We start from the raw sequence: 57,671 nt of genomic DNA, 5'->3' as shown, positions 1-57,671 counted from the left end.
CTGCGCACTGTCGATCTTACGGATAAGTCATCATGACCAAAGTAGGTTTACGTATTGATGTCGATACTTTTTCGTGGCACCCGCGAAGGGGTGCCACGTCTGCTGGAAACCTTAAGTAAGTATAATATTCAGGCCAGCATTTTTTTCAGCGTCGGCCCGGACAATATGGGCCGCCATCTCTGGCGACTGGTGAAGCCACAGTTTTTGTGGAAGATGCTGCGCTCAAACGCGGCATCGCTTTATGGCTGGGATATTTTACTGGCAGGTACGGCATGGCCAGGAAAAGAGATTGGTCATGCCAATGCCGATATCATTCGTGAAGCGGCTAAATACCACGAAGTCGGCCTGCACGCCTGGGATCACCACGCCTGGCAAGCCCATAGCGGCAACTGGGATCGGCAAACGATGGTCGACGATATTGCACGCGGCCTTCGCACCCTGGAAGAGATTATCGGCCAACCGATAACCTGCTCCGCTGCCGCTGGCTGGCGTGCCGACCAACAGGTGATCGAAGCAAAAGAAGCGTTCCATTTGCGCTACAACAGCGATTGTCGTGGGGCCATGCCGTTTCGTCCCTTGCTCGAATCAGGAAAACCTGGCACTGCACAAATTCCAGTGACATTACCTACCTGGGATGAAGTGATTGGCCGGGATGTGAAAGCGCAAGATTTTAACGGCTGGCTACTCAACCGCATCCTGCGAGATAAAGGGACGCCGGTTTATACCATCCATGCTGAAGTTGAAGGTTGTGCTTATCATCCTGATTTTGTTGATCTCCTGAAGCGTGCCGCCCGTGAAGGCATTACGTTTTGTCCATTAGGCGAGCTGCTGCCGGAGACGTTGCCGCTCGGACATGTGGTGCGTGGAAGAATCGCTGGACGTGAAGGCTGGCTGGGTTGCCAACAAGTTGCGGGAACTCGTCCATGAAATCCATTCGCTATTACGCAGTATTCTTTGCGTTTATTACCGTCTATTATCTCTTGCCGATTAATTATCGCCTGCTCTGGCAACCTGATGAAACGCGTTATGCGGAAATCAGTCGGGAAATGCTGGCTTCCGGCGACTGGATTGTGCCCCATCTGTTAGGGCTACGTTATTTCGAAAAACCCATTGCCGGATACTGGATTAACAGCATTGGGCAATGGTTATTTGGCGCGAATAACTTTGGTGTTCGGGCAGGCGTTATCTTTGCGACCCTGTTAACCGCCGCGCTGGTGACCTGGTTTACTCTGCGCTTATGGCGCGATAAACGTCTGGCATTACTCGCCGCTGTGATTTATCTCTCGCTGCTTATTGTCTACGCCATCGGCACTTACGCCGTGCTCGATCCGTTTATTGCATTCTGGCTGGTGGCGGGAATGTGTAGCTTCTGGTTGGCAATGGATGCGCAAACGTGGAAAGGCAAAAGCGCGGGATTTTTACTGCTGGGAATCACCTGCGGTATGGGGGTAATGATCAAAGGTTTTCTCGCCCTCGCCGTGCCGGTATTAAGCGTGCTGCCATGGGTGGCGACGCAAAAACGCTGGAAAGATTTCTTTATTTACGGCTGGCTGGCAATCATCAGTTGTGTACTGACGGTTCTCCCCTGGGGGTTAGCAATAGCGCAACGGGAGCCTGACTTCTGGCATTATTTTTTCTGGGTTGAGCATATTCAACGCTTTGCGATGGATGATGCCCAACATAAAGCCCCGTTCTGGTACTACTTGCCTGTCATCATTGCCGGTAGCCTGCCATGGCTGGGATTACTCCCCGGCGCACTGTGTGCTGGCTGGAAAAACCGCAATCATTCCGCAACCGTCTATTTGTTGAGCTGGACGGTGATGCCACTGCTGTTTTTCTCCATCGCCAAAGGCAAATTACCCACCTATATTCTCTCCTGCTTTGCGCCTTTAGCGATGTTGATGGCGTATTACGCGTTGCAGGCAGCAAAAAATAATCCTCTGGCGCTGCGGATTAATGGCTGGATCAATATCGCATTTGGCGTCACTGGCATTATTGCCACGTTTGTAGTCTCTCCCTGGGGACCAATGAGTACGCCAGTCTGGCAAACTTTCGAAATCTATAAAGTCTTTTGCGCATGGTCGATTTTTTCGCTATGGGCATTTTTCGGCTGGTACACATTAACGAACATTGAAAAAAACTGGCCTTTTGCGGCACTTTGCCCGTTGGGGCTGGCGTTGCTCGTGGGTATTGCGATCCCCGACAGAGTCATGGAAGGCAAACATCCGCAATTTTTTTGTCGAGATGACGCAAGAATCACTTCAGCCGAGCCGCTATATTCTTACTGATAGCGTCGGCGTTGCCGCAGGTCTGGCATGGAGTCTGCAACGCAATGACATCATCATGTATCGTCAGACGGGTGAGTTGAAATATGGCCTTAACTACCCGGATGCGAAAGGCAGATTTGTCAGCGGTGATGATTTCGCCAACTGGCTTAATAAGCATCGTCAGGAGGGGATTATTACTCTCGTACTTTCGGTTGACCACGATGAAGACATTAACAGTCTCCCCATTCCACCTGCAGACGCCACCGATCATCAGGGACGTCTGGTGCTCTTTCAGTATCGGCCTAAATGATCTGGCTGATATTAGTGTTTGCCAGCTTGCTTAGTGTTGCCGGGCAACTCTGCCAGAAACAGGCGACGAGCTTTGTGGCGATAAACAAACGGCGTAAACATATCGCGCTGTGGCTGGGGCTGGCATTGGTTTGTCTGGGGCTGGCAATGCTGCTCTGGTTGCTGGTATTGCAGAACGTACCGGTAGGCATTGCTTACCCAATGTTGAGTCTGAATTTTGTCTGGGTGACGCTGGCTGCGATAAAACTGTGGCACGAACCAGTGTCTTTTCGTCACTGGTGTGGGGTGGCGTTCATTATTGGTGGCATTGTGATCCTCGGGAGTACGGTGTAATGGGCCTGATGTGGGGATTATTCAGCGTCATTATTGCCTCAGTTGCGCAATTAAGCCTGGGTTTTGCGGCAAGTCATCTACCACCGATGACGCAGTTGTGGGATTTTATCGCTGCGCTTTTGGCTTTTGGCCTGGATGTCCGGATGCTGTTGATCGGGCTACTGGGTTATCTGCTTTCCGTTTTTTGTTGGTACAAAACACTTCATCAACTCACACTCAGCAAAGCCTATACTTTGCTGAGTGTGAGTTATGTACTGGTATGGATTGCATCAATAGTACTTCCCGGCTGGGAAGGGACTTTTTCTGTGAAGGCACTGCTTGGAGTGGCCTGTATTATGGGTGGATTAACGCTGATTTTCCTGCCAGTTCGAAATAAAAATCACTGACGATTTCTGGCCATTTTGCGTACATTCTCCCACTCTTCGCCACTGTAGCTTCGGGCATCAATAACTTTAATTGTGCGTTGTGTATCCCGGTTAATACAGTACATAGCATCCTGTAGCGGTGAGAGTAAATCGCCAGGCTGAACAATGACATCATTGCACACTTCGGCAATCATTTTGAGAGCACCACTGGTATCACTAAGGACCAATACATGACGATTTTTCGCCACGCCGCAACACGTCTTTTTTACTAACCACTCCATTGTACCTCCCTGTCAGATAAGAATTTTCACATTAATTTACAGATTAACATATAAACTCATTATCAATGGCAATGGAATGGTAAAAATGAGAAGTGAAACGGATGGTTAATTATTGCAGGCGTTGCACCCACTCTTTTAGCGCCTGACGTGAAATCTTAATGCCTCCGTTTTTCAATTCAGGCGGCAGCGTTAGCCAACGCACCGGTTGTTGAAAACGGGCCAGCTTATCTTTCACCCATTCGCCAAGATCAACGCTTTGCTGGTCATACTCCACCACCGCTACCGGACGATGACCAAACTCCTTGTCGGCAACGGGAACGATAAACACCTGCAAAACCGCAGGATGTGCGGCAATCACACGTTCGACTTCTTCTGGCTGAATGCCTTCGCCACCACTGAAGAACAGATTGTCTAAACGTCCGACAATGGTCAGCTTGCCATTATGCATCTCACCGCGATCGCGCGTGGCGTACCAGCCTTCGTCATTCACCAGCGGCACCAGTTGCCCGTTACGCCAGTAGCCTTCTGCCATACTGGCAGCCCGCAGCCACACTTCATCGTTAACGATTTTCACTTCCCGACCGGGCAGCGGCGAGCCTACGTCAGCCAGGCCGTCCGCTTCTTTCGCGCAAACCGTGGAAGCGAACTCCGTCAGACCATAGCCACAAAAGCAGCGAATCCCCTGCTCGCGCGCCTGTTCCGTCAACTCGACCGAGATCGCTGCGCCGCCAAGCAACACCGCTTTCAGGGAAACTGAACTACGGTTAACCAGCAAACGCCAGAGCTGCGTCGGCACCAACGATGCGTGAGTACAGCCTGCCAGCATTTGCTCCAGCGGTTGTTTATCGCGTACCGTCATCCGCGCACCAGCGTATAACCAGCGCCACATAATTCCCTGACCGGAGACGTGAAACAGCGGCAAAGAGAGCAGCCAGTCATCGTGATCGCCAAATGGAATCAGCGATAACACCCCTTCGGCACTGGCAAGATGGGCCTGATAAGTATGAACTGCGGCTTTTGGCAAGCCAGTGGAGCCGGAGGTCAATGTCATTGAGCACAGGCGCGTCGGCTGCCACGCAGCGGCATGTGCGCCTTCAACCAGCTGAATGTGCAGCGACGTTAACGCCGGAAACGTGTTTTCCCCTTCCGGCACCAGCGCAAATTGCAGAGTGAGATTTGGCAGCAATTCCTCAAGCAACGGTTGCGGCAGTTGTGGATTCACGGGCAGCACCCGCGCCCCGCATTGCAGTAACGCCAGCCAGGCGAGCAACGTTTGTGGCGTATTCCACGCCCGCAACATTACGCCGCAGCCCGCAACCACACCCTGCGCCGCAAAGCCTGAGGCTAACTCATCGACGCGAGCACAAAGCTCGCACCAGTTGAGTTGCTCGTCATTAAGACGTAAGGCAATGGCTTCTCCCCGCACCTGCCGCCAGTGACGCCACGGCCAGTCAGAGAAGATCATAACAGCCGCTCCAGTGCATCAACTTCCACTAATGGCAGCGGGCTACCCGGCCAGCAACGAACCTGCTGCGCCTGCATCAGATCCAGCGTATCCAGCCCCGGAATGGTGTCTGGCGTTAACCAGGCAGCAATCCGCGCCAGTTGCGTTAAGCCTAAGCTCGACTCGATGGAAGAACTGATCACTGCCGTCAGCCCCAGCGCGTGCGCCGCCTGCACCTGCTCGCGGACTTTCTCCAGGCTGCCCGTGAGCGTGGGTTTGATCACCACCGCACGCACGCCCTCTTCCGCCACAAAGGCAAAATCCGGCTCGCGCAGGCTTTCATCCCAGGCAATGGCAATGCCGGTTTCACGGGCAAACGCACGCGAATCATCGCGGGTTTTGCACGGCTCTTCGAGAAACGCGATGCGGTGGCGATAATCCGGGTTAACGTATTTGGCAAACTGCTGGCCTTTCAGCGGCGTCCAGGCGCGGTTTGCGTCAAGACGCAAATGCAGATCCGGAACTGCCTCCAGCAAAAGATTGACCACCATGCCGTCGCGCACGGCTTCGTACAATCCCACTTTGACCTTCGCCACTTTCTCGCCAGGCATATCGGCAAGTTTGAGGATCAGATCGTCCGGATCGCCATTACACAACGGTGCAGCACGGTAATTTGCTGCCTGCGGGAGCGTATCTGCCAGTTCAGCCAGCGCGCAGCTCACGCCAAAGGCGACGGAAGGCGTCTGTGGTAGCTCGCAATCACCTGCCAGCCAGTCATTTACCCAGGCAAGCAGCACACTTTGCGCCTCTTCCCAGGTTTCCTGACTGAAGCCCGGCAGTGGGGAGATCTCCCCCCACCCTTCACGCTCGCCCTCACGCAGGCAAACATACAGCCCGTCGCGGGTTTTTAACCGCCTGTCGCGCAGAACCACCCCCGCGTCCATGGGGATCTGCCAGCGGTATACCTGCGCGCTACGCATTACGGATTCCGTTTAAATTTGCTGAAATCAGGCTGACGTTTCTGGTTGAAAGCGTTGCGACCTTCCTGACCTTCTTCCGTCATGTAGAACAGCATGGTGGCGTTACCCGCCAGTTCCTGCAGACCTGCCTGACCGTCACAGTCGGCGTTCAGTGCAGCTTTCAGGCAACGCAGCGCCATCGGGCTGTTTTGCAGCATTTCGCGACACCAGCGGACGGTCTCTTTTTCCAGATCGGCCAGCGGCACCACGGTGTTCACGAGGCCCATATCCAGCGCCTGTTTTGCATCGTACTGACGGCACAGGAACCAGATTTCACGCGCTTTTTTCTGCCCGACGATGCGAGCCATATAGGAAGCTCCCCAGCCGCCGTCGAAGGAACCGACTTTCGGGCCAGTCTGACCGAAGATGGCATTATCTGCCGCGATAGTCAGGTCGCACATCATGTGCAGAACATGACCGCCGCCGATGGAGTAGCCAGCCACCATCGCGACAACCGGTTTCGGACAGGTACGGATCTGACGCTGGAAGTCCAGCACGTTGAGGTGATGTACGCCGGAATCATCTTTATAGCCGCCGTAGTCGCCACGTACTTTCTGGTCACCGCCGGAGCAGAACGCTTTATCGCCCGCGCCAGTCAGAATGATCACGCCGATGTTGTCGTCATAACGGGCATCCGCCAGCGCCTGGATCATCTCTTTTACCGTCAGAGGACGGAAGGCATTGCGCACCTGCGGACGATTAATGGTGATTTTTGCGATACCGTCGGTGGATTTTTCATAACGAATGTCCTCGAAACCTTCGGAACAGTCGTGCCATTCAACCGGTGCGTAAAGCATTGCTTCATCAGGATAAATCATATTGTGTCCTTTAGTCAGAAACGCAAGATCTGCGCCAGACTTGCTATTACGCCAGCGGGATTTTCCCGATGCGCGTTATGTCCGGCGCGAGGAATGACATGGCAGTCGGCAGCCAGTTCCGCCGCCAGAGCGCGGAATTTGCTGTCACGTTCACCACATAAATAATAAAACGCAAATGTGCGGGCGCTAAGGTTAGCACGTAAATCAGGCTGGACGGCGAGAGAAGTCGCCGCCAGCATGGCGGCAAGCGTTGCGCCATTATTGTTGCTGCGCAGCGCAACCAGCTCCCGGCGTTGATCGTCATTGAGCGAGGCAAAAACAGGCTGTTGGTACCAGTCGGTAAACACCGCCGTTAATGGTTCTGTGCGAAAACGCTGCGCCCAGCGATGATCGGAAAGCTGACGTTCCGTGCGTTGTTCAGCATGTTGCAGCCCGGGATGCCCACCTTCGACAATCACGCCACAAAGCCCCGCCATCTCCTGACAAGCCGCCATCATCGCCACCCGTCCGCCGAGCGAGTACCCCACCAGCCAGAAGTTAAGGATGTTGTAACTAACAAGGGTTTTACGCAGTACGCCAGTGACATCATCAAATCCATCGACGCTAATTGCCGCCGAACCACCGTGACCTGGCAGATCAACATACAACCGCGAGTAGTCGGCAAACGCCTCGCCCACTTCTTGCCATTCATGGCAATCGCCGGAAAAACCGTGCAAAAACACCAGCCAGGGTAAACCTGGTTTGCCGTGTTTTGCCTGCGCGTGCAGGATCATAAATGGCTTACCTGCGCCAGCAGTTGCTGGAGGGTTTGCGCGCCGTCGGTGTCGTTAACCACCATTTCAATTACCGTGGTGGTCGGAGTGCGCCAGGCGTCGGCAAGTGCCGTTTCAAGTTCCTGCCAGTTTTGCGGACGATGATATTTCAGCTCAAACATCGCGGCAGCGTGCTCAAAATGGACGTTTTGCGGCATCAGGTAAAAAACGCTCGCGCTCGCTTTTCGGCGTTGGCAGCAGCGAGAAAATTTGCCCGCCGTTGTTGTTCACCACAATTAATACCAGCGGCGCGGAAACCTGGCGCAATAACGCCAGCGCGTTGAGATCGTAAAGTGCGGAGAGATCGCCCACAATCGCCAGCGTCGATTTTCCACTCGCCCGCTGAACGCCTGCGGCGGTAGAGAGCAGCCCATCAATTCCGCTGGCCCCACGGTTGCTATATACCGGATAACCTGCCGGAAGTTGCGAAAGCGCATCGATCAAACGCACGACCAGGCTGTTACCGACAAACAGTTGCCCCTGTTCAGGCAAATAGTCGCTGATGCGGTGCGCCAGTTGTGCTTCGCCAAACACATCGCGACGGGCAACAACTGCCTGCATCGCCTGTTCAGCCAGACCCGGGATCTCCACGCACCAGGCTGACGTTTTTTCAGCCGGATGCAACTCCAGCCAGTCGGCAATATTGGCGACCAGGCGACGTCCACGGTGGTGTGCCGGGTCAAGCTGCCCTTCGATGTTATCAACAATCCAGTACTCTTCTGGCTCACAGCTCGCCTGCCATTGCAGTAACCGTTTACCAGTCAGGCTGCTCCCCAGTTGCACGACAATCTGCGCCTGCTGTAACTCACTCACCGCTTTGGCATTGCCTAACCAGAGATCGGCACACGGCAGCGGCTGCCCGGTTTGCGACAGCACGTCGCCAATCAGCGGCCAGCCAAGAGTTTGTGCCCACAATGCAACTTTTTTTGCCCTCTTCCGCACTCATGCGCCCGGCAACCACCACGCCGCGCTTTTGCCGCCAGAAGAACCAGTCGCGCTGTTTTTCGCTCTCAAGACGAGGCGCTTCACGCAGCCACGGTTTGTCGCCCTGCCACCAGTCGCCAAGACGTTGTTGCCAGCTAAGTCCGGTATCGTCCATCTCGCCATAAAGCGGTTCGGCAAACGGGCAGTTGATATGGACTCCACCCGCATGCAGCGTGCCTAAAGCATGGTCGATAGTAGAAACCAACCAACGGGCGGGAATATCCTGCGTCGGGCGCGGTAGTGAAATGCTATGCGTAGGATGAGAGGCGAACATGCCCGGCTGACGAATTGCCTGATTTGCGCCGCAGTCAATCAATTCCGGAGGACGATCGGCGGTTAACAGGATCAGTTTTTCTCCGGTTAACCCAGCTTCAATCAGTGCCGGATAGAGATTCGCTACCGCCGTGCCGGAGGTCACTATCACCGCCACTGGCTGTTTGCTGACCTTTGCCAGTCCCAGCGCCAGATGCCCGAGCCCACGCTCATCAAAATGAGTGTGATGAATGAAAGCGGAATTTTCCGCCGCCGCCAGAGTTAATGGCGTAGAACGAGAGCCAGGGGCGATGCAGACGTGTCTGACGCCGTGACGTGTTAATGCTTCCAGAATGACCGCCGCCCAGCGTCGGTTAAATGCGCTTACTGACATGAGTTTGTCCGGTATCAATATTGCGGCTAAGTATAAGGAGCTACAAAAAGAGATTATTGATATGAATCGGTAATGATGCGACTCATTACTATTCCAATTGTAATAAAGTGCGCAGTCCTGCCGCTTTGTTGTCGATTTCCTGCCACTCCAGTTCGGGGTCTGAGCCTCGGACAATACCCGCTCCGGCATACAATCGCACGACATTGCCACTGATTTTCGCCGAGCGCAGGGAAACGCAGAATTCGCTTTGTTGTAATGAGAGATAGCCCGCAGAACCCGCATACCATTCACGGGTAAACGGTTCGTGCCGGGCGATGAACTGCCGTGCCAAATCGCGCGGTAAACCTGCCACCGCTGCCGTTGGCTGCAACTGATGCAGACAAACCACATCATCTGCCGTATTAAGCGAGGTCCAGATACAGCGACGCAGATGCTGCACTTTACGCAGACGAAGCACCTGCGGCGGTAAAACATCCAGCGCCTGGGTGTCGCTCTGTAATCGCTGGCAGATATCTTCCACCACCAGCATATTCTCGCGCTGGTTTTTATCATCCGCCATCAGCCACTCACCCAGTTGCTGCGCCTGTTTATCATCAGGATGATTCGCTACCGTTCCCGCCAGTGCTTCAGTACGCAACGCTTTGTCACGCCGCCGCCAAAGCCGCTCAGGAGATGAACCCAGGAACGCGCTTTCGCCATCAAAAGCCATGTAGAAATGGTAGCAGTTCAGGTTCAACCGACGACTGGCAGCCATCATTGCCGCCGCGTTAACTGAATCGGAGAAATGCAGATCGGTCGCCCGCGCCAACACCACTTTATCCAGTTCACCTTCAGCAATGGTGTCGGTCGCCAGTTTAATTAACCCCGCCCAGGCTGGTTTGTCCGGCCAGTGATTTTCTTGGGTGATGGTTAAATGCAGAGCTGACAACGGTTTAATGTTTGCCAGAGCCGCAATGAATTCCTTTGCCTGATGTGCGTCGTGCTGAAGGGAGTTTTCGCTGAAAAGGGTCAGTCGAAGGATCGCTTTGCCTGCACAGCGTCGCCATTCCAACCGCGGGAGGAGTAAATTGCCCTGGGAAGGGTCAAACGCATTCAGCCCCCAGATACGTAAGTCGGTGTGATCCGGGTGTTGTCGGAGAAAACACTGCGCCTGCGCCAGCGACGAAAAGCTGGCTATTGTACCCAGCACGGCAGCCTCTTCATCACCATTGCGTTGTTGCCAGTAAAATTGCGGATACATTTTCTGGCTGGCCAGCCAGCTTAAGGCATCAAAAGCGTCATTTAATGGGAAAGGAACATCAAAAACCCGAATGCCGGGCGTCGCTGGAAACTCTTGCGACAGATGGCGCAATAAATTTTCCAGCGCCGTAGTGAGTGATTGCACGCGGACCTCTCCCTGTTAAAAGCCTCACATTATACGGGGTACTGCAAAAAAAATGCAGTACCCCAGTGTAGGGAGGTTTTAACGGCGTGCCAGCAACAGTCCTAATACCAAACCAACCGCAGCGCCAACGCCAATCCCCTGCCACGGTTTTTCATGAACGTAGTCATCAGCACGATAAACCGCTTGCTTCGCCCGATAGTAATAGCTGTCTGAAGCCTGACTGACTCTTTTTTCCACATCATCCAGCGCCTTCTCTGCTCGCGCCTTCAGCTCAACATATTTCTGATCGGCGGGATCGCCAGAGGAGCGCAGCACTTCTTCCAGTGTTTCACTCAGCAACGTCAGGTCGTCATCGATGCGTGTATCACCAAATTGATTAGACATTCTCGTTCTCCATTTGCTTAAAACCTGCCACTAACTATAGACAACGGTTATCAATTACGCCTGAATGACTTCGCGCGCCATCCCGATGTGGGGAATACCATCTTCCTCGTAAATGTCGGTCACAGGGATAAAGCCAAAACTGCGGTAAAAGTTTTGTAAGTGCGCCTGCGCTCCCAGATAAATCGCCTTGTCCGGCCAGTGGCGCGTACATGATTCCAGCGACTTACTCATCAGTTGCTGCCCCACTTTTTCGCCGCGCAACGCTTCGCTGACAATCACCCGACCAATCACCACCGGTTCGAGATCATCATCACTTTTCAGAATCCTCGCATACGCGACCAGTTTCCCGTTTTGCCAGCCGAGAATATGACGATTTTCACCTACCAGATCGTCACCATCGACATCCTGATAAGGACAGTTTTGTTCGACAACGAATACCGCACAACGCAGTTGTAATAAGGCATAAAGCTGAGAAACCGATAATTCAGAGTGATGAAGATCCTGCCAGTCGATCATGATGCGCTCCTTTTGGTTGTATGCCTTATACTAGCCGGATTATTTTTAGAAATGTGATGGTCTTATGGAATTAATTTTCTTAGGTACTTCGGCGGGAGTTCCGACCCGGGCGCGTAATGTCACGGCGATATTGCTCAATCTGCAACATCCGACCCAGGCCGGACTTTGGTTATTTGACTGTGGCGAAGGCACTCAACACCAAATGCTGCACACGGTGTTTAATCCCGGCAAACTGGACAGGATTTTTATTAGCCATCTTCACGGCGATCATCTTTTCGGTCTGCCCGGTTTGCTGTGCAGTCGTTCCATGTCAGGCATTGTGCAACCCTTAACCATTTATGGTCCGAAAGGTATCCGTGAATTTGTTGAGACAGCGTTACGTATTAGTGGCTCGTGGACCGATTATCCACTGGAGATTATTGAAATTAGCGCAGGCGAAATTCTTGATGATGGCTTGCGTAAAGTGACCGCTTATCCGATGGAACATCCGCTGGAATGTTACGGCTATCGCGTAGAAGAACATGATAAGCCTGGTGCGCTGAATGCCCAGGCATTAAAGGCCGCAGGCGTACCGCCAGGCCCATTGTTTCAGGATTTGAAAGCCGGAAAAACTGTCACATTGGAAGACGGTCGGCAGATTAACGGCGCTGATTACTTAGCCGCGCCTACACCAGGAAAAGCGATCGCCATTTTCGGCGATACGGGTCCTTGCGATGCCGCGCTGGCGCTGGCTAAAGGTGTAGACGTAATGGTTCACGAAGCGACTCTGGATTTGGCGATGGAGGCCAAAGCCAACAGCCGCGGCCACAGCTCCACACGCCAGGCGGCGGCACTGGCCCGTGAGGCTGGTGTCGGTAAGCTAATCATTACCCATGTTAGTTCGCGCTATGATGATAAAGGCTGTCAGCACTTGTTACACGAGTGCCGGACGATTTTCCCGGCAACTGAACTGGCGAGCGATTTCGCGGTGTTTAGCATTTAAGTCGAAAGCGGTGATTAGTTGGCAGATTAATTTAATGATGCCAACGCACTTATTTTTCATCTGTTTGCCGAATACGCTGGATGTCGATATCCGGCAAACAGATTTATCATTTTTAGTTTTGTGAATTGTCCAGACCTTCCGCCAGCCCAATCAGGCGAATAAATTCCGCTCTGTAGCCTTGTTGATCCGGTCCTTTCGCTTGCCGCGCCCACTGTTCGATCTGCTGCCAGGAGGTATTATTCAGGTATTCAGAACCGCGCAATTTTTGCCCAAATGCAGCGACTGCTGCGCGAAAACGCATATCTTCTGACGGTGCGTTTATTGTGGGTGCCAACGGAAATTCAACTAACTGACTTTCTTTTCCCTGCGGGTATTTCCAACGAATCTTTAACCAGGCCAGTTCTTTCGCTTTATCTGATTTCGCTGATTTGCTATCCGGGGCATAGCGTAACTTATCAATTGATGCTTTTTGCCCGTTCAGCGTTAGCTGCCGGTGTCGACGTCAAGGCTAAACGTCGCCAACGGGTTTTGCGCTACCTGCTTAACCGGATTATCATCGAACTGCTGATAGCGAGCGGTTCCTGGATTTGCGATACGTGTAGCTTTTGCTTTAGCCGCTCTTTCAAATGTTGGCGCTTCCTGTAATCGCCCCTGCAAAGCCTGTTTGTCTGAGGATTGTTGCGCTTCATGCTGGGCTAGGTTTTTGCTTTAGCGGCGGCGGCTCTTTGCTCCGCCACTTTTGTTGCCGCTTGTTGCGCGGCAAGTACTTGCTGGTCTGTGGGTGTAGTAGATTGTTGTTGCTGACTTTCCTTATCATCAGATTCCGGCCCACATCCTGACAAAATCAAACTACTAATAAGCAACATGATTATATTTTTATTTCGCATATAAAATCCTTTTAAATAAACTCAACCACCAGACATAAAATAGACTCTTTGTATAATCCGGCTAATCTTAATAAAATACGATCTCGAAACCTATAACAAATAATGATTCAACAACGAAACCTATCAACAATTTATATATGAAAAAAATAACTTTTTCCTTTTTTATATTATTCCTGCTTTCACTTCCTCTGATTGTTTTTTATCAACCCTGGGTCAATGCATTACCGCCAACGCCCCAGCACGCAAGTCCCGAGCAATTAGAAAAAACAGTTCGTTATTTTACACAAACTGTGCATCCACGTAGTGCCGACAATATTGATAATCTGAATAGATCCGCAGAGTATATAAAAGAGGTCTTTGTCCGTAGCGGTGCCAGAGTTACCGTGCAGGATGTCCCCATTACGGGTGGCCCCTACAAAAACATTGTTGCTGATTATGGTCCTGCCGATGGACCGCAGATTATTATTGGTGCGCACTATGACTCTGCCAACAGTTACGAAAACGATCAATTAACCTATACGCCGGGCGCGGATGATAACGCCAGCGGCGTGGCAGGATTACTCGAACTGGCACGTTTGTTACAGCAGCAAGCGCCGAAAATAGGCGTGCAACTGGTCGCCTATGCGTCGGAAGAACCGCCCTTCTTTCGTAGCAATGAAATGGGGAGCGCGGTACACGCCGCTTCGCTTGAGCGTCCGGTGAAATTAATGATAGCACTGGAGATGATAGGTTATTACGACTCCGCACCAGGGAGTCAGGATTACCCTTACTCTGTCATGTCCTGGCTTTATCCCGACCGTGGTGATTTTATTGCTGTCGTCGGCAGAGTGCAGGATATCGGCGCTGTGCGTCAGGTAAAATCTGCGTTGTTATCAGCAACAGAGTTGCCTGTTTATTCTATTAATGCACCAGGTTTTATTCCCGGCATCGACTTCTCCGACCACCTAAATTATTGGCAACACGATATTCCCGCCGTAATGATTACCGACACCGCTTTTTATCGTAATAAACAATATCACTTACCTGGTGATACCGCAGACAGACTCAATTATCAGAAAATGGCTCAGGCGGTGGATGGCGTTATAACCTTGTTGCAAAATAGTAAATGATAAAAATTCCTCGAGGAGGATCCAGAAAAAGCAACATGCACATTTTATTTTCCCTCGTCTGTTTTAAGATACGAAAAATTAAATTCAACGGAGGAAAAACAAATGGGAATGATTGGCTATTTTGCAGAAATTGACTCAGAGAAAATTAACCAACTGCTTGAGTCTACTGAAAAACCTTTGATGGATAATATACATGACACGCTTTCAGGTTTACGCCGACTGGATATTGATAAACGCTGGGATTTTTTACACTTTGGGCTGACAGGCACCTCTGCATTTGACCCCGCGAAGAATGACCCGCTAAGTCGCGCAGTGCTTGGTGAACACAGCCTCGAAGATGGTATAGATGGTTTCCTGGGATTGACCTGGAATCAGGAGTTAGCCGCGACAATCGACCGACTGGAAGCTCTGGATCGAAGTGAGCTGCGTAAAACGTTTTCCATTCAGCGACTCAATGAAATGGAGATTTATCCGGGAGTGACCTTTTCAGAAGAGTTAGAGGGGCAACTCTTTGCTTCGATCATGCTTGATATGGAAAAGCTGATTAGCGCGTATCGACGTATGCTGCGACAAGGGAATCATGCGCTGACGGTTATTGTTGGGTGATGGTGTCAAAGGCACCATAAAAAAACCGCCGAACATGTCGGCGGCTTTCTGACTTACAAACTAACAGATTACATCAGCGGCATTGCTAACCGCACAATACTAATCAGCGGTTGTGGCCATACACCCAGCACCAGTACCAACAGTGCAGAGATCAGCACCACGATACCGCCTGCGCTGTACTGCCAGTTTGACGGTGCATCGCGACCCGGTTGTTCCGGTGCGTGCAGGTACAGGCTCACCGCCACGCGCAGGTAGTAGTAAAGGCCGATTGCCGAACCGACAACCACGGCACCCACCAGCCACCACAAGTGTGCCTGGACACCGACCGCCAGCACGTAGAACTTACCAATAAAGCCCAGCGTCATCGGGATACCGGCCAGAGACAGCATCATCACCGTCATCACCGCCGCGAGGATCGGACGATGCCAGAACAGTCCGCGGTAAGAGAACAGGGAATCAGCATCCGGGCCACGATACGGGCTGGACATCAGGCTGACCACGCCGAACGCGCCGAGGCTGCTGAACAGATAACCGGCCAGGTAAACCCCTACCGCTTCCATCGACATCTCGCCGGTTTGCAGTGCAATCAGCGCCACCAGCAGATAGCCGAGGTGAGAGATAGATGAGTAACCGAGCAGACGTTTGATGTTGGTCTGGCTCAGCGCCATCAGGTTACCGAAGATGATGGAGGCAAAGGCGATTATCGCCAGCACCACGCGAATCGCTTCGCTGTCACCCACCGGCGCGTAGAGGAACAGACGCATCACCACACCGAAGATAGCGATTTTGCTCGCCGTCGCCAGGAAAGTGGAAACCGGCGCAGGCGCGCCCTGGTATACGTCTGGCGTCCACAGGTGGAACGGCACCAGAGAGAGTTTGAAGCCGAGGCCAACAATCATCAGGCCGAAACCTGCCAGCAACAGCGGCTCGTTGAGCATACCGTCGCCGAGGTTTTTACCCAGCGCGACAAACGACAGGTCGCCAGACTGTGCATACACCAGCGCCATACCGAACAGCAGGAAAGAAGACGCTGCGGCAGAAAGGATGGTGTATTTGATACTGGCTTCCAGCGAACGTTTCTGGCGGAAAGCGTAACCGACCAGGCCAAACAGCGGCAAAGAGATCAGTTCGATACCGAGGAACAGAGACGCCAGATGGTTAGCATTCGCCAGCAGGATCCCGCCCAGGGCGGCAATTAACACCAACAGGTAGAACTCGTCCTTGTTGTCGTTATAGCCTTCAAGCCACGGGTAGGCGAAAGTACAGGTGGCGAGACTCGCCAACAATACCAGCCCGGTGTAAAGCATGGCGAAACCATCAACGCGCATCAGCGGCGTAACGTCCATAGCGCCCGCCTGGCCGACAAACCAGAGCGAAACCAGCGCCGCGTTAAGCCCAATAACCGAGAGCGTAGCGTTGAGGAAATGATTGCGTCGCCACGCAATGGAGAGCATCACAACCACCACCGTCAAGCCGACGATCAGCAACGGTAGCAGTGCGATCAGGTTTTGTGGAGTTATTGTCATGGCGATTTACGGCCTTGTAGTAGTAACGGAATTAACAAACCACTGCTGGATATTGCCAATCGCGGAGTGCGAGGTATCCAGAATCGGCTGCGGATAGAAGCCCAGCAGTACCAGCAGCACCACCAGCAACAGGATCATAAACAGCTCACGCAGCGACATCCCTGGCAGTTCCTGGCTGGCAATCTCGCTTTTCGCTTTACCGAAGTAAGCGCGATGCAACATCGCCAGCGAATAAACAGATGCAAAGACCAGCCCAAAGGTAGAGATAACGGTAATCACCGGGACAACCTGGAAGCTGCCGAACAGAATCATAAATTCGCCGACGAAGTTACCGGTGCCAGGCATCCCAAGCGTTGCCACCGCAAAGAACAGCGACAGTGCTGGCAGCCATTTCATTTTGCTCCACAGACCGCCCATCATGCGCATGTCGCGGGTATGGATACGTTCATAGAGCTGACCGCAGAGAATAAACAGACCCGCCGCCGACAAGCCGTGCGCAATCATCTGGATTACCGCGCCCTGGTAGGCCAACTGGCTGCCGGTGTAGATGGCAATCAGCACGAAGCCCATGTGGGAAACCGAGGTGTAGGCGATCAGACGTTTGATATCGGTCTGGGCGAAGGCCATCCACGCACCGTAGAAGATGCCGATAACACCCAGCCACATAGCGATTGGCGCAAACTCTGCTGACGCGTTCGGGAACAGCGGCAGGGAGAAACGCAGCAGACCGTAAGCGGCGGTTTTCAGCAAGATCCCTGCGAGGTCCACGGAACCAGCGGTCGGTGCCTGAGAGTGCGCATCCGGCAGCCAGCCATGCAGCGGAACCACCGGCATTTTCACCGCGAAGGCGATAAAGAAGCCCAGCATCAGCAGATATTCCACACCACTGGACATCGGCGTATTCAGCAGCTCTTCATAGTTGAAGGTCCAGACGCCAGTCGCATTGTAGTGAACAAAAACCAGCGACCAGGATGGCGATCAACATCACCAGACCACTCGCCTGGGTGTAAATGAAGAACTTGGTTGCCGCCGTGATACGCGTTTTACCGTCAGAAGCTTTATGCCCCCACAGTGCGATCAGGAAGTACATCGGCACCAACATCATTTCCCAGAAGAAGAAGAACAGGAACATGTCGATGGCAAGGAACACGCCGATAACGCCGCCCAGGATCCACATCAGGTTGAGGTGGAAGAAGCCCTGATATTTTTCGATCTCGTTCCACGAACAGAGTACGGCCAGCACGCCAAGCAAACCGGTCAGCACGACCATCAGCAGCGACAGACCGTCAATGGCGAGATGGATAGAGATACCAAAACGCGGGATCCACGGCATGTCGAATTCAGACTGCCACTGCGGAATTCCGGCGGATTGCGTCAGTGAATAACCGCCCTGCAACCACAGTTGCAGCGACAGCGCCAGCGTCAATCCCATGGTGATCAGCGCGATCCAGCGCGGCACCTTGACGCCAAAGCGTTCGGTCTGCCAGCACAGGAAGCCGCCAATAAAGGGAATTAATATTAGCCAGGGTAGTAACATGGCGATCTTTATTCCTTGTAAAAGTCCCGTCAGGACCGGATTTTCAACGAATTCTCACGACAGAAAATTCTCTTCGGATTGTGGTTGTAGTGTCGGATGCGCCGCGAAGACGGCTTATCCGACCTACGTTCTTAAATCCCCAGGGGCAAGCCCACAATCCTTAACTCAACGCAGTACCATCAACAGTGCCAGCACCACGACCGCACCGATGCTCATGGATGCCACATACCAGCGCAGATAACCGTTCTCGCTTAACAGCAGGCCTTTACCTGCAAAGCGGGAAAGAACCGCCGGAATGTTCATCATTGAGTTCAGCGGATCGCGTTTCAGCAACCAGGCAATACCCAGGAACGGCTTGACGAACACTTTGTCGTACAGCCAGTCAAAGCCCCAGGCGTTGTACCACCAGGTACTCAGCAGGCGGCCCGGCGCACTGTTGGCGATGGAGGTCACCAGAGTACGTTTACCCAGCCACAGCCAGGCTGCCAGCAGAATGCCGACCACCGCGACCACGCCAGAGGTAATTTCCAGGGTCAACATGCTGCCGTGCGCCAGCTCCGTCGTTTGCGGAAGCACGCCCTGCAGCGGCGGTACAATCAGTGCGCCAACGAAGGTGGAAAGGATCAGCAGCACAATCAGCGGCAGGCTGTGAGTTACCCCTTTCACGGCGTGAGCGTGAATTTGTTCTTTTCCGTGGAAGACGATGAAAATCATACGGAAGGTGTAGAGCGAGGTCATAAACGCACCGACCAGACCTGCCACCATCAGATTGATATGACCATTCGCCATCGCACCCGCGAGGATCTCATCCTTACTGAAGAAGCCCGCAGTGACCAGCGGCAGTGCCGACAGTGCTGCGCCGCCCACCAGGAAGCAGAGATAAACCAGCGGAATAGATTTACGCAGACCGCCCATCTTGAAGATGTTCTGTTCGTGATGGCAGGCCAGAATGACGGAACCGGATGCCAGGAACAGCAGCGCTTTAAAGAACGCGTGAGTCATCAAGTGGAAAATCGCCGCATCCCATGCCTGCACGCCAAGCGCGAGGAACATGTAGCCAATCTGGCTCATGGTAGAGTAAGCGAGAACACGTTTGATGTCGGTCTGTACCAGCGCGGCAAAACCGGCCAGCAGCAGCGTAACCGCCCCGACAATACCCACCAGATGCAGAACTTCCGGCGTCATCAGGAACAGGCCGTGGGTACGGGCGATCAGGTAGACACCCGCGGTTACCATCGTTGCGGCGTGGATCAGCGCGGAGACAGGCGTCGGGCCCGCCATCGCGTCGGCAAGCCATGTCTGCAACGGCAACTGCGCAGATTTACCGACCGCACCGCCCAGCAGCATCAGCGTCGCCCACATCAGCATGTTATTGCCGTCAGCAAAGTGCGCAGGCGCCAGTTCCACCATTTCGCGGAAGTTCAGTGTACCCAGCTCGTTGTAGAGAATGAACAGCGCGAAAGCGAGGAACACGTCACCCACACGGGTCACGACGAACGCTTTCATTGCCGCTGCGCCATTCTTCGGATCGGTGTAATAGAAACCGATCAGCAGATAGGAGCACAGGCCCACGCCTTCCCAGCCGAGGTACATCAACAGCAGGTTATCAGCGAGAACCAGAACTACCATGCTGGCGATGAACAGGTTGGTGTAAGCGAAGAAGCGAGAGTAGCCCTCTTCACCACGCATATACCAGGAGGCGTACATGTGGATCAGGAAACCCACACCAGTGACCACCGAGAGCATGGTCAGCGACAGGCCGTCCAGCACCAGGTTAAAACCGATGTTAAAGTCGCCTACCGACATCCACGTCCACAGCGGCTGGCTGTATGCCTGTTCGCCGTTAGCGAAGAAGTCGACGCCAATAAAGGCAGTTACCAGCGCCGCCAGGCCCACAGAGCCAACGCCGACGATCGCCGAGACGTTTTCAGACCAGCGCCCACGGGAGAACGCCAGCAGGACGAAGCCAATAAATGGCAAAATAATGGTTAAGGCAAGCATGTTCATCCGCGCATCTCACTTACTGAATCGATGTTCAGGTTCTGGCGACGACGGTGAAGCTGCAGCAGCAGCGCAAGGCCGATACTCGCTTCTGCTGCCGCGAGGCTGATGGCGAGAATGTACATCACCTGACCGTCGGTCTGGCCCCAGTAGCTTCCGGCGACCACAAAGGCCAGCGCGGAGGCGTTAATCATGATTTCCAGACCAATCAGCATAAACAGCAGATTGCGACGGATAACCAGACCGGTTAAGCCAAGAACGAATAAGATTGCCGCGAGGATCAGTCCATGTTGTAAGGGGATCATGCGTGCTCCTCCGTTTTTCTTTTCGCGCTGTCGTCTTTACGATTGCTCAGCACTTCACCCGCACGCTCTTCACGACCGACGTGGAAGGCCACAACCAGACCCGCGAGCAGCAGCATAGAAGCCAGTTCCACCGCCAGTACGTAAGGCCCGAACAGCGTAATACCCACTGCTTTAGCACTGATTGGCGTACCGTCGATACCCTGATCGTTAACACCGAGAATGGCGTAAACAATCACCACCAGCATGATGGCCGACAAAATTGCCGGACCAATCCACACCTGCGGTTTCAGCCACTGGCGTTCCTGTTCGATTTCCGAACCGCCCAGGTTGAGCATCATCACCACGAACACGAACAGCACCATAATGGCACCCGCGTAGACGATAATTTCCAGCGCACCGGCGAAGTAAGCGCCCAGTGAGAAGAACACCCCGGAAATCGCCAGCAGCGAAATAATCAGGTACAGCAGTGCGTGTACCGGATTGGTATGGGTGATCACTCGCAAGGTCGCAAGTATGGCTATCAGGCCACAGATATAAAAAGCGAACTCCATTGCCCCTCTCCTTACGGTAACAGGCTCTTGACGTCGATAGGCTTGGCTTCGTTCTCTGCTTCGCCCTTATCTTTGCCGTCGATTGCCATACCTGCCATCCGGTAGAAGTTATATTCCGGGTATTTGCCCGGACCGGAGATCAGCAGATCCTCTTTCTCGTAAACCAGATCCTGGCGCTTGTATTCCCCCATTTCGAAATCCGGGGTTAACTGAATCGCCGTGGTCGGACAGGCTTCTTCGCACAGACCACAGAAAATGCAGCGTGAGAAGTTGATGCGGAAAAATTCCGGATACCAGCGACCGTCTTTGGTTTCTGCTTTTTGCAGCGAGATACAGCCGACCGGGCAGGCTACCGCGCAGAGGTTACAGGCTACGCAACGCTCTTCGCCGTCCGGGTCGCGGGTCAGAACGATACGACCACGATAACGGGGCGGCAGATAGACCGGCTCTTCCGGGTACATTCGCGTTTCGCGTTTGGCGAACGCGTGCAGGCCGATCATCCAGATACTACGAACCTGGGTGCCGAAACCTACTAACAATTCTTTTAAGGTCATGGTCTTATTGCCCCTTATTGCGCCTGCCAGAGAATGACAGCCGCCGTTACCAGCAAGTTGATCAGCGTCAGCGGCAGGCAGATTTTCCAGCCGAAGGACATTACCTGGTCATAACGCGGACGCGGTAACGACGCACGAATCAAAATGAACATCATCATAAAGAACGCGGTTTTCAGCGCGAACCAGATGAATGGCGGTAACAACGGGCCTTGCCAGCCACCGAAGAACAGCGTCACCATCAGTGCAGAGATGGTCACAATCCCGATGTACTCACCCACGAAGAACAGACCGAACTTCATGCCGGAATATTCAATGTGGTAACCATCCGCCAGTTCCTGCTCGGCTTCCGGCTGGTCAAACGGGTGACGGTGACACACCGCCACGCCCGCGATGGCAAAGGTAATAAAACCAAAAAATTGCGGGATGACGTTCCACACATGCGCCTGGCTATTGACGATGTCGGTCATATTGAATGAACCGGCCTGCGCCACCACGCCCATCAGGGAAAGCCCGAGGAACACTTCGTAGCTCAGGGTCTGCGCAGAAGCACGCATCGCACCGAGCAGCGAGTATTTGTTGTTACTTGACCAGCCCGCAAACAGCACCGCGTACACCGCCAGACCGGCCATCATCAGGAAGAACAAAATCCCGATGTTCAGGTCGGCAACCACCCAACCCGGACTGACTGGCACAATTGCAAAGGCCAGCAGCAGCGAGGTAAAGGCAATCATCGGTGCCAGGGTAAAGATGACGCGATCCGAGAATTTCGGGATCCAGTCTTCTTTAAAGAACATTTTGATCATGTCCGCGACCAGCTGGAGCGAACCGCCCCAGCCAACACGGTTAGGTCCGTAACGGTTCTGGAACAGACCCAGCAGGCGACGTTCGCCAAAGCTCATGAATGCCCCACAGGTGACAACCACCAGCAGGATCACCACCGCTTTGAGGATGGTCAGCAGGATCTCAATCAGTTCCGGTGATATCCAACTCATTGTTGTGCCTCCTTGAGATCCTCAAGATGCGCGCCGGCCAGCACCGGAGCAATGCCGGACATACCCATCGGCAAGCCCACCTGCCCTGCCGTCAGCCCTTCGGCGATTTCAACCGGCAGCGTGACCGTGTTGCCATCGTAACTAAAGGAGACGCGTGTCCCCGCATTCACGCCCAACTTCGCGGCATCCGCTGGGTTGAGTTTGATGTACGGCTGCGGCATACGGCTCTGGAAGACCGGAGCACGCTGTGACAATTCATCGCTGCCAAACAGGTGGTAGTACGGCGCGATACGCCATTTCCCGTCCTGCGGCTGGAAGCGTGCCGGTACACCGGTGAAGTAATCCAGACCATTTTCGCTGGTTTCAAACAGACGCACGCCCGGATCGCCAAAGCGCAGTTTGCCGCCCACTTCGTCCTGGAATTTGTTCCACGCCTGCGGGGAGTTCCAGCCTGGCGCCCAGGCAAACGGCACTTGCGAACGGTGCGCGGTCGGCTGGTTGTTACCTTCCATCGAGAAGGTGAACATGGTGTCAATGTCCTGCGGCTGACGCGGCTCATGAACGCTGATGTTGGCGCGCATGGCAGTACGACCGCTGTAACGGTGCGGCTCACGGGCCAGTTTCTGCCCACGAATACGGAATGTCGCATCCGGCGCAGCATCTTTGATACCCGCCAGTTCCGGGATTTTCGCCACAACGGCGTCAATCACGTGGTCGAGCTGCGTCCAGTCCACTTCTCGGCTCAGCAGGGTGCTGTGCAACGAGTGCAGCCAGCGCCAGCTTTCCAGCATGACAGTTTTGCTGTCGTAATAGGACGGGTCGTAAACCTGGAAGAAACGTTGGGCGCGGCCTTCATTATTAATTACCGTACCGTCGCTTTCAGCAAAGCTGGCGGCGGAAAGCACCAGATGGGCGTTTTCCATGATCGCTGTGCGTTGATGGTCAACCACCATCACCAGCGGCGCTTTAGCCAGCGCAGCATTCACGCGGGTAGCGGAAGCGTGACGATGCAGATCGTTTTCCAGCACAACCACTGCGTCGGCGCGTCCGGTTTCCAGTTCGGTTAACGCTTCTTCAAGCGATCCACCGCCCATAATGCCCAGCCCCATGCTGTTGACGGAACGGGCAATCATGGTGATACCGACGTCAGCGCCGCGACCTTTCAGGGCTTTCGCCACGTTAGCCGCAGCCTGAATCACTTCAGCGCTACCGGCGTTCGTCCCGGAGATAATCAACGGTTTCTTCGCACCAGCCAGTGCCTGCACGATGACGTCGATTTTGCTTTGCAGCTGAGGTTCGATACCGTCAACCGCTGGCGCGGAGTTGTCCAGCGCATGGGCGATGGCAAAACCTAAACGCGCCTGATCTTCAACCGGTGCGCGGTAAGTCCACGCAGCGATATCATCCAGACGGGTGTCATCAACGTTGGTAACAAACAGCGGATGCTTCGCACGCTGACCGATGTTGAGGATTGCCGCAATCTGCCAGTCAGCCACTTTCTGTGCTGCCGCCATTTCGCGCGCTTTACCTTTCACCGCCTGGCGCACTGCCAGCGCGACGCGCGCGCCGGTCTGGGTAACGTCTTCGCCCAGTACCAGTACCGCATCGTAAGATCGATTTCGCGCAGTGCCGGAGTATAAATGCCGCCTTCACGCAGCACTTTCAGCGCCAGTTGCAGACGCTCCTGCTCACCGTGAGCGATACCGGTATAGAAGTTTTCTTCGCCCACCAGCTCACGCAGCGCAAAGTTGCTTTCCACGCTGGCACGGGGAGAACCAATGCCGATCACTTTCTTCGACTGACGCAGAATATCTGCTGCGCCCTGCATTGCCTGTTCAGCGTTGAGGGTAATGAAATCATCGCCACGACGCTGTACTGGCTGACGCGGACGATCTTTCAGGTTGACGTAGCCGTAACCGAAACGACCACGGTCGCAGAGGAAATAGTGGTTTACCGTACCGTTGTAACGGTTTTCAATACGACGCAGTTCGCCGTAACGCTCGCCGGGGCTGATGTTACAGCCGATGGAACATTGCTGGCAGATGCTCGGCGCAAACTGCATATCCCATTTACGGTTGTAACGCTCGGAATGCGTTTTGTCGGTGAATACGCCGGTCGGGCAAATTTCGACCAGGTTACCGGAAAATTCGCTTTCCAGCGTGCCGTCTTCCGGGCGACCGAAGTAGACGTTGTCGTGCGCACCGTAAACGCCCAGATCTGTACCGTCAGCGTAATCTTTGTAGTAACGCACGCAGCGGTAGCAGGCGATGCAGCGGTTCATTTCGTGAGAGATGAACGGCCCCAAATCCTGATTGCGGTGGGTACGTTTGGTGAAACGGTAGCGACGGAAGGTATGCCCGGTCATCACGGTCATATCCTGAAGGTGGCAGTTACCGCCTTCTTCACATACCGGACAGTCGTGCGGGTGGTTAGTCATTAACCACTCGACCACACTTTCACGGAACTGTTTCGCTTCTTCGTCGTCAATGGAAATAAAGGTGCCATCGGAAGCCGGTGTCATACAGGACATCACCAGGCGACCACGCGTGTCTTCCGCGTTTTGGTATTGCTTCACCGCACACTGGCGGCAAGCACCGACGCTTCCCAGCGCCGGATGCCAGCAAAAGTAAGGAATATCAAGGCCCAGAGACAGACAAGCTTCCAGCAGGTTGTCCGCTCCGTTGACCTCGTATTCTTTGCCGTCTACATGAATTGTAGCCATTAGCATGCTTCCAGTTTTCTCGGTCAGGGACCGAGCGTTAATCGAAATTCGGTTACCAGCGCTCTTTCAGCAGGTTCGGCTGAATCCCATTAATCAAATGGGTATTGCTGAATGGCTGTTTGATTCCCGCCTCAAATTCTTCGCGGAAATATTTGATGGCGCTCTGTAACGGCTCCACTGCACCAGGTGCGTGGGCACAGAAAGTTTTACCCGGGCCTAAGAATCGACACAGTTGCTCAAGTGTTTCGATATCGCCCGGCTGACCTTCGCCACGCTCCAGCGCACGCAGAATTTTCACGCTCCACGGCAGACCGTCGCGGCACGGCGTACACCAGCCGCAGGACTCTCGGGCGAAAAACTCTTCCAGGTTACGCACCAGCGACACCATGTTGATCTCATGGTCAACCGCCATCGCCAGTGCTGTACCCAGACGGCTGCCCGCTTTACCGATACTCTCGAATTCCATCGGCAGGTCAAGGTGCGCTTCGGTCAGGAAGTCAGTCCCCGCGCCGCCAGGCTGCCAGGCTTTGAATTTCAGACCGTCACGCATACCACCGGCGTAATCTTCGAGGATCTCGCGCGCGGTAGTACCAAACGGCAGTTCCCACAGGCCCGGATTTTTCACCCGACCGGAGAAGCCCATCAGCTTGGTGCCAGCATCTTTACTTTTCGAGATGTTCTGATACCACTCCACGCCGTTAGCGAGGATCGCCGGAACGTTACACAGGGTTTCGACGTTGTTGACACAGGTCGGTTTGCCCCATGCACCGGAGGTTGCCGGGAAGGGTGGCTTCGAGCGCGGGTTAGCGCGACGTCCTTCCAGGGAGTTGATTAACGCTGTTTCTTCCCCGCAGATGTAGCGCCCTGCCCCGGTATGGACGAACAGTTCGAAGTCAAAACCTGTTCCCATAATATTTTTGCCAAGCAGACCTGCTTCGGTGGCTTCAGCAATGGCACGGCGCAGATTCACTGCCGCTTCAATATATTCGCCACGCAGGAAGATGTAGCACGGTAAGCTTTCAGCGCAAACGCGGAGATGAGCATACCTTCCACCAGCAGGTGCGGCAGTTGCTCCATCAGCAGGCGGTCTTTATAGGTGCCCGGCTCCATTTCATCGGCGTTACACAGCAGGTAACGGATGTTCATGGATTCGTCTTTCGGCATCAGGCTCCATTTCAGGCCAGTCGAGAAGCCCGCGCCGCCGCGCCCTTTCAGACCAGCGTCTTTGACCTGATTAACGATTTCGTCCGGAGAAAGCCCAGTCAGCGCCTTACGCGCGCCTTCGTAACCGTTTTTGCTGCGGTATTCATCCAGCCACACTGGCTGTTTGTCATCGCGCAGACGCCAGGTCAGCGGATGCGTTTCGGGAGTACGGATAATGTTTTTCATTTATACCGCTCCAGCAGTTCAGGGATCGCTTCCGGGGTCAGATGCGCGTGAGTGTCCTCATCGATCATCATGTTTGGCCCTTTATCACAGTTCCCCAGGCAGCAAGTTGGCAGCAGCGTAAAGCGGCCATCAAATGTCGTTTGCCCTGGTTTGATGTTCAGCTTTTTCTCGAGCTCCGCCTGAATACCCTGGTAACCGTTGATATGACAGACCACGCTGTCGCAATAACGGATCACATGGCGGCCTACTGGCTGACGGAAGATCTGGCTGTAGAACGTTGCCACACCTTCGACGTCGCTCGCCGGAATACCCAGCACATCGGCGATCGCGTGGATCGCGCCATCCGGCACCCAGCCACGCTGCTTCTGAACGATTTTCAGCGCTTCAATGGACGCCGCACGCGGGTCTTCGTAGTGGTGCATCTCGTGCTCAATCGCTTCACGCTCTGCCGCACTCAGCTCAAAAGCCTCGGTTTGTGGTTGTTGATTCTCGTGCATAATTAGCGGTCCACATCTGACATAACAAAATCGATACTGCCCAGATAAACAATCAGGTCAGACACCAGGCTGCCGCGGATCGCCGCCGGAATTTGCTGCAAATGCGCATAACTCGGCGTGCGGATACGAGTGCGATAACTCATGGTGCTACCGTCGCTGGTCAGGTAGTAACTGTTGATCCCTTTGGTCGCCTCAATCATCTGGAAAGATTCATTGGCAGGCATCACCGGCCCCCACGACACTTGCAGGAAGTGGGTGATCAGGGTTTCGATATGTTGCAGCGTGCGCTCTTTCGGCGGCGGCGTAGTCAGCGGGTGATCCGCTTTGAACGGGCCTTCCGGCATGTTGTTGAGGCACTGCTCAAGAATGCGCAGACTCTGGCGCAGCTCTTCCACTTTCAGCATTACGCGGGTGTAGCAGTCAGAAACACCACCACCAACCGGGATTTCAAAGTCGAAGTTTTCATAGCCAGAATAAGGACGCGCCTTACGCACGTCGAAGTCGATCCCGGTAGCACGCAGGCCCGCGCCAGTGGTGCCCCACTCCAGCGCCTCTTTCGCGCCATAGGCGGCAACGCCCTGGGAACGACCTTTCAGAATGGTATTTTGCAGCGCCGCTTTCTCGTAAGACGCCAGACGTTTCGGCATCCAGTCGAGGAACTCCCGCAGCAGGCGATCCCAGCCGCGCGGCAGGTCGTGCGCTACGCCGCCAATACGGAACCACGCCGGGTGCATACGGAAACCCGTGATTGCTTCCACCAGATCGTAAATTTTCTGACGATCGGTAAAGGCAAAGAACACGGGCGTCATTGCGCCGACGTCCTGAATAAAGGTCGAGATATACAGCAGGTGACTGTTGATGCGGAACAGTTCGGAGAGCATTACGCGAATGACGTTAACGCGATCCGGCACGGTGATCCCGGCCAGTTTCTCTACCGCCAGCACGTAAGGCATTTCGTTAACGCAGCCGCCGAGGTATTCGATACGGTCGGTATACGGAATGTAGCTGTGCCAGGACTGGCGCTCGCCCATTTTCTCTGCACCACGGTGGTGGTAGCCGATGTCTGGTACGCAGTCGACAATCTCTTCGCCGTCGAGTTGTAAAACGATACGGAAAGCCCCGTGCGCCGACGGGTGGTTCGGGCCGAGGTTGAGGAACATGAAGTCCTCGTTTTCGGTGCCGCGCTTCATCCCCCACTCTTCCGGTTTGAAGGTCAGGGCTTCCATCTCCAGATCCTGTTTGGCTTTGGTCAGCTCAAACGGCGAGAATTCGGTAGCGCGCGCCGGGTAATCTTTACGCAGCGGGTGACCTTTCCAGGTTTGCGGCATCATGATGCGGCGCAGGTTCGGGTGACCGTCGAAAGTAATGCCAAACAGATCCCAGGTTTCACGCTCATACCAGTTAGCGTTCGGGAACAGTTTGGTGAAGGTCGGTACGTGCAGGTCGTTTTCTGCCAGCGCCACCTTCAGCATGATGTCGCGGTTACGATCGATAGAAATCAGATGGTAGAAAACGGAAAAATCCGCGGCAGGTAACCCTTCGCGGTGTGTGCGCAGACGTTCGTCCATGCCGTGTAAGTCAAACAGCATGACGTAAGGTTTCGGCAGTTTCTTTAAGAAATCGCCCACTTCCAGTAATTGTTCACGCTTGATCCACACAACGGGAACCCCGGTGCGAGTCGCCTGAACAGTAAAGGCATCCGGCCCAAAACGGTTGCGCAGTTCGCCAATCACCGGATCATCAAGATGATCGCGGGTCTGCCAGGCGGGTTCTTGCGCGGTTAAGTCGGTCATATTGTTCACCATTGCAAATGGTCCGTGGTGACTGTCGGCGCAGTAAGCTTCGCGAAATAGATTTAGGAATAAGCGAAGAAAAATCCCTTTGCCGACAGGCGCAAATTAAATCTCGTCAGGTGTACGCAGGTTGGTTACGGCAATGCGTTCACCGCGCTTGCGTTCGCGCTCTGATTGCATATTGGCGCGATAAACGCCCTGATCGCCAACCACCCAGGAGAGCGGACGACGTTCTTTGCCGATAGATTCCTGCAACAGCATCAGTGCCTGCATGTACGCTTCAGGACGCGGCGGGCAGCCCGGGATATACACATCAACCGGGATGAATTTATCGACGCCCTGCACAACGGAATAAATATCGTACATGCCGCCGGAGTTGGCACAGGCACCCATTGAGATAACCCATTTTGGTTCCAGCATCTGGTCATACAGACGCTGAATAACCGGTGCCATTTTGGTAAAGCAGGTTCCTGCAACCACCATCAGGTCAGCCTGACGCGGCGAAGCACGCAATACTTCTGCGCCAAAACGCGCCACGTCATGCACCGCGGTAAACGAAGTCACCATCTCAACGTAACAGCAGGAAAGACCGAAGTTATACGGCCAAATTGAGTTTTTACGACCCCAGTTAACCATGTCATTGAGCTTGCCCATAAACACGTTTTTGTTAACTTCTTGCTCCAGAGGGTCGGTTACGATCTCCTGCTTTTGCAGGGGGTAACGGTCGTTCTCACCGTTGGGATCTATGCGGGTGAGCGTATAATCCATCTTAATGCCTCGCGGTTAGCGTTGACGATTAGCGATACTGTTCGTTTCCGGGTTCATACGCTCGCGGCGTGAACGCGCGGGCGTCCAGTCCAGCGCGCCAATACGCACCAGATAAACCAGACCTGCCAGTAACACAAAAATAAAAATTGCAGCTTCCACAAAGCCTACCCAGCCGCTTTCGCGGATAGAGGTTGACCATGCGAACAGATACAGCGCTTCAACGTCGAAGATAACGAAGAACATGGCCACCAGATAAAACTTGGCGGACAGGCGTAAGCGGGCGGAGCGACCGAGTCGATACCGGATTCAAACGGCACGTTTTTTCGACCTCGCGCGTGCGCGACCGCCTAAAAACCAACCGCCTACCAGCATCAGGCAACACAGGCCAATGGCAACGATAAGAAAGATAGCGAATGCCCAGTGATGAGCGATGACTTCAGTGGATGTTGACATACTCATTGCTTACTCATCAAAAGTAGCGCCAGATTCACTGCTCTTCACGGCAGATGGACGCCACATCGATTCATGGGGAGGAATAAAAAAAACCTTACAACTACTGTAGTAACAACTTTATACAGTGAATTGATGTGGTCTTTTACCCCTTTCTATAACCTTTTGTCAACTTTAACAAAAGTTTCTTCACATTAATTTACATAATACCAACAACCCTTGCATTTAATGCTCTTCATCCCAGATCATTGACGACTCCAGGAAAATTAGATGTTGTTGAATCGTGTCCGTTGTGAAGCAATGGAAAAAATACGGGCCTATTTTGACAGGAATTTGTGTCGATTCCTCCCCCTAAAAGAGAGTATTTTCTTGATCTGTGACACGCTTTTGTTAATCCATAACAAAAATACAGCAACAAATTCACGTATTTTTTAACATCATTGTAGCAGGAGATTTTTATCCGGCGATTTTTTGTTCGCGTGTATAGAGAATGGCGGGCGGTTGAAAAATGAACATTTTTGTTCAATATCAGGAAAAGTCGTTATCATTTATTGTAAAAAAAAGCCACTGACGTTCAAAAAAACATCAGTGGCTTGTTTTTACAAATGTGGTTATCTGGTACCAGACAATTATTCGTAATCGCCTTCAATTAACAGAGAATCATCCCCTTCATGGGCTCCTGTCGCGCTGAACTGCCATGGATTCTGATAACTCTCCATTGCCTGGTATATCACCTGGGCCAGTTCATTACCGCTGGACGGATCATAGCAGAGCAAATATTCGGTATCTGGCAGTGGTGGTAAACCGTCCACAGCACTCAAGACGCGCAGGTCCGGACTCATCATCTCAACCGGCCTGGCCGTTACACCCAATCCCGCTTTCACGGCAGCACGAACCGCCGGCAACGTGGAGGCGACATAAGCCAGACGCCATGGAATATCTGCTTTATTGAGTGTTGCCAGAACCATATCGCGGAACGGACTAGGATCATCCAGCAACACCAGAGGGATCGGCTCGCCTTTTTGCAATACATATTCCGCAGCGCAATACCAGTGCGTTGGAGAAGTTCTCAGGTTCAACGCCTTAAAGGTACCAGGACGATTTGTGGTAACCATTAAATCCACTTCCTGGGACTTCAGCATATCTGCCATATAGGCATTACGCTTAACGCGGACATCCAGCGCAAGTTTCGGATAAACCGAACTCACGCGATTAAGCAGGAAAGGTAAGATCGTATCAGCAGATTCATCTGAAGCGCCGATTGTTAACACGCCCTGAAGATTACTGAACATCAATGATGAGCAAGCTTCATCATTAAAACGCAGGATCTTCCTGGCATAGCCAAGAAGCTGAATGCCATGTTCAGTTAACAGTTTGTTACGACCATGCCGAGCGAACAGTTCTTTCCCAACGAGTTGTTCAAGACGTTGCATTTGCTGACTAACAGCGGACTGAGTACGACACACGGCGGCAGCTGCGGCAGCAAAAGTGTTCAGATCGGCAACAGCAACAAATGTTCTCAGCAGATCGAGGTCGAGGTTAATTATCGGACGATTTGCACTTATCATATATTATCACTTACTGGCGGCTCATACTGAGCTGGTTAATGCTGTGCACACACAAACAAGCAATTCCATTTGTAATGTGCCTCCCTGGCAGTTTCATCCGGAAGTCTGGATGAAAGTTAAAATGCATATGAGTTGCACTAATAAGAACGACTCACATTGTTCCGTTATAATGCCTGAAGTAGTTCACAGAATATATCTTCAGGAATCGCATATCTATTAAGTTACTCACTCTTTTCTATTTATGACATGCGAGTGTTTGTGTAAATGTAAATGTTGTTCCTTGTTCCACTACTAGCAAAGCGGCGCCAACCCAGCGTGAACACGCATAAGCGGCGATGATTTGTCTGCATCAAAAGTGGGGGTTCCGTCATTTAAGCGAGCATTTTACCCTAAAACCCATTTATTTATAAGGGCCATTGCGAATTATCTGATGCAAAGTTATGTTATGTTAGGCAAAGTAATCTTCTATTATTAATAAGCACAACAAAACCTTTTTGAATATTAAATAATAATTAATTAGCACACCCTGCATTCATTAATTCCGCTTAACAATAGTTTCGCACGTCATCACCTATACGACACTTCGGCGATCACTACTCTGTTAATGTTTCACTTATAATGAAAATATCATGAATATGTTATGTTCGCGATTTCTTAAATCAAAGGAAATTCGCACATTTATCTACCAGACAAAAAACTATGCATTAGATTAATACTTAGAATAAATCACTACAAAACACAAATCATTAAGCATATGCATCTCAATATTTAACGATTATTAAGTTATTAACAGCACATTCCCTCCTTTTACTCTCGCAAAATCTTGTTCTGCAGAACTTCAAAACACCGCCTCGGGGGAGTACATTGTTCTAAGCTGACTTCCACGGCAGGAAGTGGCGATAACAGCAAAAAAGGTCAAGATTCATGTCACCCATTGAAAAATCCAGCAAGTTAGAGAATGTCTGTTATGACATCCGTGGTCCGGTGCTGAAAGAAGCAAAACGCCTGGAAGAAGAAGGTAACAAGGTATTGAAACTGAACATCGGCAACCCTGCCCCGTTCGGTTTTGACGCTCCTGATGAGATCCTGGTTGACGTGATACGCAACCTCCCGACCGCTCAGGGCTATTGTGATTCAAAAGGCCTCTACTCTGCGCGTAAGGCCATCATGCAGCACTATCAGGCGCGAGGCATGCGTGATGTTACCGTGGAAGACATTTACATCGGCAATGGTGTATCGGAGCTTATCGTTCAGGCAATGCAGGCCTTGCTGAACAGCGGGGATGAAATGTTGGTTCCTGCACCTGATTACCCACTATGGACCGCGGCGGTTTCGCTCTCCAGCGGTAAAGCAGTGCACTACCTTTGTGACGAGTCCTCTGACTGGTTCCCGGACCTTGATGATATTCGCGCTAAAATTACGCCTCGTACGCGCGGTATCGTTATTATCAACCCGAACAACCCTACCGGCGCGGTTTATTCCAAAGAGCTTTTAATGGAAATTGTGGAGATTGCGCGTCAGCATAATCTCATTATCTTCGCCGATGAAATTTACGACAAAATTCTCTACGACGACGCCGAGCATCACTCGATTGCGGCGATGGCGCCTGACCTGCTGACCATTACCTTTAACGGTCTGTCGAAAACGTATCGTGTGGCAGGCTTCCGTCAGGGCTGGATGGTGCTGAACGGGCCGAAAAAACACGCCAAAGGCTACATTGAAGGTCTGGAGATGCTGGCCTCAATGCGACTTTGCGCCAACGTTCCCGCACAACACGCGATTCAGACCGCATTGGGCGGCTATCAGAGTATCAGCGAATTTATCTTACCAGGCGGGCGTCTTTACGAGCAGCGTAATCGCGCATGGGAATTGATTAACGACATTCCGGGCGTTTCCTGCGTGAAGCCACGCGGCGCGCTGTACATGTTCCCAAAAATCGACGCCAAACGTTTTTAATATTCACGACGACCAGAAGATGGTGCTGGACTTCCTGTTACAGGAAAAAGTTCTGCTGGTTCAAGGGACGGCTTTTAACTGGCCGTGGCCGGATCACTTCCGCATAGTTACGCTGCCGCGCGTTGATGATATCGAACTGTCATTAAGTAAATTCGCTCGTTTCCTTTCTGGCTATCATCAGCTGTAATCTTAAATTCACTGCCGGAGATTGCATCCGGCAGTGTTATCCCCCCACAATGATCTCATGAAGTCATCACACGCAAGGTCGTTATGAAGCAGAGCCATTTTTTTGCCCATCTCTCCCGTCTGAAACTCATTAACCGCTGGCCGTTAATGCGCAATGTACGGACAGAAAATGTGTCTGAGCACAGTTTGCAGGTGGCGATGGTCGCCCATGCGCTGGCAGCCATTAAAAACCGTAAGTTTGGCGGAAATGTCAACGCTGAACGCATCGCTCTGCTGGCGATGTACCACGATGCCTCTGAAGTGCTCACAGGCGATCTCCCTACCCCAGTGAAATATTTCAACTCGCAAATCGCTCAGGAATACAAAGCCATTGAAAAAATTGCCCAACAAAAGCTGGTCGATATGGTTCCGGATGAGTTGCGGGATATTTTCGCGCCATTAATCGATGAAAATGCGTATAGCGATGAAGAAAAGTCGCTGGTGAAACAGGCTGATGCACTTTGTGCCTATCTGAAATGTCTGGAAGAGCTCGCAGCCGGAAATAATGAATTTTTGCTGGCAAAAACGCGGCTGGAAGCGACGCTTGAAACGCGCCGCAGCCAGGAGATGGACTACTTCATTGAAGTCTTTGTTCCCAGCTTCCATCTTTCGCTCGATGAGATTAGCCAGGATTCGCCACTGTAAGCAGACAGATACCAGCCGACGCAGCCTGATAAGACGCGCCAGCGTCGCATCAGGCTCTCGTTAAAACGGAAACAGCATCGGAATCATCACCACGCAAACCGCCATCACAATAGCGGTGAACGGTACTCCCAGCTTCACAAAATCACTAAAGCTGTAATTTCCCGGCCCTAAAACCAACGTGTTAACCGGTGAGGAAACTGGTGTCATAAAGGCGGCGGATGCTGCCATCGCCACCACCATAGCAAATGGATACGGCGAGACACCCATTGTTTTAGCCGCGGCCAGCGCAATCGGCGCCATCAACACAGCCGTTGCCGTATTCGAAATAAACAAACCAATCACCGCCGACAAGACAAACAAACAGCCAAGCATCATATGTGGCCCGTAACCGCCGCCGATGTCCATTAACCCTTTCACCGCCAGCGCGACACCGCCTGTTTTCTGTAGCGCCACCGCGAACGGCATCATCCCAACGATCAAAATAATGCTCGGCCAGTGAATAGATTTATAGGCGCTTTCAGCATCGATACAGCGGAATTTCCCCATCAGCAAGCAGGCAATGATAGCCGCGATGGGATTAGGGATTTCATCAGTCAGCATTAACGCCACCATCAACACCAGACAGAAAATGGCATGGGGTGCCTGACTGTGCGCAGGCGATGCTTCACTCACCTCTTCCGGTAAGTTCAGCGCCACGAAGTCGCGGCCCTGTTTTGCCAGCATACCGATAAGCTTCCAGTTACCGACGACCAGAATGATATCGCCCAGCAGCAGAGGCTCATCCGCCAGCGAACCTTCCAGCGCCACGCCGTTGCGTTTCAGGCCCACCACATTTAGTCCGTAGCGCGTACGAAAGCCAATTTCGCGCACCGATTTACCAATCAACTCAGACTCAGGAATTAATGAAATCTCCGCCATGCCAACATCAAGGGCTTGATCGGAAAAATACTCGCCGCGCAGCACCATCGGTTCCAGCAATTGTTCACTACAAAATTGTCGGAGATCGACATCAGCCGCAGACATATCAATAAGCAAAACGTCACGCGCCCGGAATTCAGAAACCCCGTTCACGTTCACAATAACGCGACGAAAAACGCCGCCAGCGTTCAACACCGATGACGTTAGCGCCATAACGTTCACGTAATTTGAGATCGTCCAGTCGCTGGCCAATCATCGGCGAACCGGGACGAATGGCCAGGCGACGCGCGCGCCCGGTAAGTCGGTATTCACGGATAAGATCGCGGAAGGTACGACGCGTCCAGCCTTCGCGCTGCGGGGTCTGGGTATCCCCTTTCAGCATGAAACGCATCACTAACATATACAAGATGCCCAGCACCAGTACGACCAGGCCGATGGGGGTTACGCTAAAGAAACTAAAACCATGATAGCCTTCACGCAGCAATTCACTGTTAATCACCAGGTTAGGTGGCGTTGCCACCAGCGTCATCATGCCGCTGATCAGCCCGGCAAAACTCAACGGCATCATCAGGCGCGACGGCGACGTTTGCATGCGCATAGCGACGCTTAACACCACAGGGATAAAGATAGCGACGACGCCCGTTGAACTCATAAACGCGCCAAGGCCCGCAACGGTCAACATCAACAAAACCAACATTTTGATTTCACTGTTGCCTGCCACTTTAACCAGCCATGTCCCCATTACAGTGGCGACGCCCGTGCGGACTAAACCATCGCCAATAATAAACAAGGCGGCGATCAGTACCACGTTAGGATCGGAAAAACCGGAAAACACTTCAGGGACGGTCAGCGTACCGCTTAATGCAAACGCAACAATGACAAACAAAGCGACCGCATCCATACGCACTCTGCCAGTCGCAAACAAGACGATGGCAACCGCCAGTAATGAAAGAACCCAGATCAATTCACCGTTCACAACGTATCCTTGTTAATTGAGGGGGATGGCCTGATTCTGCCACAAAAAAGCCCCGTCGGGACGGGGCTAAATCATGATCTGGCGTTTCACGCAATAATAACGTCACCATTTGGCTGTTTGATCACAGTAATTTGTTCCAGACTATGGAGGACCAAATCTACCTCATTCAGACGCGGGGTAACAGCCGGTGAGTTAACCGCAATGACATGACATCCCGCGGCCAGGCCTGAAAGCACGCCAGCGGGAGCATCCTCCACCACCACACATTCCTGCGGTGCAAGGCCCAACAGTTGTGCACCTAACAGATATGCATCCGGCTCTGGTTTTCCACGTTTAACCCGCTCTGCGGTAACAAACACTTCCGGCGCGGGAAGTCCGGCGACTTTGTGACGTGCTCGCGCAACAGGCATGGAACCAGAAGTGACAATGGCCCACGGAATCCCCGCTTTATTCAAATGATTGAGTAAAGCTATCGCCCCTGGGAGTGCGGTAATACCTTCGGTTTCCGTGGCCTCGATTTGTTCCAGACGGGTAAACTCGGCGGCAATTTCCGTCTCCGATTTGCCCATCATGAAATGGCGCAGAGACGTAATCGCCTGTTTACCATGAATAAACGCCAGCACATCTTCCGGTGCTAGCCCATGACGTCTGGCCCAGTTGCTCCACGCTCGCTCTACCGCGGGCAGAGAATCCACCAGCGTTCCATCCAGATCAAACAGAAAACCTTTACACCGCACGCGGGCCTCCTCAGGCGTTGATGATTTGGTTAATTTCGTTAGCGCTCAGGTGATACTGACGCGGGCAGGCATGCCAGACATTCAACATGCGCAGATATTTCTCCCACATTGGCGTCTGGGCATTAAAGCCGTGAGTTCCGGCATCAAAATGGGTGTAACGCCCTTCAACGTTAACCATAAAGCGGACATATCCGAGATAACGCGCTTCGGTGGCGGCGTCAAAGCCGAGGAAGGTGACACGACGTTCATCGATGGATTGCTGGTCCTGTAAATTAGACCAGGAAACATGCAGCGCGTGATACATCTCCATAATGTCGATGATAGTGCGGCAGGTTTCTTCTTTCAGCTCGCCAAACTCGCGATCCAGTTCGCGCATTTGTAAACCATAACCACGCTCAATGATTGTTTGCAGGCGACGGTAACGTTCAGCATTTGCCGGATCGAGCATAGTCATCATTTTGTACTGGTTAGACAAAATAAGACGTTGCGCGTTGGTCATTTCCATTGTTGACTCCTGTATCACTCTACTACGGTGAAAAAAAAAGAAGGCCGATGTCTGCCTTCTTTTATATGCGTAATCAGGGGTCAATTACAAATCATCAAGGAAAGTTTTATCCAGTTGTTTGAAGGCGCGCTTAAGCGTGTCAGCTAATGCCTGGTAATCAGGCTTGCCTTCAACAGGTGCCAGCACCTGTCCAGACTCCTGCAATTTACCGCGAACTTCATAAAACCAGTTGAGGATTGCAGGTGGTAATGGCGTTACAGAACGCTTGCCCAGCCACCACAGTCCCTGCATGGGTAAGCTTAGGGCGAACAACGCAGTGGCGACTGCCGGACCAAGCTGACCGCCCAGCGCAATCTGCCAGCAGAGAGTAAACACGGCGATCGGCGGCATAAAGCGGATCGCATAACGCGTCATCTTAATGACGCGATTCTCAACAAAGACCGGGGCAAGGCGTTTTTCCAGCGGCCACGTCTTTGAGTAATGCTGTCCCCGGCGAAACAAGCTAAAAAAATTAACAGAACGATTATCCGGCGTTGACATGCTTCACCTCAACTTCACATATAAAGATTCAAAAATTTGTGCAAATTCACAACTCAGCGGGACAACGTTCAAAACATTTTGTCTTCCGTACCCACAATCAGGTATCCTTTAGCAGCCTGAAATGGCCGAGTAGTACATATTCATTGAGTCGTCAAATTCATAAACATTATGCCATTGGCTGAAAATTACGCAAAATGGCATAGACTCAAGATATTTCTTCCATCATGCAAAAAAAAATTTGCAGTGCATGATGTTAATCATAAATGTCGGTGTCATCATGCGCTACGCTCTATGGCTCCCTGACGTTTTTTTTAGCCACGTATCAATTATAGGTACTTCCATGTCGAGTAAGTTAGTACTGGTTCTGAACTGCGGTAGTTCTTCACTGAAATTTGCAATCATCGATGCAGCGAATGGTGAAGAGTACCTTTCTGGTTTAGCCGAATGTTTCCACCTGCCCGAAGCACGTATCAAATGGAAAATGGACGGCAATAAACAAGAAGCGGCTTTAGGTGCAGGCGCCGCTCACAGCGAAGCGCTCAACTTTATCGTTAATACTATTCTGGCACAAAAACCAGAACTGTCTGCGCAGCTGACCGCTATCGGTCACCGTATCGTACACGGCGGTGAGAAGTATACCAGCTCCGTAGTGATCGACGAGTCTGTTATTCAGGGTATCAAAGATGCAGCTTCTTTTGCACCGCTGCACAACCCGGCTCACCTGATCGGTATCGAAGAAGCACTGAAATCTTTCCCGCAGTTGAAAGATAAAAACGTTGCTGTATTTGACACGGCGTTCCACCAGACTATGCCGGAAGAGTCTTACCTCTACGCCCTGCCGTACAACCTGTACAAAGAGCACGGCATCCGTCGTTACGGCGCGCACGGCACCAGCCACTTCTATGTAACTCAGGAAGCGGCAAAAATGCTGAACAAACCGGTAGAAGAACTGAACATCATCACCTGCCACCTGGGCAACGGTGGTTCCGTTTCTGCTATCCGTAACGGCAAATGCGTTGATACCTCTATGGGTCTGACTCCGCTGGAAGGCCTGGTAATGGGTACTCGTTCTGGTGACATCGATCCGGCGATCATTTTCCACCTGCACGACACCCTCGGCATGAGCGTTGATGCCATCAACAAACTGCTGACCAAAGAGTCTGGCCTGCTGGGTCTGACCGAAGTGACCAGCGACTGCCGCTATGTTGAAGATAACTACGCGACGAAAGAAGACGCGAAGCGCGCAATGGACGTTTACTGCCACCGCCTGGCGAAATACATCGGTGCATACACCGCGCTGATGGATGGTCGTCTGGACGCTGTTGTATTCACCGGTGGTATCGGTGAAAACGCTGCGATGGTTCGTGAACTGTCACTGGGCAAACTGGGCGTGCTGGGCTTTGAAGTTGATCGCGAACGCAACCTGGCTGCACGTTTCGGCAAATCTGGTTTCATCAACAAAGAAGGTACCCGTCCTGCGGTGGTTATCCCAACCAACGAAGAACTGGTCATCGCGCAAGACGCGAGCCGCCTGACTGCCTGATTTCACACCGCCAGCCCAGCTGGCGGTGCTGTTTTGTAACCCGCCAACCGGCGGTAACGAAAGAGGATAAACCGTGTCCCGTATTATTATGCTGATCCCTACCGGAACCAGCGTCGGTCTGACCAGCGTCAGCCTCGGCGTGATCCGTGCAATGGAACGCAAAGGCGTTCGTCTGAGCGTTTTCAAACCTATTGCTCAGCCGCGTACCGGTGGCGATGCGCCCGATCAGACAACGACTATCGTGCGTGCGAGCTCTTCCACCACGACAGCCGCCGAACCGCTGAAAATGAGCTACGTTGAAGGTCTGCTTTCCAGCAATAAAAAAGATGTGCTGATGGAAGAGATCGTCGCGAACTACCACGCTAACACCAAAGACGCTGAAGTGGTTCTGGTTGAAGGTCTGGTACCGACACGTAAACACCAGTTTGCCCAGTCTCTGAACTACGAAATCGCCAAAACGCTGAACGCGGAAATCGTCTTCGTTATGTCTCAGGGCACCGACACCCCGGAACAGCTGAAAGAACGTATCGAACTGACTCGCAACAGCTTCGGTGGTGCCAAAAACACCAACATCACTGGCGTTATCGTTAACAAACTGAACGCACCGGTTGATGAACAGGGTCGTACTCGCCCGGATCTGTCCGAGATTTTCGACGACTCTTCCAAAGCAAAAATCAACAATGTTGATCCGGCGAAGCTGCAAGAATCCAGCCCGCTGCCGGTTCTCGGCGCTGTGCCGTGGAGCTTTGATCTGATCGCGACTCGTGCTATCGATATGGCACGCCACCTGAACGCCACCATCATCAACGAAGGCGACATCAACACTCGCCGCGTGAAATCTGTCACTTTCTGCGCACGCAGCATTCCACACATGCTGGAGCACTTCCGTGCAGGTTCTCTGCTGGTAACTTCCGCAGACCGTCCTGACGTACTGGTTGCCGCTTGCCTTGCTGCCATGAACGGCGTAGAAATCGGCGCCCTGCTGCTGACTGGCGGCTACGAAATGGACGCGCGCATTTCTAAACTGTGCGAACGCGCTTTCGCTACCGGCCTGCCGGTATTCATGGTAAACACCAACACCTGGCAGACTTCTCTGAGCCTGCAGAGCTTCAACTTGGAAGTTCCGGTTGACGATCACGAGCGCATCGATAAAGTTCAGGAATACGTTGCTAACTACATCAACGCTGACTGGATTGACTCTCTGACTGCCACTTCCGAGCGCAGCCGTCGTCTGTCTCCGCCTGCGTTCCGTTATCAGCTGACCGAACTGGCGCGCAAAGCGGGCAAACGTATCGTTCTGCCGGAAGGCGACGAACCGCGTACCGTTAAAGCAGCCGCCATCTGTGCTGAACGTGGTATCGCAACTTGCGTACTGTTGGGTAACCCGGCAGAGATCAACCGAGTTGCAGCGTCTCAAGGCGTAGAACTGGGCGCAGGCATTGAAATCGTTGATCCAGAAGTGGTTCGCGAAAAATATGTTGCTCGTCTGGTCGAACTGCGTAAGAACAAAGGCATGACCGAAACCGTTGCCCGCGAACAGCTGGAAGACAACGTGGTTCTCGGTACCCTGATGCTGGAACAGGATGAAGTTGATGGTCTGGTTTCCGGTGCTGTTCACACCACCGCAAACACCATCCGTCCGCCGCTGCAGCTGATCAAAACTGCACCGGGTAGCTCTCTGGTATCTTCCGTGTTCTTCATGCTGCTGCCGGAACAGGTTTACGTTTACGGTGACTGTGCGATCAACCCGGATCCGACCGCAGAACAGCTGGCTGAAATCGCCATCCAGTCCGCGGATTCCGCCGCAGCCTTCGGTATCGAACCGCGTGTGGCTATGCTCTCCTACTCCACCGGTACTTCTGGTGCAGGTAGCGACGTAGAGAAAGTTCGCGAAGCAACTCGTCTGGCGCAGGAAAAACGTCCTGACCTGATGATCGACGGCCCGCTGCAGTACGACGCTGCGGTAATGGCTGACGTTGCGAAATCTAAAGCGCCGAACTCTCCGGTTGCAGGTCGCGCTACCGTGTTCATCTTCCCGGATCTGAATACCGGTAACACCACCTACAAAGCGGTACAGCGTTCTGCCGACCTGATCTCCATCGGGCCGATGCTGCAGGGTATGCGCAAGCCGGTTAACGACCTGTCCCGTGGCGCACTGGTTGACGATATCGTCTACACCATCGCGCTGACTGCGATTCAGTCTGCACAGCAGCAGTAATCTCGTCATAATCCGCAGCCTTACTGCTGCGGATATCAGAACCGGAAATAGCCACTATTTCCGGTTTTTTATTCTCTTAATTTGCATTACTCCTTTCTGATTATCTTGCTTAACTGCGCTGCATCAATGAATTGCGTCATCTCACTTTGCATACTTACCACTTTGTCTTGTGCAAGGGAAAATTTGCGCTATGTCAGCAATCACTGAATCCAAACCAACCAGAAGATGGGCAATGCCCGATACTCTGGTGATTATCTTTTTTGTTGCTATTTTAACCAGTCTCGCCACCTGGGTTGTTCCGGTGGGAATGTTTGACAGTCAGGAAGTGCAATATCAGGTTGATGGTCAGACAAAAACACGCAAGGTTGTAGACCCTCACTCATTTCGCATTCTGACCAACGAGGCGGGCGAACCAGAGTATCACCGCGTGCAACTGTTCTCGACGGGCGATGAACGTCCCGGCCTGATGAACTTCCCGTTTGAAGGGCTAACCTCTGGCTCGAAATATGGGACCGCCGTTGGCATCATCATGTTTATGCTGGTGATTGGCGGCGCGTTTGGCATCGTGATGCGTACAGGAACTATTGATAACGGCATCCTGGCGCTTATCCGCCACACACGAGGGAATGAAATTCTTTTCATTCCGACGTTATTTATTCTCTTTTCACTCGGTGGTGCGGTATTTGGCATGGGGGAAGAGGCAGTCGCCTTTGCCATCATCATCGCGCCACTCATGGTACGGCTGGGTTATGACAGTATCACCACCGTCCTGGTAACCTATATCGCTACGCAAATCGGTTTTGCCAGCTCGTGGATGAACCCGTTCTGCGTGGTCGTCGCCCAGGGGATCGCTGGTGTTCCGGTGCTTTCTGGCTCCGGTTTGCGCATCGTGGTATGGGTAATCTCTACTCTGATTGGCCTGGTCTTCACCATGGTGTACGCCTCACGGGTGAAAAAGAATCCTCTGTTGTCACGCGTTCATGAGTCCGATCGTTTCTTCCGCGAAAAACAGGCGGATGTCGAACAGCGCCCATTTACCTTTGGTGACTGGCTGGTATTAATTGTTTTAACCGCCGTCATGATCTGGGTGATTTGGGGCGTTATCGTCAATGCCTGGTTTATTCCTGAAATTGCCAGCCAGTTCTTCGCTATGGGTCTGGTAATTGGCATCATCGGCGTTGTCTTCCGTCTGAATGGTATGACGGTAAACACCATGGCTTCATCATTTACCGAAGGCGCGCGAATGATGATAGCCCCCGCCCTGCTGGTTGGTTTCGCCAAAGGGATTTTGCTGCTGGTAGGTAACGGCGAAGCCGGTGATGCCAGCGTACTGAATACCATCCTCAACAGCATTGCCAATGCCATTAGCGGCCTTGATAACGCGGTCGCGGCGTGGTTTATGCTGCTCTTCCAGGCGGTATTTAATTTCTTCGTGACATCCGGTTCTGGCCAGGCCGCGTTAACCATGCCGTTACTGGCACCGCTTGGCGATCTGGTCGGCGTTAACCGTCAGGTTACCGTGCTGGCCTTCCAGTTTGGCGATGGCTTCAGTCATATCATTTACCCGACCTCGGCTTCATTAATGGCCACGCTCGGTGTTTGCCGGGTGGACTTCCGTAACTGGATCAAAGTGGGGGCAACACTGCTTGGACTGCTGTTTATTATGTCCAGCGTGGTGGTGATAGGCGCCCAGTTGATGGGCTACCATTAAAAACGTTAAGAGCCGCGATTGCGGCTCTTAGATTGATGACAACGGAAAAATTGCCTGATGCGCTACGCTTATCATGCCTACATGGCCCATGCAATATATTGAATTTGCAATATTTTGTAGGCCGGATAAGGCATTTACGCCGCATCCGGCATAAACAAAGCGCACTTTGTCTACAACCTGAGAGCCGCAACTGCGGCTCTTTTTTCATTCTGCCGTTTCAGTCTCTACGGCTTCATTGTTGGCATTGCGCTTCATCCACAACGCCAAAGCTTTTAGCGAGTCTGGAGTGAACTCATCGCAACGCGCGGTGATTTCTTCTGGCGTCAGCCAGCAGACCTCGCTGACTTCATCTTCCTGAAGGGCGAAGGGACCGTGAGAAACACAGCTGAACAACGCGCCCCAGACACGGCAATTTTTGTCTTCAAAATAGAACTGTCCGTGCTCGGCAAAGGGGACACCAGCAATGCCCAACTCTTCTTCCGCTTCGCGACGTGCGGATTCCAGCAGTTGTTCATCAGCCTGGACCACACCACCAGCAGTAGCATCTAACATGCCGGGTAAAAAGTCTTTTGTCTCGGTACGACGCTGGACCAGAATTTTGCCCATACCATCATGCACGACGATGTAAGTTGCACGATGACGCAGACACTGTGCCCGCATTTGTTCCCGGCTGGCTTGTGCAATGACTTCGTTATCTTCATTGACAATATCCACCCATTCAGTACTTGCCAAACGACGCTGTTCCATTATCAGGAAACCTTCTTTTTCTGGCGCTCTTACGGCGCATTTTGAGTTGTTGGGTAAATTACGGATTAATCGCGACCTGCGCAATGATACTTTGATCATTGAGTGCGATTACGCTTAGTACGTCATCTTCGAGCATGCCGTAGCTCGCCAGATTGCCGCCTTTCGGAATGCTAACCGAACCGGGGTTGAAGTGGAAAATCTCCCCCCGCGGCTCCGCCACCGGCAGATGGGTATGACCATACACCAGCACGTCGTTCTGGTTTAACGCCGGCAGATTATCCGGGCCAAACAGATGCCCATGTGTCAGAAACAGGCGCTGTTTTTCCAGCAACACCTGTTGCCATGGCGCGGTCATTGGGAAATGCAGCAGCATTTGGTCCACTTCACTGTCGCAGTTGCCACGTACAGCGATGACTTTATGCGCCACTTCATTCAACCGTTCCGCCACCTTTGCCGGTGCATAGCCCTCCGGTAAAGCATTGCGTGGGCCGTGATTCAGCACGTCGCCAAGAATCACCAGCCACTGCGCGCCGCTTTGGGCAAACAACTCCAGTACACGTTCCGTCGCCGGTAACGACCCATGAATGTCCGATGCAAACATCAGTTTCATCACTCACTCCTCGTCGAAAAAACGTAAGCTATGATACTGGATTCTGTCGCTGCTATCAGCCAGATTGCTTTGCTGAAAGTGCAATAAAACGCTGAACTGAAGCCCGCTGCCACTGGAATGCCGCATAATCCACCAGACGCTCCGGCACCTCATCGCCGTGCAGCACCAGACGATTAATCATTAGCGCTAAATCAGTGTCGGCAATGCACCACTCGCCAAACAAATTAGGCTGGTTATGCGTCAGTAAATGTTCTGCCATTGCGAACAGTTTCTGCGCGCTGGCTTTTCCCTCCGCCGTTAGCGGTGCTTTTTTTACGCCAGCAAAAACGACATCCGTCGAACGCTCTTCACGCAGAGGCATCAGGTCGCTTCGCAGCCATGCCTGAATCTGCCGTGCACGCGCCCGGTTTTGCAGATCTAATGGATAAATGCGTTCCCAGGTCGGCGGCGCAAAACGGTCTTCCAGATATTCCGCTATGGCAGAGGATTCACTCAACTCAAAATCATCAATCTGTAACAAAGGCACGCGGCGTGTCTGCCCGTAACCTTGCCACGTCGGCTGTAAATGTTCACCGCTGTCAAGGTCGATAGTCTTTATATGAAAAGGTAGTCCTTTCTCCTGCAACGCCACCCAGGCGGATAACACATAGGGTGAGAAAAAATGGGCATCTGACCAAAGCGTGATAGCGGGTTTACTCATTATATCCTCGGCGATAAAGGGGCTTGCTCTCAAACTATAGAGCCTTTTTGTCACGGTTACTTGATGAAAACTTACACAAGTCGCTGCGCTTTCTATACTTGATGTGTTCAGATTATTAGATAACCGGAGCTGCAATGATCGATCTCTATTTCGCCCCAACACCGAATGGTCACAAAATTACGTTGTTTCTCGAAGAGGCGGGACTGGATTATCGTTTAATCAAGGTTGACCTGGGGAAAGGCAGTCAGTTTCGCCCGGAGTTTTTGCGCATATCGCCGAACAATAAGATTCCGGCAATTGTTGATCATTCACCGACTGATGGCGGCGGACCGTTAAACCTCTTTGAGTCAGGTGCAATTTTGTTGTATCTGGCAGAAAAAACGGGACTATTTTTAAGTCACGACCCGCGTGAGCGCGCCACCACCTTACAATGGTTATTCTGGCAGGTTGGCGGCCTGGGGCCAATGCTCGGACAGAATCATCATTTTAATCATGCTGCGCCACAGACTATTCCTTACGCTATTGAACGTTATCAGGTTGAAACCCAGCGTCTGTATCACGTACTCAATAAGCGCCTGGAAAACGCCCCCTGGCTTGGCGGCGAAGATTACAGCATTGCGGATATTGCCTGTTGGCCGTGGGTAAATGCATATGCTCGTCAGCGGATTGACCTTGCTATGTACCCGGCAGCGAAGAACTGGCATGAGCGGATCCGTTCGCGCCCTGCCACCGGGCAATCACTATTAAAGGCTCAATTGAATGATGAGATCTCAGATAGTTAACTGAGAAAGGTTCTCGTGTATTATTCCTGTCTAAGTAAAACAACAGGGAACCTGCAATGTCACAACCTGCCGCTATTATTCGTATAAAGAACCTTCGTTTACGTACATTTATCGGAATTAAGGACGAAGAGATTAACAACCGTCAGGATATCGTTATCAATGTCACGATCCACTACCCCGCCGATAAAGCGCGTACCAGTGAAGATATTAATGACGCGCTGAACTATCGCACCGTCACCAAAAACATCATTCAACACGTAGAGAATAACCGTTTCTCTTTGCTGGAAAAATTAACTCAGGATGTGCTCGATATCGCACGTGAACATCACTGGGTAACCTATGCTGAAGTGGAGATCGATAAACTGCACGCGCTGCGCTACGCCGATTCGGTATCAATGACCTTGAGCTGGCAGCGTTAACCGCCATATCGGGAGGCTGCATGAATATAGTGATCACCGGAGGGACGGGATTAATTGGTCGCCATTTAATCCCGCGTTTGCTGGAGTTGGGCAATCAGGTCACAGTGGTGACGCGTAACCCGCAGAAAGCCAGTTCAATCCTCGGCCCCCAGGTGACACTATGGCAAGGGCTTGCCAATCAAAGCAACCTCAACGGCGTTGACGCGGTAATCAACCTGGCTGGCGAACCGATTGCCGACAAACGCTGGACTCGCGAGCAAAAAGACCGACTGTGCCAAAGTCGCTGGAATATTACCCAAAAACTGGTGGATTTAATTAACGCCAGCGACACGTCGCCGTCGGTCCTTATTTCCGGTTCGGCGACGGGATATTACGGTGATTTAGGTGAAGTTGTCGTTACCGAAGAAGAGCCTCCGCATAACGAATTTACCCATAAACTCTGCGCTCGTTGGGAAGAAATTGCCTGTCGGGCGCAAAGCGACAAAACGCGAGTGTGCCTGCTGCGTACCGGTGTAGTACTGGCACCAGATGGCGGTATTCTCGGCAAAATGCTGCCGCCGTTTCGCCTCGGTTTAGGTGGCCCGATTGGCTCTGGTCGGCAGTATCTGGCCTGGATTCATATCGATGATATGGTCAACGGGATTCTCTGGCTGCTGGATAACGATCTACGCGGACCGTTTAATATGGTTGCCCCCTACCCGGTACGTAATGAACAATTTTCCCATGCGCTCGGCCATGTACTGCATCGCCCGGCAATTATGCGCGTCCCCGCGACTGCCATTCGGCTGTTAATGGGCGAATCTTCAGTTCTGGTGTTAGGTGGACAACGCGCGTTACCTAAAAGGCTGGAAGAAGCGGGTTTTGCGTTTCGCTGGTACGATTTAGACGAGGCGCTGGCGGATGTCGTTCGCTGATGTGGTTTACCGCGAACATCCGCCAGTTAGTGCCTGGTAATTCAGAATTAGTGGCTTTTCGCCAAAAGGTCGTCTGGCGAAAGTCGGGTCAACATCAGGATGACTTCGCGGTCAAATCCTTTTTCCAGCATCTCCTGAGCAATTCGCAGGGCTTCTTCGTGTTTGCCCTGCATTGCGCCTTCTTCACGTAATCTGTCAGCAATGGTCATCAGTTTCTCCTTTTCTTGTGGTGCACGTTCCGCTATCTCACCAATAAATGAGCGGAAGCGCTGGGCATCCCCCGTTTGTAATACGTAATTAAACAGGGCTTTTAGCTGCCTGTCATTAGTGTTGCCTGTAATAAGCAGAGAAACTATTTGATCGACTAATCCCAACAGATCGCGCTGGCGAATATGTTTCTGCATTAACTCCAGCAACGCCATTTTGCGGTGTTGCATAATCTCGTCATCCGGCACTACGGTAATATCCACCAGCGGAAAAGCCGATGAATAAATTTGGCGGGCAATAGCAGGTTCTGCAAATTCATCAAGCCAACATAGAGAATAAGGATAAGGACTTCTGCAACCATGATAAAACAGCATCGGGATCACCAAAGGCAGTTCTTTATAGCCTGCATCAAGATGGTTTTGCATTGCCGCGATAGAATAGCGCATCATGCGAAAAGCCATTAATTCTTCCGCCTTACTTTGGTGCTCAATGACGACATAAATATATCCCATCCCTTCATCAGTTTTCACTGACCACAAGATGTCGGAGTAATATTGCCGCAGGTTTTCATCAATAAAACTGTTTGGTTCCAGTTTTAACGTCGATAAATCGCAAAGTTTACGTAGCGGCGCAGGAAGGTGAATATCAATAAAATCCCGTGCGGTGTCCGGATGACGTAAAAAGGATTTAAATACCGCATCATGCGGTGTGGAAGTTGTCGATATGGTCATGGCGTTCCGTCACCCCTCAAATTTAAGATGACGAGACAATAACCACCCTTTATAAGCAATGCAGCAGGCAGTTTTTATATCTGGACAGCGAATTCAGAACTATTTTAAGTGAACTGCAATATATACATGTCAATGGAAGCTAACTCGCAAATTAGCCTTGAAAATACTCCGGCAGCATTAGCCACCGGAGAGGAAATTATTTCAGCGATCCCTTAAGGAACTGTTGCAAACGAGGACTTTGCGGGTTGCCAAATAATTGTTCTGGCGCACCCTCTTCTTCGATTTTCCCCTGATGGAGGAAAATAACATGTGTGGAGACATGGCGAGCAAATTCCATTTCGTGGGTTACCACCACCATCGTTTTCCCCTCTTCCGCCAACTGCTGCATAATGCGCAGCACTTCGCCCACCAGCTCTGGGTCAAGGGCCGATGTAGGTTCATCAAACAGCAGAACTTCTGGTTCCATTGCCAGCGCCCTTGCGATGGAAACACGCTGTTGCTGACCGCCAGAAAGGTGCACCGGATATTTCCCCTGCGCACGTTCGTCTATGCCGACTTTCGCCAGATATTTCACCGCCCGCTCGCGCGCTTCCTGCTTGCTCAGGCCCAGCACCTGAATCGGCGCTTCCATGACGTTTTCTAACACCGTCATATGACTCCAGAGATTGAAGTGCTGGAACACCATCGTCAAACGCGTGCGCAGTAAGCGCAGCTGATTTTTATCGGCGACTTTGAGTTGGCCGTCTTTATCCCGCACCAGATTGATAGTCTGGCCGTTAACCACGATCGAGCCTTCACTCGGTTTTTCGAGGAAGTTAATGCAACGCAGAAAGGTACTTTTCCCCGATCCCGACGATCCGATGATGCTGATCACATCCCCGGCGTTCGCTTGCAGTGACACCCCTTTCAGCACTTCATGTTCGCCGTAGCGTTTGTGCAAATCGATAACGTTTAATTTATTCTCGGACATCGTATTCTCAGTGCGTTGAAGAAGGTTTCACATGCTGCAACCAGCGTTTTTCCGCTTTACGGAACAGGCTTATCAGGACATAAGAGATGATTAAATAGAGCACCGCGGCAATGCCGAAGGCGGTAAAAGGTTGGTACGTGGCGGCGTTAATATCGCGGGCAATTTTCAGCAGGTCCGGCACCGTGGCTGTAAACGCCAGCGCAGTCGAGTGCAGCATCAGGATCACTTCATTGCTGTATGCCGGTAGAGCAATACGCAGGGCAGAAGGCAAAATAATGCAGCGATACATTTTAAAGGTCGAGAAACCATAGGCTCTGGCAGCTTCAATTTCCCCGTGCGGCACCGAGCGGATCGCTCCGGCAAAAATCTCGGTGGTGTAAGCACAAGTGTTAAGCGTCAGCGCCAGCACGGTACAGTTCAGGCCACTGCGGAAGAAAGCGTTAAGGAACTCGGTCCCTTTAACAATCTCCAGCGTGTACATGCCGGAATAGAACACCAGCAACTGTACATACAGCGGCGTACCGCGAAAAATATAGGTAAATAACCAGATTGGAAATTGGATGTATTTATTGCTGGAGACGCGACCAATCGCCAGAAACAGCGCCAGAATTCCGCCCATCACTACCGACAAAATCAGCAGCCAGAGGGTGATTGCCACGCCGGTAAAGCGGTAGCCGTCGGTCCACAGCAGTGGTTTCCAGTATTCCTGAATGATTTCGATCACAGGTCAGCCCTCTTCACACCCACGGAGTAGCGGCGCTCAAGGAACAGCAGCACACCATTGGAAACGGTGGTGAAAACCAGATAAATCACGCCACAGACGATGGCGAAATAGAACGGTTCCCAGGTACTTTTGCCTGCCAGTTGGGTGGCTTTCACCACATCTTCCAGGCCGAGTAACGAAACCAGGGCGGTAGATTTGAGGATCACCTGCCAGTTGTTGCCAATGCCCGGCAGAGCGTAACGCATCATCGCCGGAAACATAATCCGCCGAAACACTTGCCCACGAGTAAAACCGAACGCCGTCGCCGCCTCTATTTGCCCTTTCGGCACCGCCATAAACGCGCCACGGAACGTTTCGGTGAAGTAAGCACCGTAAATAAAACCCAGGGTGATAATACCGGCAACCATCGGGTCGATATCAATCTGTCCGACGCCCATCGCCTCCGTCACCGTATTTAACGCAATCTGCAAACCGTAAAATATCAGCAGCATCAACACTAAATCCGGCACACCACGAATCAGCGTGGTATATCCTTCGAAAATCAGCTCCGATAGTCGATTTTGCGAAAGCTTACCGCCAGCGCCAATTAAACCGATGATTACAGCGAGCACTACAGAGCTGATGGCCAGCTCCAGCGTGACGAGCGCACCCTGTAAAATAACACCTGAAAACCCATACAACATGCAGCCTGTCCTGTCGTGTGTGGTGAATTTCCTGCCTCTTGTCTCCCTCCGGTTACCCGAAGGGAGCGGGCTTTCTTTCACCGATGGTGATTAACCACCATAAACATCAAAATCGAAGTACTTTTTCGCTAATTTCTCGTAAGTACCATCAGCGCGCATTTCGGCAAAGGCTTTGTTCAGTGCCTCGCGCAGTTCGTTATCTTCTTTACGCAGGCCCATGCCGGTGCCTACGCCAAACAGTTTTTCATCTTTAACAGACGGGCCACCGAATTTGTAATCTTTACCAACGGGCTGTTTGAGGAAACCTTCACTCGCGGCAACTTCGTCCTGGAACGCGGCATCAATACGCCCGGCAGTCAGGTCAGAATAAATGTTGTCCTGCCCCTGATAAGAGACGATTTCAATGCCTTTTGGCGCCCAGTGCTCGTTACCAAATGTCTCCTGGGTCGTGCCCTGCAATACGCCCACCCGCTTGCCTTTCAGCGATTCTACTGTCGGCTGAATGTCGGAATTTTTCGCCACAACCAGGCGAGAATCGGCGGCGTACAATTTGTCGGTGAAGGCTATTTCCTGCTGACGTTTTTCGGTGATGGAAAGCGATGACATGATGGCGTCAATCTTCTTCGCTTTTAATGACGGAATTAACGCATCCAGCGGGTTTTCGACAAATGTACATTGCGTATTGATGCGTTTGCACAGTTCCTTCGCCAGGTCGATATCAAAGCCAACCAATTCACCTTGTGAATTTTTTGATTCAAACGGTGCATAAGTTGGGTCAGTACCGATGCGAATATTTTGCGGAATAGCAGCAAAAGCAGCAGTCGCGCTGGAGAAGGCCAGAACCAGAGAGAGCGATAGCACCAGTTTTTTTCATAATGTCCTCAACTGACAGTCTTTTAATAGGGAATATTTACAGGTTTGTTACACTTATCGTGCCATAAAATTGACCAACAAGGCAAAATATCCTAGCCAGTTAATCGTATTATTTTTCATTAAAATTGCTTAAGTATGCATTTCAATGCACCACGATAGTGCAACAAACCTATAATGCACCATGATAATGACGCTATCAGATGCAGCTTCCCTGCGACGTATCAGTCACCATAGACATTAAAATCGAAGTACTTTTTCGCCATCTTGTCGTAAGTACCATCCTGGCGCAGCTCGCCAAGTGCTTTGTCAAAGGCGGCTGTCAGTTCGGCATCATCTTTACGCAGCCCGACACCGGTACCGTCACCGAAGTATTTTTTGTCTTTCACTGATGGGCCTGCAAAGGCGAACTCTTTACCGGCAGGTGCTTAAGGAATCCTTCACTGGCGGCGACTTCATCTTGTAACGCAGCATCCAGACGCCCCGCAGCAAGATCGGAATAGACTAAATCCTGGTTGGCATAGGCCACAACATCAATACCTTTACTGCGCCAGGTATCGTTAGCGTAGGCTTCCTGAGTGGAGCCTTGCAGCACTCCGACATGTTTACCTTTCAGTGAATCCAGCGTTGGCTGAATCGGCGAACCTTTGGCGGCAATCAAACGGGAATCCGCGGCGTACAACTTGTCAGAGAAAGCAATCTCCTGCTGACGTTTATCGGTAATGGAGAGCGACGAAATAATGGCGTCGATTTTTTTCGCTTTCAGTGAGGGGATCAGCGCGTCAAAGTCACTGGCAACCCAGGTACATTTCACCTGCATCCGTTTGCACATCTCGTTACCGAGATCGATATCAAAGCCAACAAAGTCACCTTTGGCATCTTTCGATGAGAACGGTGCATAGGTGGTATCCGTTCCGATACGTACCGTCTCCGGCAGCGCCGCGTAGCTGGAAGCTGCTGCGGAGATACCGACTAACAAAGACAGAGCGAGAATCGACTTCTTCATACATAACCCTCAAGTGAAATGGCTTTTTATATTGTGTATTGTGTTTGCAGGCTCGTTCATGCAGGTCTTATGCCATCTTGCCGACAGCAGCAACATTCAACGTAAAATATGTTAATAAGACGTTGCATTATTGTCCTGAAATTGAAGATAGCAGGTATGGCGGTTGAATCGCAGCGTTTCGATTCAATGGAAGGAACAAAATGTCGAGGATTTGATCGCGGTTGCAAAATTGCCCTGAAACAGGGCAACAGCGGAGTTAAGCGCCCTGCCAGCGGGCAAAGAGATCTTCGGGAAGGGTTATCGAAAACTGGTCAAGAACACGGTTAACCGTCTGATTTATCACATCATCAAGGGATTGCGGGCGATGATAAAACGCCGGAACGGGAGGCATAATCACCGCACCGATTTCAGCCGCCTGAGTCATTAAACGCAGGTGGCCTAAGTGCAACGGTGTTTCACGCACGCAGAGCACCAACGGGCGACGCTCTTTCAGCACCACATCTGCCGCGCGGGTCAACAGGCCATCGGTATAGCTATGGACAATGCCGGAAAGGGTCTTGATTGAACAGGGTAAAATCACCATGCCCAGCGTCTGGAAAGAACCAGAAGAGATGCTGGCAGCAATATCGCGCGCATCATGAGTTACATCGGCTAACGCCTGCACTTCGCGCAGGGAAAAATCCGTTTCGAGGGACAAGGTCTGGCGCGCCGCCTGGCTCATGACCAGATGCGTTTCGATGTCTGCAACATCGCGCAGAACCTGTAATAAGCGCACGCCATAAATCGCGCCGCTGGCACCACTGATGCCTACAATGAGTCGTTTCATAGAGAGTTGCCCTGTCAGACTTGCTGGCAGACTTTGCAGGATTTCGGCGGGAGTTGCAAGTCAGGGTGCCAGACTGGCACCCTGAGCGAAGGCATCATCCTTCGTTATGCATTTCCAGGTTTTCCACTTCGTTCTGACGTTGCAATGCTTTGGCGTCGTCATTACGTAAGGTATCGAGGAAATCGAGATAGCCCTGATCAACATCTTTGGTGACGTAGACGCCGTTGAACACCGAGCATTCAAACTGCTGAATGTCCGGGTTTTCCGCGCGGACGGCTTCGATCAGATCGTTGAGATCCTGGAAAATCAAACCGTCAGCACCGATGATCTGGCGAATTTCATCCACTTCACGACCGTGGGCGATCAGCTCCGTGGCGCTCGGCATATCGATACCGTAAACGTTCGGGAAGCGAATTTCCGGTGCCGCAGAAGCGAGGTACACTTTCTTCGCTCCGGCTTCGCGTGCCATCTCGATAATTTGTTCAGAGGTGGTGCCGCGCACAATGGAGTCATCAACCAGCAGGACGTTTTTATCGCGGAACTCCGCGCGGTTGGCGTTCAATTTACGGCGCACAGATTTACGACGCAGTTGCTGACCCGGCATGATGAAGGTACGACCAACATAGCGGTTTTTAACAAAGCCCTGGCGGTACGGTTTGCCCAGAATTCGGGCAATTTCCAACGCGATATCGCAGGAAGTTTCCGGAATCGGGATCACCACGTCGATATCCAGATCTTCCCATTCACGGGCAATTTTCTCGCCCAGTTTCGTGCCCATATTCACACGCGCGCTGTAAACGGAAATTTTGTCGATGAACGAGTCAGGACGGGCAAAGTAAACATACTCAAACAGGCACGGATTGCTGACCGGATTGTCAGCACACTGACGGGTAAACAACTGCCCTTCTTCAGTGATGTAAATCGCTTCGCCTGGGGCGACGTCACGCAGGAACTCAAAGCCCAGCGTATCGAGCGCAACGCTTTCGGAAGCGACCATATATTCTGTGCGATTCTCGTCGATATCGCGTTTCCCCAGTACCAGCGGACGAATACCGTTAGGATCGCGGAAGGCGACCATACCGTGACCGATAATCATCGCCACACAGGCATACGCGCCGCGAATTTGGCGGTTAGTCGCGGCAATGGCGGAGAAAATGTTATCGGCTTCCAGCGGGTAGTGGCGGAAGTTATCCAGCTCGCTGGCGAAGATATTCAGCAGAATTTCCGAGTCGGAAGTGGTGTTGATGTGGCGGCGTTTTTCTTCAAACAGTTTTTTACGCAACTCGTGAGCGTTGGTCAGATTGCCGTTGTGGGCAAGCGTAATACCATACGGAGAGTTAACGTAAAACGGCTGCGCTTCAGAGGCACTTGAGCTGCCAGCCGTAGGGTAACGCACATGACCAATGCCCATATTGCCCTGCAAACGCTGCATATGGCGAGCTTCAAATACATCGCTCACCAGCCCGTTCGCTTTACGCAAACGGAAGCAGTTATTGGCATCTATGGTGATGATGCCAGCGGCATCCTGACCGCGATGCTGAAGCACCGTTAAGGCATCATAAATCGACTGGTTAACCGGCATAACACCGGCGATACCGACAATACCGCACATACGTCTTTTTCCTCGTTAAGCCACATCTCAGAGCACTTACGCCCTGGGCAAGAAACTTGACGAGCTTTGCAGATAATCAAAAAACCATCTGATGATAAAACTGAACTGCGGGATCAGCTGTGATTTGCTCCAGTCTTCGCTTTTCGACACTCCAGTAAAGGAGTCGAGAAAGAAGAGAATGGCAGCAACAATCAACACACCGCGCAACGCACCGAAGCAGACGCCCAGCACCCGATCGGTGCCTGACAACCCCGTTTTTTCCACCAGCTGGCCTATCACGAAGTTCACGATAGCACCAACGATCAGGGTAGCGATAAACAGTACCGCGATGGCAATCCCATTTCGAACCAGTTCGTCTTCAAAGCCCGTAAACCAGACTGACAGGTAAGTGTAGTAATGACTGGCAACAAAGAAAGCACAACCCCATGTCACCAGCGATAACGCTTCACGAACAAAGCCGCGGATCAGGCTAACCAGAGAGGAAAAAGCAATCACCGCGATTATGGCGTAATCAATCCAGACCATATGTGTCCCACGATTTTACGCCCTGTCATCCTGTTCGGGGCGCATTCTAACAGAAAAAGAAAACGTTTGCGTAGGGATTTCCTTCCCGCGCATCAATAAAAATGGCGCTGAAAAAATATTCAACGCCATCGACTTTTTATGCCTTTGCGGCATCGGGCAACCATTGTCGGATGCGGCGTGAACGCCTTATCCGACCTACTATTCGCCCCCTGCGTAGGCCTGATAAGACGCGCTAGCGTCGCATCAGGCAACGGCTGTCGGATGCAGCGTGAACGCCTTATCCGACCTACAGTTCTGCTCCAGAACAGGCCTGATAAGACATGCTGGCGTCGCATCAGGTAAAACCGTATTAATTCGGCGTGTAGCCATAACCACGCCGCTCAAACCAGAGATCTGCTTCAGTTCGCCAAGCGAACCTTTCAGCTTATCTTTTGAGGCATCTGGCCCCACGAGAATACGGGTGATTTTACCCTGCACTGGCGTTGACGGCGAAGTATAAACCCGATATCCCGCGCCACGCAGCTTACCGACAATCTCATTCACTTTATCGGCATTTTTCAGCGCGCCCAGTTGCACAACATAGGCTTTACCCGTCGGCGCTGCTTTTTCTTCAACAACCGGCTTCGGTTCTGGCTTCGGCGGGGGCGGCACTTCAACCTTCGGCTTAGGCGGATCCACCGGTTTCGGTTTCGGTGGAGCGACCGGTGCAGGCTCCGGTTCAAACACGGTATTATTGGCCGCAATGGTTGTCGGGTCGAGCGAAGGCGCTGCGGCATCACCTGCCCGCACCTCTTCTGCCGCGCCTTCTGGCGGCTGTGTCGGCAACGCCTGAGTGGCGGCTGGCATCATATCTGGCTCGTCACGATCGCCCGCTTTCGGCACCAGCGGGATCGCTGCGAACTCATCCTGATAATGTTTTTTCTGCCCATCAAGCAATCCTGGAAGCACAATAACTCCCAGAGCTACCAGCACAATAGTGCCAACTAACCGATTCTGAAACTTACTCGCCACCGCTTCTCCTCGCGTCAATCACTTCCATGACATGTGCGACCGTATGGAACGAACCACACACCAGCACGGTATCTTCCGGTTTAGCGTCCGCCATTGCGGCTTCCCATGCCTGCGCAACGCTATCGAATGGTTTGCCGTTCCCCAGATGCTCAAGCAGTTGTGCTGCCGTGGCACCGCGCGGCCCTTCCAGTGGCGCACAATACCAGTCATCAACCACGCTTTTCAACCAGGCCAGTGTTCCGGCAATATCTTTATCATGTAGCATACCGATAACCGCCAGCACGCGCCCGTTTTTCGGTAACGCTTTCATGCGTCCGGTAAGATATTCCGCCGCATGAGGATTATGGGCGACATCAAAAATAACGCGTGGCGTCTCGCTCACAATCTGGAAACGTCCAGGCAAAATTGCGCTGGCAATACCGTCACGAATTGCCTTTTCACTGACTTCCAGGCCGCTGGCACGCAGTGCCGCCAGCGCTGTTGCGGCATTCGGTTGCGGGACAAGTGGCAACGGTAACCCCCCCAACGTGCCGTGAGCATCGGTAAATGACCAGTCATGGT

The 57,671-nt window shown here is 52.2% G+C and carries 46 protein-coding genes and 12 pseudogenes (2 of these 58 cut by a window edge); 16 read left to right on the top strand and 42 right to left on the bottom strand.

Annotated features, from left to right (window positions below):
• The 5 genes and pseudogenes from arnA to arnF all read left to right on the top strand — a co-directional run.
• Positions 1–36 carry the end of a bifunctional UDP-4-amino-4-deoxy-L-arabinose formyltransferase/UDP-glucuronic acid oxidase ArnA gene (gene arnA / locus CRI63_RS16400; protein ID WP_135520127.1) on the top strand. The gene continues 1,917 nt to the left of window position 1, outside the view, so 36 of the gene's 1,953 nt are visible here — the last part of the coding sequence; the start codon falls outside the window, past its left edge; its stop codon occupies positions 34–36.
• A pseudogene (gene arnD, locus CRI63_RS16395) lies at positions 33–927 on the top strand (4-deoxy-4-formamido-L-arabinose-phosphoundecaprenol deformylase). The gene arnA and the pseudogene arnD overlap by 4 nt, the downstream one beginning before the upstream one ends.
• A pseudogene (gene arnT, locus CRI63_RS16390) lies at positions 924–2,577 on the top strand (lipid IV(A) 4-amino-4-deoxy-L-arabinosyltransferase). Before arnD ends, arnT begins: the two co-directional pseudogenes overlap by 4 nt.
• Positions 2,574–2,909: a 4-amino-4-deoxy-L-arabinose-phosphoundecaprenol flippase subunit ArnE gene (gene arnE / locus CRI63_RS16385; RefSeq protein ID WP_135487493.1), complete on the top strand. Its 336-nt coding sequence runs from the start codon at positions 2,574–2,576 to the stop codon at positions 2,907–2,909. Before arnT ends, arnE begins: the two are co-directional and overlap by 4 nt.
• Entirely contained in the window at positions 2,909–3,295 is a 387-nt protein-coding gene (arnF, locus tag CRI63_RS16380) for a 4-amino-4-deoxy-L-arabinose-phosphoundecaprenol flippase subunit ArnF (RefSeq protein WP_135520125.1), read from the top strand. The genes arnE and arnF overlap by 1 nt, the downstream gene beginning before the upstream one ends.
• Here the strand turns inward: arnF and pmrD are convergent.
• The 9 genes and pseudogenes from pmrD to CRI63_RS16330 all read right to left on the bottom strand — a co-directional run bounded on the left by pmrD (position 3,289) and on the right by CRI63_RS16330 (position 11,562).
• Positions 3,289–3,555, bottom strand: coding sequence for a signal transduction protein PmrD (gene pmrD / locus CRI63_RS16375; protein WP_135489031.1), 267 nt, complete (start codon positions 3,553–3,555; stop codon positions 3,289–3,291). The two genes, arnF and pmrD, sit on opposite strands and share 7 nt — an antisense overlap.
• Before the next feature lie 109 nt (positions 3,556–3,664).
• The gene (menE, locus tag CRI63_RS16370) at positions 3,665–5,020 is read right to left on the bottom strand and encodes an o-succinylbenzoate--CoA ligase (RefSeq protein ID WP_135520123.1); all 1,356 of its coding nucleotides are present in this window, start codon (positions 5,018–5,020) and stop codon (positions 3,665–3,667) included.
• The gene (menC, locus tag CRI63_RS16365) at positions 5,017–5,979 is read right to left on the bottom strand and encodes an o-succinylbenzoate synthase (RefSeq protein ID WP_135520121.1); all 963 of its coding nucleotides are present in this window, start codon (positions 5,977–5,979) and stop codon (positions 5,017–5,019) included. Before menC ends, menE begins: the two co-directional genes overlap by 4 nt.
• Positions 5,979–6,836, bottom strand: a complete 858-nt coding sequence (gene menB / locus CRI63_RS16360) for a 1,4-dihydroxy-2-naphthoyl-CoA synthase (protein ID WP_000639996.1) — start codon at positions 6,834–6,836, stop codon at positions 5,979–5,981. Before menB ends, menC begins: the two co-directional genes overlap by 1 nt.
• Positions 6,837–6,850: 14 nt before the next feature.
• On the bottom strand, positions 6,851–7,609 hold the full coding sequence (gene menH / locus CRI63_RS16355; protein ID WP_135520119.1) for a 2-succinyl-6-hydroxy-2,4-cyclohexadiene-1-carboxylate synthase: 759 nt from the start codon (positions 7,607–7,609) through the stop codon (positions 6,851–6,853).
• Positions 7,606–9,278 (bottom strand): annotated as a pseudogene (gene menD, locus CRI63_RS23955) (2-succinyl-5-enolpyruvyl-6-hydroxy-3-cyclohexene-1-carboxylic-acid synthase). Before menD ends, menH begins: the two are co-directional and overlap by 4 nt.
• Before the next feature lie 88 nt (positions 9,279–9,366).
• The gene (gene menF / locus CRI63_RS16340; protein WP_135520115.1) at positions 9,367–10,662 is read right to left on the bottom strand and encodes an isochorismate synthase MenF; all 1,296 of its coding nucleotides are present in this window, start codon (positions 10,660–10,662) and stop codon (positions 9,367–9,369) included.
• A 78-nt stretch (positions 10,663–10,740) separates the two neighbouring features.
• Positions 10,741–11,046 (bottom strand): stress response protein ElaB, encoded by a 306-nt coding sequence (gene elaB, locus CRI63_RS16335; protein ID WP_135520113.1) that lies wholly within the window; start codon positions 11,044–11,046, stop codon positions 10,741–10,743.
• Positions 11,047–11,100: 54 nt separating this feature from the next.
• The gene (locus tag CRI63_RS16330; protein ID WP_135520111.1) at positions 11,101–11,562 is read right to left on the bottom strand and encodes a GNAT family N-acetyltransferase; all 462 of its coding nucleotides are present in this window, start codon (positions 11,560–11,562) and stop codon (positions 11,101–11,103) included.
• A 64-nt stretch (positions 11,563–11,626) separates the two neighbouring features.
• On the opposite strand from CRI63_RS16330, the gene rbn reads away from it, so the two are divergent.
• The gene (gene rbn / locus CRI63_RS16325; protein ID WP_130207200.1) at positions 11,627–12,544 is read left to right on the top strand and encodes a ribonuclease BN; all 918 of its coding nucleotides are present in this window, start codon (positions 11,627–11,629) and stop codon (positions 12,542–12,544) included.
• Positions 12,545–12,656: 112 nt separating this feature from the next.
• Here rbn and CRI63_RS16320 read toward each other — a convergent pair.
• Positions 12,657–13,431, bottom strand: a pseudogene (locus tag CRI63_RS16320) (von Willebrand factor type A domain-containing protein).
• A gap of 137 nt (positions 13,432–13,568) precedes the next feature.
• Between CRI63_RS16320 and CRI63_RS16315 the strand changes: the two are divergent.
• On the top strand, positions 13,569–14,540 hold the full coding sequence (locus tag CRI63_RS16315) for a M28 family metallopeptidase (protein ID WP_135520109.1): 972 nt from the start codon (positions 13,569–13,571) through the stop codon (positions 14,538–14,540).
• A 102-nt stretch (positions 14,541–14,642) separates the two neighbouring features.
• Positions 14,643–15,146 (top strand): YfbM family protein, encoded by a 504-nt coding sequence (locus CRI63_RS16310; RefSeq protein ID WP_135520107.1) that lies wholly within the window; start codon positions 14,643–14,645, stop codon positions 15,144–15,146.
• Between the two features lie 68 nt (positions 15,147–15,214).
• On the opposite strand, the gene nuoN is transcribed toward CRI63_RS16310, so the two are convergent.
• The 14 genes and pseudogenes from nuoN to lrhA form a co-directional block, all read right to left on the bottom strand.
• Entirely contained in the window at positions 15,215–16,672 is a 1,458-nt protein-coding gene (nuoN, locus tag CRI63_RS16305) for an NADH-quinone oxidoreductase subunit NuoN (RefSeq protein WP_000156701.1), read from the bottom strand.
• Positions 16,673–16,678: 6 nt separating this feature from the next.
• Positions 16,679–18,209 (bottom strand): annotated as a pseudogene (nuoM, locus tag CRI63_RS16300) (NADH-quinone oxidoreductase subunit M).
• 165 nt (positions 18,210–18,374) lie between these two features.
• On the bottom strand, positions 18,375–20,216 hold the full coding sequence (gene nuoL / locus CRI63_RS16295) for an NADH-quinone oxidoreductase subunit L (RefSeq protein ID WP_130257463.1): 1,842 nt from the start codon (positions 20,214–20,216) through the stop codon (positions 18,375–18,377).
• Positions 20,213–20,515 (bottom strand): NADH-quinone oxidoreductase subunit NuoK, encoded by a 303-nt coding sequence (gene nuoK, locus CRI63_RS16290; protein ID WP_000612644.1) that lies wholly within the window; start codon positions 20,513–20,515, stop codon positions 20,213–20,215. The genes nuoL and nuoK overlap by 4 nt, the downstream gene beginning before the upstream one ends.
• A complete protein-coding gene (gene nuoJ, locus CRI63_RS16285; RefSeq protein WP_000393511.1) occupies positions 20,512–21,066 on the bottom strand; it encodes an NADH-quinone oxidoreductase subunit J in 555 nt (184 codons plus the stop codon). The genes nuoK and nuoJ overlap by 4 nt, the downstream gene beginning before the upstream one ends.
• Before the next feature lie 11 nt (positions 21,067–21,077).
• Positions 21,078–21,620, bottom strand: coding sequence for an NADH-quinone oxidoreductase subunit NuoI (gene nuoI, locus CRI63_RS16280; RefSeq protein WP_000172749.1), 543 nt, complete (start codon positions 21,618–21,620; stop codon positions 21,078–21,080).
• 14 nt (positions 21,621–21,634) lie between these two features.
• Positions 21,635–22,612: an NADH-quinone oxidoreductase subunit NuoH gene (gene nuoH / locus CRI63_RS16275; protein ID WP_000118507.1), complete on the bottom strand. Its 978-nt coding sequence runs from the start codon at positions 22,610–22,612 to the stop codon at positions 21,635–21,637.
• Positions 22,609–25,334 (bottom strand): annotated as a pseudogene (gene nuoG / locus CRI63_RS16270) (NADH-quinone oxidoreductase subunit NuoG). The gene nuoH and the pseudogene nuoG overlap by 4 nt, the downstream one beginning before the upstream one ends.
• A 52-nt stretch (positions 25,335–25,386) precedes the next feature.
• Positions 25,387–26,723 (bottom strand): annotated as a pseudogene (nuoF, locus tag CRI63_RS16265) (NADH-quinone oxidoreductase subunit NuoF).
• Positions 26,720–27,220, bottom strand: a complete 501-nt coding sequence (gene nuoE / locus CRI63_RS16260) for an NADH-quinone oxidoreductase subunit NuoE (protein ID WP_000545046.1) — start codon at positions 27,218–27,220, stop codon at positions 26,720–26,722. The pseudogene nuoF and the gene nuoE overlap by 4 nt, the downstream one beginning before the upstream one ends.
• 2 nt (positions 27,221–27,222) lie before the next feature.
• Positions 27,223–29,025: an NADH-quinone oxidoreductase subunit C/D gene (nuoC, locus tag CRI63_RS16255; protein ID WP_000247878.1), complete on the bottom strand. Its 1,803-nt coding sequence runs from the start codon at positions 29,023–29,025 to the stop codon at positions 27,223–27,225.
• Between the two features lie 93 nt (positions 29,026–29,118).
• Positions 29,119–29,781 (bottom strand): NADH-quinone oxidoreductase subunit NuoB, encoded by a 663-nt coding sequence (gene nuoB, locus CRI63_RS16250; protein ID WP_000386733.1) that lies wholly within the window; start codon positions 29,779–29,781, stop codon positions 29,119–29,121.
• A gap of 15 nt (positions 29,782–29,796) precedes the next feature.
• Positions 29,797–30,240 (bottom strand): annotated as a pseudogene (gene nuoA, locus CRI63_RS16245) (NADH-quinone oxidoreductase subunit NuoA).
• 620 nt (positions 30,241–30,860) lie between these two features.
• On the bottom strand, positions 30,861–31,799 hold the full coding sequence (gene lrhA, locus CRI63_RS16240) for a transcriptional regulator LrhA (RefSeq protein ID WP_130257461.1): 939 nt from the start codon (positions 31,797–31,799) through the stop codon (positions 30,861–30,863).
• A gap of 924 nt (positions 31,800–32,723) precedes the next feature.
• On the opposite strand from lrhA, the pseudogene alaA reads away from it, so the two are divergent.
• Positions 32,724–33,942: pseudogene (gene alaA / locus CRI63_RS16235) on the top strand (alanine transaminase AlaA).
• Positions 33,943–34,025: 83 nt separating this feature from the next.
• Positions 34,026–34,625 carry a 5'-deoxynucleotidase gene (gene yfbR, locus CRI63_RS16230; RefSeq protein WP_135489025.1) on the top strand — a complete coding sequence of 200 codons (600 nt, stop codon included), beginning with the start codon at positions 34,026–34,028 and terminating at the stop codon, positions 34,623–34,625.
• 60 nt (positions 34,626–34,685) lie between these two features.
• On the opposite strand, the pseudogene CRI63_RS16225 reads toward yfbR, so the two are convergent.
• The 4 genes and pseudogenes from CRI63_RS16225 to yfbV form a co-directional block, all read right to left on the bottom strand.
• Positions 34,686–36,519: pseudogene (locus tag CRI63_RS16225) on the bottom strand (SLC13 family permease).
• Between the two features lie 86 nt (positions 36,520–36,605).
• Positions 36,606–37,256 carry a hexitol phosphatase HxpA gene (gene hxpA / locus CRI63_RS16220; RefSeq protein WP_135520105.1) on the bottom strand — a complete coding sequence of 217 codons (651 nt, stop codon included), beginning with the start codon at positions 37,254–37,256 and terminating at the stop codon, positions 36,606–36,608.
• Positions 37,257–37,266: 10 nt separating this feature from the next.
• Positions 37,267–37,761: a YfbU family protein gene (locus CRI63_RS16215; protein WP_064526599.1), complete on the bottom strand. Its 495-nt coding sequence runs from the start codon at positions 37,759–37,761 to the stop codon at positions 37,267–37,269.
• Positions 37,762–37,845: 84 nt separating this feature from the next.
• Positions 37,846–38,301: a terminus macrodomain insulation protein YfbV gene (gene yfbV / locus CRI63_RS16210; protein WP_000106627.1), complete on the bottom strand. Its 456-nt coding sequence runs from the start codon at positions 38,299–38,301 to the stop codon at positions 37,846–37,848.
• Between the two features lie 340 nt (positions 38,302–38,641).
• Between yfbV and ackA the strand changes: the two genes are divergently transcribed.
• The 3 genes from ackA to yfcC all read left to right on the top strand — a co-directional run bounded on the left by ackA (position 38,642) and on the right by yfcC (position 43,773).
• On the top strand, positions 38,642–39,844 hold the full coding sequence (gene ackA / locus CRI63_RS16200) for an acetate kinase (RefSeq protein WP_130207228.1): 1,203 nt from the start codon (positions 38,642–38,644) through the stop codon (positions 39,842–39,844).
• 73 nt (positions 39,845–39,917) lie between these two features.
• Positions 39,918–42,062 carry a phosphate acetyltransferase gene (gene pta, locus CRI63_RS16195; RefSeq protein WP_135520103.1) on the top strand — a complete coding sequence of 715 codons (2,145 nt, stop codon included), beginning with the start codon at positions 39,918–39,920 and terminating at the stop codon, positions 42,060–42,062.
• 190 nt (positions 42,063–42,252) lie between these two features.
• On the top strand, positions 42,253–43,773 hold the full coding sequence (gene yfcC / locus CRI63_RS16190) for a putative basic amino acid antiporter YfcC (protein WP_135520102.1): 1,521 nt from the start codon (positions 42,253–42,255) through the stop codon (positions 43,771–43,773).
• A 204-nt stretch (positions 43,774–43,977) separates the two neighbouring features.
• Here yfcC and yfcD read toward each other — a convergent pair whose 3' ends face one another.
• From yfcD to yfcF, 3 genes are read right to left on the bottom strand one after another with little or no spacing between them, the layout of a single operon-like run.
• Positions 43,978–44,520, bottom strand: a complete 543-nt coding sequence (yfcD, locus tag CRI63_RS16185) for an NUDIX hydrolase YfcD (RefSeq protein WP_130207234.1) — start codon at positions 44,518–44,520, stop codon at positions 43,978–43,980.
• A gap of 58 nt (positions 44,521–44,578) precedes the next feature.
• Positions 44,579–45,130 carry a phosphodiesterase gene (gene yfcE, locus CRI63_RS16180; protein ID WP_135520100.1) on the bottom strand — a complete coding sequence of 184 codons (552 nt, stop codon included), beginning with the start codon at positions 45,128–45,130 and terminating at the stop codon, positions 44,579–44,581.
• 55 nt (positions 45,131–45,185) lie between these two features.
• On the bottom strand, positions 45,186–45,830 hold the full coding sequence (gene yfcF, locus CRI63_RS16175; RefSeq protein WP_130216958.1) for a glutathione transferase: 645 nt from the start codon (positions 45,828–45,830) through the stop codon (positions 45,186–45,188).
• 134 nt (positions 45,831–45,964) lie between these two features.
• Between yfcF and yfcG the strand changes: the two genes are divergently transcribed.
• From yfcG to CRI63_RS16160, 3 genes are read left to right on the top strand one after another with little or no spacing between them, the layout of a single operon-like run.
• Positions 45,965–46,612, top strand: a complete 648-nt coding sequence (yfcG, locus tag CRI63_RS16170; protein ID WP_135520098.1) for a GSH-dependent disulfide bond oxidoreductase — start codon at positions 45,965–45,967, stop codon at positions 46,610–46,612.
• Positions 46,613–46,668: 56 nt separating this feature from the next.
• Positions 46,669–47,031 carry a dihydroneopterin triphosphate 2'-epimerase gene (gene folX, locus CRI63_RS16165; RefSeq protein WP_130207240.1) on the top strand — a complete coding sequence of 121 codons (363 nt, stop codon included), beginning with the start codon at positions 46,669–46,671 and terminating at the stop codon, positions 47,029–47,031.
• A 20-nt stretch (positions 47,032–47,051) separates the two neighbouring features.
• Positions 47,052–47,945: a TIGR01777 family oxidoreductase gene (locus CRI63_RS16160; RefSeq protein ID WP_135520096.1), complete on the top strand. Its 894-nt coding sequence runs from the start codon at positions 47,052–47,054 to the stop codon at positions 47,943–47,945.
• Between the two features lie 47 nt (positions 47,946–47,992).
• Here CRI63_RS16160 and CRI63_RS16155 read toward each other — a convergent pair whose 3' ends face one another.
• The 11 genes and pseudogenes from CRI63_RS16155 to folC form a co-directional block, all read right to left on the bottom strand.
• Complete coding sequence (locus CRI63_RS16155; protein ID WP_135487477.1) at positions 47,993–48,883, bottom strand: Rpn family recombination-promoting nuclease/putative transposase; 891 nt, start codon at positions 48,881–48,883, stop codon at positions 47,993–47,995.
• A gap of 196 nt (positions 48,884–49,079) precedes the next feature.
• On the bottom strand, positions 49,080–49,853 hold the full coding sequence (hisP, locus tag CRI63_RS16150; RefSeq protein ID WP_130216950.1) for a histidine ABC transporter ATP-binding protein HisP: 774 nt from the start codon (positions 49,851–49,853) through the stop codon (positions 49,080–49,082).
• Positions 49,854–49,860: 7 nt separating this feature from the next.
• Positions 49,861–50,577 carry an ABC transporter permease gene (locus tag CRI63_RS16145; RefSeq protein WP_135520094.1) on the bottom strand — a complete coding sequence of 239 codons (717 nt, stop codon included), beginning with the start codon at positions 50,575–50,577 and terminating at the stop codon, positions 49,861–49,863.
• Positions 50,574–51,260 carry a histidine ABC transporter permease HisQ gene (gene hisQ, locus CRI63_RS16140; RefSeq protein WP_135520092.1) on the bottom strand — a complete coding sequence of 229 codons (687 nt, stop codon included), beginning with the start codon at positions 51,258–51,260 and terminating at the stop codon, positions 50,574–50,576. The genes CRI63_RS16145 and hisQ overlap by 4 nt, the downstream gene beginning before the upstream one ends.
• A gap of 90 nt (positions 51,261–51,350) precedes the next feature.
• Positions 51,351–52,124, bottom strand: a complete 774-nt coding sequence (hisJ, locus tag CRI63_RS16135; protein WP_032177859.1) for a histidine ABC transporter substrate-binding protein HisJ — start codon at positions 52,122–52,124, stop codon at positions 51,351–51,353.
• A 230-nt stretch (positions 52,125–52,354) separates the two neighbouring features.
• Positions 52,355–53,136 (bottom strand): annotated as a pseudogene (gene argT, locus CRI63_RS16130) (lysine/arginine/ornithine ABC transporter substrate-binding protein ArgT).
• A 256-nt stretch (positions 53,137–53,392) separates the two neighbouring features.
• The gene (gene ubiX / locus CRI63_RS16125; RefSeq protein ID WP_130216946.1) at positions 53,393–53,962 is read right to left on the bottom strand and encodes a flavin prenyltransferase UbiX; all 570 of its coding nucleotides are present in this window, start codon (positions 53,960–53,962) and stop codon (positions 53,393–53,395) included.
• A 94-nt stretch (positions 53,963–54,056) separates the two neighbouring features.
• The gene (purF, locus tag CRI63_RS16120) at positions 54,057–55,574 is read right to left on the bottom strand and encodes an amidophosphoribosyltransferase (protein WP_130207254.1); all 1,518 of its coding nucleotides are present in this window, start codon (positions 55,572–55,574) and stop codon (positions 54,057–54,059) included.
• A 36-nt stretch (positions 55,575–55,610) separates the two neighbouring features.
• Positions 55,611–56,099: a colicin V production protein gene (cvpA, locus tag CRI63_RS16115; protein WP_000262113.1), complete on the bottom strand. Its 489-nt coding sequence runs from the start codon at positions 56,097–56,099 to the stop codon at positions 55,611–55,613.
• A gap of 349 nt (positions 56,100–56,448) precedes the next feature.
• Positions 56,449–57,110 (bottom strand): annotated as a pseudogene (gene dedD / locus CRI63_RS16110) (cell division protein DedD).
• Positions 57,100–57,671 carry the end of a bifunctional tetrahydrofolate synthase/dihydrofolate synthase gene (gene folC / locus CRI63_RS16105; protein ID WP_135520090.1) on the bottom strand. It continues 697 nt past the right edge of the window, so only the last 572 of its 1,269 coding nucleotides appear in the window; its start codon lies off the right edge, out of view; the stop codon is at positions 57,100–57,102. The pseudogene dedD and the gene folC overlap by 11 nt, the downstream one beginning before the upstream one ends.

The sequence above is a fragment of the Escherichia sp. E2661 genome (genome assembly GCF_004745185.1).
In the GTDB taxonomy this organism is placed as follows: domain Bacteria; phylum Pseudomonadota; class Gammaproteobacteria; order Enterobacterales; family Enterobacteriaceae; genus Escherichia.
Note: the sequence above shows the minus strand (reverse complement) of the source record. Positions and strands in the feature narration are given on the sequence as shown.

Bases quoted from the DNA above. Each gene is read 5' to 3' on its own strand.
- ackA (WP_130207228.1), top strand. From the start codon at position 38,642: ATGTCGAGTAAGTTAGTACTGGTTCTGAACTGCGGTAGTTCTTCACTG.
- menE (WP_135520123.1), bottom strand. From the start codon at position 5,020: ATGATCTTCTCTGACTGGCCGTGGCGTCACTGGCGGCAGGTGCGGGGA.
- yfbV (WP_000106627.1), bottom strand. From the start codon at position 38,301: ATGTCAACGCCGGATAATCGTTCTGTTAATTTTTTTAGCTTGTTTCGC.
- nuoK (WP_000612644.1), bottom strand. From the start codon at position 20,515: ATGATCCCCTTACAACATGGACTGATCCTCGCGGCAATCTTATTCGTT.
- nuoI (WP_000172749.1), bottom strand. From the start codon at position 21,620: ATGACCTTAAAAGAATTGTTAGTAGGTTTCGGCACCCAGGTTCGTAGT.
- yfcE (WP_135520100.1), bottom strand. From the start codon at position 45,130: ATGAAACTGATGTTTGCATCGGACATTCATGGGTCGTTACCGGCGACG.
- purF (WP_130207254.1), bottom strand. From the start codon at position 55,574: ATGTGCGGTATTGTCGGTATCGCCGGTGTTATGCCGGTTAACCAGTCG.
- menH (WP_135520119.1), bottom strand. From the start codon at position 7,609: ATGATCCTGCACGCGCAGGCAAAACACGGCAAACCAGGTTTACCCTGG.
- nuoB (WP_000386733.1), bottom strand. From the start codon at position 29,781: ATGGATTATACGCTCACCCGCATAGATCCCAACGGTGAGAACGACCGT.
- arnE (WP_135487493.1), top strand. From the start codon at position 2,574: ATGATCTGGCTGATATTAGTGTTTGCCAGCTTGCTTAGTGTTGCCGGG.
- yfcF (WP_130216958.1), bottom strand. From the start codon at position 45,830: ATGAGTAAACCCGCTATCACGCTTTGGTCAGATGCCCATTTTTTCTCA.
- elaB (WP_135520113.1), bottom strand. From the start codon at position 11,046: ATGTCTAATCAATTTGGTGATACACGCATCGATGACGACCTGACGTTG.
- nuoH (WP_000118507.1), bottom strand. From the start codon at position 22,612: ATGAGTTGGATATCACCGGAACTGATTGAGATCCTGCTGACCATCCTC.
- yfcD (WP_130207234.1), bottom strand. From the start codon at position 44,520: ATGGAACAGCGTCGTTTGGCAAGTACTGAATGGGTGGATATTGTCAAT.
- folX (WP_130207240.1), top strand. From the start codon at position 46,669: ATGTCACAACCTGCCGCTATTATTCGTATAAAGAACCTTCGTTTACGT.
- rbn (WP_130207200.1), top strand. From the start codon at position 11,627: ATGGAATTAATTTTCTTAGGTACTTCGGCGGGAGTTCCGACCCGGGCG.
- yfcC (WP_135520102.1), top strand. From the start codon at position 42,253: ATGTCAGCAATCACTGAATCCAAACCAACCAGAAGATGGGCAATGCCC.
- CRI63_RS16155 (WP_135487477.1), bottom strand. From the start codon at position 48,883: ATGACCATATCGACAACTTCCACACCGCATGATGCGGTATTTAAATCC.
- CRI63_RS16315 (WP_135520109.1), top strand. From the start codon at position 13,569: ATGAAAAAAATAACTTTTTCCTTTTTTATATTATTCCTGCTTTCACTT.
- nuoC (WP_000247878.1), bottom strand. From the start codon at position 29,025: ATGGTGAACAATATGACCGACTTAACCGCGCAAGAACCCGCCTGGCAG.
- lrhA (WP_130257461.1), bottom strand. From the start codon at position 31,799: ATGATAAGTGCAAATCGTCCGATAATTAACCTCGACCTCGATCTGCTG.
- CRI63_RS16215 (WP_064526599.1), bottom strand. From the start codon at position 37,761: ATGGAAATGACCAACGCGCAACGTCTTATTTTGTCTAACCAGTACAAA.
- nuoJ (WP_000393511.1), bottom strand. From the start codon at position 21,066: ATGGAGTTCGCTTTTTATATCTGTGGCCTGATAGCCATACTTGCGACC.
- nuoL (WP_130257463.1), bottom strand. From the start codon at position 20,216: ATGAACATGCTTGCCTTAACCATTATTTTGCCATTTATTGGCTTCGTC.
- nuoE (WP_000545046.1), bottom strand. From the start codon at position 27,220: ATGCACGAGAATCAACAACCACAAACCGAGGCTTTTGAGCTGAGTGCG.
- hisP (WP_130216950.1), bottom strand. From the start codon at position 49,853: ATGTCCGAGAATAAATTAAACGTTATCGATTTGCACAAACGCTACGGC.
- CRI63_RS16310 (WP_135520107.1), top strand. From the start codon at position 14,643: ATGGGAATGATTGGCTATTTTGCAGAAATTGACTCAGAGAAAATTAAC.
- menB (WP_000639996.1), bottom strand. From the start codon at position 6,836: ATGATTTATCCTGATGAAGCAATGCTTTACGCACCGGTTGAATGGCAC.
- cvpA (WP_000262113.1), bottom strand. From the start codon at position 56,099: ATGGTCTGGATTGATTACGCCATAATCGCGGTGATTGCTTTTTCCTCT.
- CRI63_RS16330 (WP_135520111.1), bottom strand. From the start codon at position 11,562: ATGATCGACTGGCAGGATCTTCATCACTCTGAATTATCGGTTTCTCAG.
- menC (WP_135520121.1), bottom strand. From the start codon at position 5,979: ATGCGTAGCGCGCAGGTATACCGCTGGCAGATCCCCATGGACGCGGGG.
- hisQ (WP_135520092.1), bottom strand. From the start codon at position 51,260: ATGTTGTATGGGTTTTCAGGTGTTATTTTACAGGGTGCGCTCGTCACG.
- ubiX (WP_130216946.1), bottom strand. From the start codon at position 53,962: ATGAAACGACTCATTGTAGGCATCAGTGGTGCCAGCGGCGCGATTTAT.
- nuoN (WP_000156701.1), bottom strand. From the start codon at position 16,672: ATGACAATAACTCCACAAAACCTGATCGCACTGCTACCGTTGCTGATC.
- arnF (WP_135520125.1), top strand. From the start codon at position 2,909: ATGGGCCTGATGTGGGGATTATTCAGCGTCATTATTGCCTCAGTTGCG.
- yfcG (WP_135520098.1), top strand. From the start codon at position 45,965: ATGATCGATCTCTATTTCGCCCCAACACCGAATGGTCACAAAATTACG.
- yfbR (WP_135489025.1), top strand. From the start codon at position 34,026: ATGAAGCAGAGCCATTTTTTTGCCCATCTCTCCCGTCTGAAACTCATT.
- pmrD (WP_135489031.1), bottom strand. From the start codon at position 3,555: ATGGAGTGGTTAGTAAAAAAGACGTGTTGCGGCGTGGCGAAAAATCGT.
- CRI63_RS16160 (WP_135520096.1), top strand. From the start codon at position 47,052: ATGAATATAGTGATCACCGGAGGGACGGGATTAATTGGTCGCCATTTA.